The organism is Frankia sp. RB5 (assembly GCF_059816245.1).
In genome coordinates this window covers 1-55,342 of record NZ_JCBATA010000040.1, presented here as the reverse complement: position 1 = coordinate 55,342, position 55,342 = coordinate 1, and the positions used below count along the sequence as shown (strand labels likewise).

Genomic DNA, 55,342 nt, shown 5'->3' with positions numbered 1-55,342 from the left:
GATGGCCGGGAAGGTCGTCGGGATCGGCGCGGTCGCGCTGGGGCAGCTGGCGCTGATCGGCGTGGTGGGGGTGGGGCTTGGCCTGGCGACGGGGCAGCTCGGGATTCCGGCGGGTCTCGCGGTCGGGTCGGTGGCGATGGCGCTGCTGTGGTACCTGGTCGGGTTCTCGATGTACGCGCTGCTGTTCGCGGCGGCGGGGGCGCTGGTGTCGCGGCAGGAGGACGCCGCCGGGGTCACCCCGCCGATCATCGCGGCGATCATCATCCCGTATGTGGTGGGAATCTCGGTGCTGCCGGCGTCGCCGGACAGCGGGCTGGTGCTGACGCTGGCGATGATCCCGCTGTTCGCGCCGGTGCTGATGCCGATGGTGATCGGGATCGGCAGTGTGGCGGTGTGGCAGGTGGTGGTTGCGCTGGTCGCGGCGCTGGCGCTGACCGGGCTGCTGGTCTGGCTGGCGGGCCGGGTGTACGGCAACGCGGTGAAACGCTCGGGCACCCGGGTGGCGTTGCGCGACGCGCTGCGGGCCGCCTGACGTCTTGGGTGGCCCGGCGCGCCGGGTCGGCGGGGCGGCCGTGGGCCGCTGGCCGCGCCTGGGCGCCATTTCGTCGGTAGCATCCGGGTCGGTCGTCGACGGGACGGCGACCTCGGCCCGACTGCGCGGCGTCACCCAGGTGAACGCGCAACACCGGAGAACAGGGAGCGTTCGTGCGCGACATCGCCGTCTTCAGCGGCAGTGCCCACCCCAGCCTCGCCGAGGAGATCTGCACGCATCTGGACGTGCCGCTGCACCGGGTACGCACGCAGCGCTTCGCCAACGACTGCCTCGAGGTCCAGCTGCCGGCGAACTGCCGGGAACGGGACGTGTTCCTGATCCAGCCGCTGGTCGCGCCGACCCAGGAGAACCTGGTCGAGCTGCTGCTGATGCTGGACGCGGCGCGGGGTGCGTCGGCGGCGCGCACGACGGTGGTGCTGCCGCACTATGCCTATGCGCGCTCGGACAAGAAGGACGCACCGAGGATCTCGATCGGCGGGCGGCTCGTCGCGGACCTGCTGGTGGCCGCGGGGGCGAGCCGGGTGCTGGCGATGACGCTGCACTCGCCGCAGGTGCACGGGTTCTTCAGCGTCCCGGTGGATCATCTGCACGCGCTGCGGGAGCTCGCGGCGCACTTTCGCCGCCATGACCTGTCGAACACGACGGTCGTCTCGCCGGACCTGGGCAACGCCAAGGAGGCGGCGGCGTTCGCGCGGATGCTCGGGGCGCGGGTCGCCGCGGGTGCCAAGCAGCGCTTCGCCGACGACCGGGTGAGCATCTCCTCGGTGATCGGGGACGTCGCCGGGCGGGACGTGATCGTGCTCGACGACGAGATCGCCAAGGGTTCGACGGTGCTGGAGCTGCTGGAGCGGCTGCGTGAGCTCGAGGTGCGCTCGGTGCGGGTCGCCTGCACGCACGGGTTGTTCTCGGCCGGGGCGCTCAAGCGGATCGCCGACCAGCCGGAGGTCGTCGAGATCGTCTGCACGAACACGGTGCCGATTCCTGTCGACGGCCGGGTGCCGGAGCTGACGGTGCTCACCGTCGCCCCGCCGCTGGCCGAGGCGATCCGCCGCATCCACAACGGCGAGTCCGTCAGCGCCCTGTTCGACGCCTGAACCGCCCCCGGAGGCGTCTGTTCAGGATGCGCTGACGTCAGCGGCGGCTGTATCGTTGGGGCATGGTTGCTCTCGCGTCGTCCGCCGAGGTGCTCGCGCGGTTCGGGCACGCGCTGTCCGATCCGACGCGGGCGCGGCTGCTGCTCGTACTGCGCGCGGGCGCGGCGTATCCGTCGGAGCTCGCCGAGGTCCTCGGTGTGGGCCGGACGAACCTGTCGAACCATCTGGCCTGCCTGCGCGGCTGCGGGCTGGTCGTCGCGACGCCGGAGGGTCGCCGCCAGCGTTATGAGCTGGCCGACGACAAGCTGCGCCACGCCCTCGGTGACCTGCTCGACGTCGTCCTCGCCGTCGATCCCGAGCATGTCCACGAGGAGTACACCGGTCCCGCGGTACCGCTCGTCCCGGCCGGGGTGGCAGAGGCGGTCGCGGCCGTCGACGAGGCGCTGTCGTGACCGCGCACGCCGGCCACTGGGCCGGCGCCGACCACCACGTCCCCGAACAGGATCACGACCACGACCACGACCACCGCCATGGCGACGGTCCCGGCCATGCCAGCCACAGCCACAGTCATGGGCATGGTGTGTCGGGGCGGACGACGGCGGCGCAGCGGCGGCGGTTGTGGTGGGCGACGGGGCTGAACCTGGCGATCGTCGTCGGGCAGGCGATCGCCGGGGTGGCGGCGCATTCGGTGGGTCTGCTCGCCGACGCCGGGCACAACCTGACCGACACGGCCGGGGTGGCGCTCGCGCTGGTGGCGCTGACGCTGTCGCGGCGCCCGCCCTCGGCGCGGCGCACGTTCGGCGGGCTGCGCTGGCCGGTGCTCGCCGCGCAGGCCAACGCGGCGGCGGTGCTGGTGGTGACGGCGCTGCTCGCCGTGGAGGCGCTGCGCCGCCTGGGCGCGCACGGCGACGTCGACGGGCCGGTGGTCGTGGTGGTGGCGCTGGTCGCCGCCGCGGTCAACGGGGTGTCGGCACTGCTGGTGCGGGAGCGTGACGGCGATCTGAACACCCGCGCGGCGGTGCTGCACCTGGCCGGGGACGCCGCGGTGTCGGTGGCGGTCGCCGCCGCCGGCCTGGTGATCTGGCTGGCCGGCGGCGGGTACTGGCTGGACCCGGCGGTGTCGCTGGTGATCTCGCTGCTCATCGCCGCGCAGGGCGTGCGGCTGCTGGTCAGCGCGTCGCGGGTGCTGCTGGAGGCGACTCCGGAGAATCTCGACGTGGTGGCTGTACGGGCCGACATCCTCGGCCATGAGCATGTTCTCGACGTCCACGACCTGCACGTGTGGGGGCTGTCCGACCGGGTGGCCGCCGCCTCGGTGCACGTCACCCTCGGTCATCTCGACGGCGGTGACGACGGCCGTGACGGGGGGCATCCCAGCCTCGCGCAGGCCCGCGCCGTCTCGGACGAGATCAAGGCGATGCTCGCCGCCCGTCACGGCATCACCCACGTCACCGTCGAGGCCGAATGCGAGCCCTGCACCGCCGACGACGATCCCTGCGGCCTGGCCCGCCCCCGCCTCCGCGTGCCGGCCGGCGGCGACGCCACCACCGGCACAACCACCCCAACCAGCACAGCCGGCCCCGCCGCCCCGGCGGTCGGCGTCACCACGGCGACCAGCCCGCGGGCGGATCCTGGCAGCTAGCGGCCTGTGCGCGCCGCCGTCGGCCCGCGTCGAGGTGGCCATCTGCGTCCACCTCGCCGGCTGGATCTTCACGCAGCGTCACACCGACGGTAGCGTGGGGGCACACGTGGGGGATCGGCGCAGCTGAGGAGATGCGATGCTCGACGTGATCGGCGTGGGATTCGGACGCACGGGAACGCTGTCGCTCAAGGCGGCACTCGAACAGCTCGGCTTCGGCCCCTGCCAGCACATGGACGAGGTACTGGCCCACCGCCGGCACACGATCCCATACTGGACCGACGCCGCGGACGGCAAGCCGGTGAACTGGGAGGCGCTGTTCGAGGGCTGTCGGTCGACGGTGGACTGGCCGGGTGCCCGGTTCTGGCGGGAGCTCGTCGAGGCCTACCCGGCGGCGCGGGTCATCCACACCGTGCGTGACCCCGAGCGGTGGTACGCCAGCGCCCGCAACACGATCTTCCGGGCCGTCTCGTCCACGCCGCCCAACCTCAACGAGCAGGGCCGGCAGGTGGTTACCATGATGAACGCGCTGATCTGGGACGGCGTCTTCGGGGGGCGTTTCGCCGACAGGGACCGCGCTCTGGAGATCTTCGCCGAGCACACCGCCGCCGTGCGCCGCGAGGTGCCCGCGCGGCGCCTGCTGGTGTTCGATGTCACGCACGGCTGGGAGCCGCTGTGCGACTTCCTCGGTGTCCCGGTTCCCGCCGGTCCGTTCCCGCGGGCCAACGCGACGGCGGCGTTCGCCGCCAAGCAGCGGGAGCGCTTCGCCGCCGCGACGGTCCCGGACGGGTCGGCCGCGCCGGCGCAGGGAAGCGGTCCGACCGGCTGACCGGCCAACGGCGCGATCCTGCTGTGGGCCGCCGCCTGCGTCGGGTTACCAGGGAAGGGCGCCGTCGGCGTCGAGGAGCCCGCGGTGCTGGCCCGGGTGAGAGACGCCAGGCCGCTGCTGACGAGGACCACCACCGGCGCGGTGGAGCGGCGCAGCAGCGGGAGAAACGCGTGCAGGACGCGCACCGCGCCGAGAACGTTCGTGTCAAACGTCTGGCGGGTCAGTGCGGCGGTCAGGTCGGCGGCGCCGGTCACCACGCCGTTCTCCCCCCATTCCGGGGCGATGCCGGCATTGCTGACCAGCACGTCCAGGCCTCCGTCCCGGCCGATCACGTCGGCGGCGGCAGCGACGGAAGCGTCATCCGTGACATCGAGCTGGACCGCCCGTGCGCCGTCCAGGCTGGCCGCGGCGTGCCGGCCACGCGCGGCGTCGCGGCTGCCGAGGTAGACCGTGTGGCCGGCGGCGAGCAGCTGGCGGGCGGTCTCGAAGCCAAGACCCCTGTTCGCCCCGGTGATCAGTGTGGTTGGCATGATCGCAGACGCTAGGTCCTCGCGCGCGCTCGAAGTCAACCCGTCCCCCGCCCCGCCGCGGCGGGCGCGCGGTGCGGGTCACGCGACCGCGGTGCGCCCAGGCCTTGGCCGGTCAGCACAATGAACGCATGCTCCGACCGTCTCCGCGGTGTCGTCGACGTCCTGTGTCCGCCGCTCCGTTCGTGCCCGCACTGTCTGACCGTCGTCATCCGCGTGCCGGGGTGAGGGCGGCGGGTGGGATGGTGGCGCTGCTGGGCCTGGTGGTGGTGATGGTGCTCGCGGGGTGCGGCTCGTCGTCGTCGCCGCGCTGCGAGCCGGCCGCGAAGCCCGGGCCGGTGGTGGAGCGCCGCATCGTGGTGGAGCGGGCCGGGGCCGGGAAGCTGGACGCGCTGTCGCTGTACCTCGTCCGCTGCGAGGGCGGCCGCACGGTCGCGCTCGACCCGAAGAACGGCACCCTGTTCACCAGCCTCGACGACTTTCGCCACCGCAACAGGCTGCTCGGCCCGAAAGACCAGATCCTGGTCCCGAAGGATCTGACGTCCACCGTGGAGAAACCCGAGTACGTGCAGGTCTCCGGCCATGTCGACGACGGCACGCCGGGCTGGGTGTGGCCGGTGGTCGGTGCCGGATCCGCCGTGGTGGTGGCCGTGGCGGTCGCCGTCGTGCTTGTCGTGCGCCGCCGTCGCCGGGCGGCGTCGCCCTCGACCTCGGACGCGGACATGGCACCCGAGACCGCGGCTGATGAGGGCGAGGCTGACGAGGGCGAGGCTGACGAGCCGGCGCCGTCCGACCCGGCGCCCACCGATCCCCCGAGGGCTGAGTCGACGGCGGAGTCGACGTTCGATCCGCCGGCCGCGACGACGAGCGGCGACCAGCCCGCCGAGCAGACCGAGAGACCAGCCTGACCGACATGCAGGCCTGACGGAGCAACCGGGCCGACGCACCTGCCGGCCTGATCGTCGTCGCGGCCGCACCCTCGTCACACGGGGCAGGTTTCCCGTCGAGGGGAAGTCCCGCGGGGGACAGCGGCACCGTGTCGCGACGTCGGCGTGTCGCGTCCGACTCGTCCCCCTGTTCGCGACACGGGCCGCCGTGACATGGCCAGGACGCTGCCACAAACCCGCCGCCGCGCCCACGCGACGCGACGATCACAACGCGAGACGCGGCCCAGGTGGGGCGTCAGGCGGCGGTGAAGACCAGGGTGGCGTTGTGGCCGCCGAAGCCGAAGGCGTTCGCGACGGCGGCGTGGACACGCTCGCGGCGGGCGGCGCCGGTGACGACGTCGAGCTTGATCGCCGGGTCGAGGGTGTCGAGGTTGCGCACGGGCGGGATGATGCCGTCGCGCAGGGCGCAGATGGTGGCCACCGCGCCGATCGCGCCGGCGGCGCCGAGGGTGTGACCGGTCGACGCCTTGGTGGCGAACACGGCCGGGTGGGTGCCGATCGTCGAGGCGATCGCCTCGGCCTCCAGCGGGTCACCGACCGGGGTGGAGGTGGCGTGGGCGTGCACGAGGCCGATGTCGGTGGCGGTGAGCCCGGCGCGGCGCAGCGCGGTGGCGATGGCGCGGGACTGGTTGGCCGGGTCGGCGGTGGTGATGTCGAGGGCGTCGGAGTTCACCGCGGCGCCGGCGGCCACCGCGTGCACACGGGCGCCGCGTCCGGTGGCGAACGACTCGCGTTCGAGGATGGCGACGGCGGCCCCTTCGCCGAGGACGAAGCCGTCGCGGTCGGCGTCGAACGGCCGGGACGCGGCGGCCGGGTCGTCGTGGCGGGTCGACAGGGCGCGCATCTGCGCGAACGCGGCCAGCGGCAGGTTGTCCACCGGCGCCTCGACGCCACCGGCGACGACGACGTCGGCGAGGTCCGCCTGGATCATCTCCATCGCGATGGAGATCGCCTCCGCGCCGGACGCGCAGGCGCTGACCGGGGTGCGGGCGCCGGCGCGGGCACCGAGGTCGATGCTGACCCAGGCGGCCGGCCCGTTGGCCATCAGCATGATGATCGCGTGCGGGCTCATCCGCCGCGCGTTGCCCGCCTCGACGACGCGGTGCTGGCTCAGGGTGGACTGCACGCCGCCGTAGCCGGTGCCGATGACGACGGCGAGCCGGTGCGGGTCGACCTCGGGCCGCCCGGCGTCGGCCCACGCCTCGCGGGCGGTGACCATGGCCATCTGCTCGCAGCGGTCGAGCTTGCGGGCGTCCTTGCGGGGCAGGGTCGCGCCCGGGTCGACGGGCAGCCGGCCGGCGATGCGCACCGGCAGGTCGCGGGCCCACTCGTCCTCGACAAGACCGACCCCGGAGGCGCCTGCGAGCAGGCCGTCCCAGCTGGTGGCGAGATCCCCACCGAGGGGGGTCATCGCGCCGATTCCCGTGACCACGATCCTGTCCTGCACGAGTGCGATCTCCCGTTCGTCCGCGGATGTGCCGAGCCCGAGCCGCCAGGTGGCGCCCCGCCGTCGCGGCGCACCACCGGTCGCGGCACTCCACCGGTGGTGATGCTCCGCCGACGGTGGAGGTGAACGCGACGGGACACGCGGGTGTCAGGGCGGCCCCGTGGCGGTGACAGCCTCTACCTTCGCAGCCAGCCCCCAGCCGCGCCCAGCGTCGTCGCCGCCGAGATCGGTGCCCGCTCGTTGTCGGTTACCCACAACGACCGACGCCGTCTGGACGGATGCGACCAGCTCGACGCCGCCCTGACCTGTTTGCCGCCCACAACATCCGCGATGGTGCACGAGCCGTTACGCTGTCCGGGTTTACCCGGGAGCTGTCGTGTTCGTCATGTCATGTCAGCGAAGACAGCGTCGCGAGGCGGAGCGGGTACAGCGCGGTCGGGCGAGGCCCATGGTCGTCATGGTCTAGAATCTCCCTGATGCGCAAGTGTCGGTCGGGGGACCACGATGCGCGCACGGGGGATCTACATCAATGCATCGATATATTCATCTGGCGGATTTTTCGGGTTCGCGGGTTGTCGCCGAGGGTTCGCGTAGCCGCCGCACTCGGGTGCGGGCAGCGGCGGCAGCGGTATTTCTGCTTGTCGCAGCTCTGGTGATAATCCTTCGTCAAGGACATGGCAGGGCTCAGCTGGAAATCGAGGCCGATTCCTTCTGGCTGTCCGCCTCGGACTCAGGAGTGGTCCAGCGCGCCGAAGGCGCCTCCGCGACGGCGGGCCTTCCGGTGGCTGTGCCCTATGGTGTCCGCCAGACTCTCGCCCTCACTCAGGGACCCGACGACGGCGTGCTCATCGCAGTGGGCACGACGGGAACAGTCGCCCGCGTCGACGCGGCGTCAGCGAATCGGGCGACGACCGGCCCGATGGTGCCGCGGCGCTCCTTCGCCGACGCCGGAAGCCGTCTCAGTATCGCTATCAGCCGTGCTGGGGAGGCCTATCTGCTAGACGGAAATATTGGCTCCCTCGTCCGGGTCGACGCGACCACTCTGCGTATCCGGCGCAGCGTGAACACCCGCGGCCTGCCGGCCAGCGACCTGTGGTCGGACGACGCCGGTCAGGTCTGGGTGGGTCTCGCGAGACAGGGTGCGGTTGCCTCCCTGGCCGGCGATACGCTCGACGTCCCACACCAGGTGACGCGTCCGGGAGGTCAGCTCGGCGTCGTGACGGCGGCGGGACATCCGTGGGCGCTGGATGTCTCCGGAAACCGGCTCGTCCCGCTCCGTGGCACGCGGGGCGTCCTGACACTTCCCGCGAGCGTGCGCGGCGACGACCTGGCGGCCGCGATGGCACGCCTACCCCGCGGGGATGCCGGCCCGGTCGTCCCTCTCGTGGTGTCTGGCGCGCGGGTGCTGCTGGTCGATACCGCGCACCGCCGGGTTCGGGCGGTGCGGTTGCCCGCCGGTCTTCCTGGGAGCGGTCTCGGCGCGCCCGCGATGCAGGGCGCCGTGCTCTACATCCCGGACAACCAGACTGGTCGGGTCCTCGCGCTGGACAGCCGCACGGGGCGCACGCTCGCCGTTACGACGCTCGGCGCGCCGGGCGCCGATATCGCGCTCACCACACGCGGACTGCTGCTGTGGGCCAACGACCGCCACAGCGGGCAGGCCAGCGTCACCTATCAGGGCCGCACCCGCGCGATCCACCTCCGTTCACTCTCGCCCGCCACCCTCGGACCGGCGCCACTGCCGCCGTCAATCACACCTGCACCAGGGCCGACCGTCGTGCCGGCACCTGTGGCGGCCACGGCGGAATCGGCGAAACCCGCGGCCACCACGAGGGCGACGGTTCCGCCGCCTTCCCCGCCGGCGCCGCGCAGCGCCTCCAACACCGCGGCGTCTCCGTCGCCAAGTACCTCGCCAGCCCTGCCGAGACAGACACGCCCCTCACAGACGGATCCGCAACCCGCGCATCCCGCGGGGGACCAGCGGCCATCTCCGCCCGCCGCCAAGCCCCCACCCGTCCCGACCGGCGAGCGCGGCACGAGACCTTCACAGGGGCAGCCGCCACCGACTCCGCCCAGCTCTGAGGACTCCGGCGGTGCCTCCCGGCCGGGACGCACCCCGCCTCCGTCGCCGACGTCCACGGAAGTTGGAACCGGAACCGTGCCACCGGGATCGCGTCCGCCGGGATCCCTGCAGGTGCGGCCCTCCGGCGATCATCTCGTGGACGTCACCATCACCGCGCCCGGCGGAGTTCCGGCGTCAGGAGCGACCCTGTCGGTGAGCCCGGACGCGACAATCGTGTCGACCACCTCGAACGGCTTTCGTGTGCGCGTCCCGGACTGCGGGAAGCGCAATTACTCGGTGACCTTCCTCGACCCGGCAGTCGCCGCGGTCAGCCACGACGCCTACGGCTGCGAGCGGCCCGGGCAGCTCGCCAACCCGCACATCGTCACTGGCAACGGCTTCTTCGACCTCACCTTCACCCCGGAGTCAGGTGGGCCTCCGGAGCAGGTGTGTTTCAGCTACTTCTACATGCTGCAGTCGGGCGGCGGCACCTTCCCTGAGGACGGGTGCACCCAGCCATCCCACAGCGGGGACTGGGACTCGCTCGCCCCCGATGGACTTGTGCACTTCGATGTCCGCCTGGGCATGGGTACGTACGTAACGAGGTTTCAGTATTCCGTCTGCAACGCCGCTGGCTGTTCGTCGTACGGCGCCGACACGATCGTCGCGTGGACCAAACCGCCCTGCGACGACTGCACCTACGCGCATGTTGAGGACCTCCCGGTCCTCGACGCACCCGGCGGGTCTCCGACGGGCGTCTTGCTGCCCGGCACGCCGCAGAACACCTGGGGTGTGCCAGTGCACGTGCTATGCCAGACCACCGGCCCCTACCAGCCAACCGGCAGCGACGGAATCTCCCAGTGGTGGGACAAAGTAACCGTCGACGGCGTCGACGGCTTCGTGCCGGACATCTACGTCAGCACCCCGATGTCGCGGGCGAACCAGCCCTCGCCCAACATCCCGTCATGTTGACCGGCAGCACCACGGCCACCGGTCTCCAGCAGTCCCCAGCGGCGGTCAGACGGCGCCGGTCGGACTGGCCGCGACCCACCCGGCGCGGACGCATCGCCGCGGTCATGGCCGCCACGGGAGCACCCCTGGGCCTGGCATCGGGTTATCCGGAGGTCACGATGGCGGCCGCTGCGGCCGCTGCGGCACTGCTGGTCGCGGCCAGCCTGACGGTGGCACCGCACCTTCCGCTGACCGGGTCGATCGAGCTGACGCGCGCCGTCGTGACCCGAGGCGACGCCGTGTCGGCACGCCTGCGGGTCTCGCACCTCGCCCCAGGCCGGTGGACACGGCGGGGCGCCCGACCCGTCGCACTGTCGCTGCCGGGCACCGCCTGGGCTGGGCGCGCCCTCGTTCCACGGCACGACGAGGGCCCCGGCGTGGTGGAGGTGAGTGTGCGGACGACCCGACGCGGCCGGCATCGCATCGGCCCGCTGCGTCAGCACCGGCGCGACCCCTTCGGGCTGCTCGAGCGTTGCCGGGAGATCGGAGCGCCGGTGACCGTTCTGGTGGGCCCGCGCATCCTCCCCGTCCCCACGCCGATGCGTACCCGCGCGGCGCGCACGGACGCCGACGGCGGCACCTGGGGCCGGCTCGAGGGAGGACTGTCCTTCGCCGGGCTGCGTTCCTATCACCTCGGCGACGACGTCCGCCGCATCCACTGGCCGTCGACGTTGCGGGCGCGGGCCGCGACACCCGGCGCGCTGCTCGTCCGCCGTTTCACCGACGTACCCGATCCCGCGCTGACCCTCGTGCTCGACACCCGGGCAGCGTCGTGGATGGCGGCGGGCCCCCTTGCGTTCGAGGAGGCGGTCGACGTCGCGGCATCGCTGTCGGCACAGCTGCTGCGCGGCGGTGGCCGGATTCTTGTGATAGCCGGTGCCGCACAGTTGCGCTGTGACGGGCGGCGCGGCGACGTCGACCGGATGCTCGCCTGGTTGACCTTTCGAAAGATCGACCGCATCGAGGCCCGCGTCCCAGGGCGCGAAGGCCCGGGCGGGCGACTGCGGGGACTCGGTGCCATACCGGACGCGGCCACCGTGGTGGTGACCGGCCGTGGTCAGCGCGATTCCGATCCGGCGGTGCCGGGCTGGCTGCGCGGACACCGCGACGGCCGAGGACCTGTGCTGGTGCTGCGACTTGGCGCCGGCTCACCGGCGCGTACGAGCGACGCGGGGATGACGGTGCTGTCCGCACCCGGCGCATCGGCCGCGCTGCGGCTGTGGGCACAGTCGAGCGGGCAGGATCGATGACCGCCGCGTCGGTCGGCGGCGGGTGGCGCCTGGCGAGACGGCTCGCACTGGTAGTTGCCGCGGTGTGCGCCGCAGGTCTGGTCTTCCAGCGGGCCTTCCCCGACGAGGCCCTCGTCCCGGCCGTCGCCGCAGGTGCTGTGGGCGGACCGGCGGCGGCGCTTGTCGCCACGTGGCTGGCCCAAGGGGGCTTCCGCCCGCGGCCGACACGCTGGCAGGCGCGGGCGCTGCTCGCGGTTGCCGGCGCGATCGCTGCCGCCGCGATGTGGTTCGTGGCGGGATGGCTTGGGGTCCTGCACGCGCAGGCCCCACTCTGGGCGCCGTCCACCCGGCGCCTCTTGCTGACCGGACCGGTCGAGGGGCCGGGAAGGATCCTGGAGTCGACGCTCCCCGTGCGGCCCACCGCCTTGCTGGTGACCGTGCCCTATACCATCACCTGGCTGGCGGGTGCGTTCGCGATGGTGAGGGTGCGTGCGCCCGCCGCCTCCGGGCGTGCGCTCGCGCCGGCAGGTCTGGTCGCCGCGGCCGCGGTCCTACTCGCGGTGCCGGGCCGGGCCGCCCTGGCACCCGCCACTGCCCTGCTCGGCGTCGGCGCGCTGTCCGCCGCCGGTGCGCCCACCGACCCGATGCGCCTGGCCGCCACCCCCGGCTCTTTGGGCTGGCGGCCGCCCTCGCACGGCGTGCGCGGCGCTTCTCGGTCCCGGTGTACGCCGCGACTGCGCTCGGCAGCGGGGCCGCTGCTCGCCACCCTGCTCGCCACGATACCGGTGCTGCTCGCCGCGATCCTCGCCGGAACGGCCGCACGGACCGTGGACCACCACCCGCTCGATCCCCGTGCCGCCATCACCCCGCACACCCGCCAGTGGACCGATATCAGTCCGCTGAGCAAGGTCAGCGGCTGGTTGCGTGAGCCGCGGCGCTCTCTGTTCACCGTCCGGTCGCAGCGCGGCCCGCTCCCGGCCGACCCGCTGCGCCTCGCGGTGCTCGACCGCTATGACGGCCACGACTGGTCCACATCGGCGGCTCCGATGCCGGCCGGGCTCGGAGTTCCGCTGCCCCAGGACGGCCTCGACGCCGCCGATCGAGACAGGCTCGGTGCCCCGACGCGCATGCACGTTACTCTGGGTGGCCTCGATGGGCCGCTGATGCCGACCATGGGCCGCCTGGTCGGACTGGATGGCCCGGACCTGTCCGTCGACGTCGCCAGCGGCCTGCTGCTCTCGCGCGCGGGGCCTCGCCCCGGGCTGTCCTACCAGATGACGGTGCGTCCTGTGTCCGCCCCTAAGCAGTCGTTGGTGCGTGACGCCGTCGCGCCGCATCCGGTCAGCCCCGCGCCGGTGGACGCCTCGGGTCCGCTGGCGGCCAGTCTTGATGCGCTTGTCGTCGATGTGCGCCGTGGCGCCGGCTCCGGCTATCCCGCCGCGGTGAACCTGGCCGACACGCTGCGCGGCCGGTACGCCTACGACCCGATGGCCGGAGCCGGTCACAGCCCGGCCGACCTGGCCGCGTTCCTGGACGGAGCGCGGGCGGGGACGCCGGAGCAGTTCGCCGCCGTGTTCGCGCTTGCCGCCGACAGGCTCGGCATGCGGACGCGGCTCGTGGTGGGGTTTCGGGTCCAAGGCGGACCGGTGCTCACGGTACGCGGCGCTCAGGCCACGGTGTGGCCGGAGGTCGCCTTCGAGCGGTTCGGGTGGGTCGCGTTCGACCCAACCCCCCGCCGCGCCGCCGCCACCCCGATGTCCAGCGCCGCCAGCGCCGCCGGCGCGGGTGGAACAGGCGGCAGGGGAGCAGGGAGCGGGGGCGCGTCCGGCTCGGCCGGCGCGGGAACCGCAGGCGGAGGCGGGGGCGGGGCCACGACGACGAGCCAACCCCCTGCCCCCGCGCCCCCACCGCCTGGACTTCGCCACCGCCTCCTCGTGATCGGGGGCGCAGCCTCCGCCGGTGTCCTCCTCTGCTACCTGGCGCTGGTCCTGCTGGTGCCAGGGATGATCCGGAGGGGGTGGCGGCGTCATCCCGACCCGCGTCGCCGCACCGGCGGCGCCTGGCTGGATCTGCTTGCCGAGCTGGACGACGGTGGGACGACGCTTGGTCCCGCCGCCGGTCGCCGCGACGTCGAAGCGGCCGTGCGCGCCCGAATCGGCGTCGGCGCGGAGCCGGCGGACGGGCGGGCGTTGCGCCGCCTGTCCGACCAGGCCGGTCTGGCCCTGTACGCACGGGCAACGCCGAGCATGCGGGCGGCGGGCGAGGCGTGGGCCGATGCCGACCGCCTGCGCCGCTCGCTGCGCCGCACGCGGCCGTGGCACCGGCGATGCGCGGATCGCCTGAGCCCGGGGCGCCTGCGCCGTCCCGGGCCGGGCGGCGGGTGCCTGGGCCCTGCCGGGCACGCGCGTGCTCTCGCCGCCGGACGGGCGCCCCGCCGGGTTCGCCTGCCGACCTGAGTCCCGCTCGCCCCACTGGGCGGCGCCTCGCCCAGAGCCGCCCGCCACAGCTCCCTCCCACCCGAGAGCCATCACCCGACGGATGCCAGGAAGGACCAGCGGATGGTCACCTCCTCACCCCCGGATCGTCCGGGACTGACCAGCACCGACTATCGCCATCTGTTCGACGACCTGGCCGACAACGTCGAGCAACGTGTGCGCGGCAAAGCCGAGGTGGTGCGCCTCGCGCTCACCTGCCTGCTGGCCCGAGGGCATCTGCTGTTGGAGGACGTGCCCGGCGTCGGCAAGACGCTGCTGGCACGGAGCATCGCCGAATCGGTCGGCCTGACCTTCGCCCGCGTCCAGTTCACCGCCGACCTGCTGCCCGCGGACATCACCGGCGCGGAGGTCTACGACCAGGCGCGCAACGTCTTCGAGTTCCGCGCGGGTCCGCTGTTCGCGAACGTGGTGCTGGCCGACGAGGTGAACCGGGCGTCGCCGAAGACCCAGTCGGCGCTTCTGGAGGCGATGGAGGAAGGGCAGGTCACCGTCGCAGGCACTCCTGTCGCGCTGCCCGACCCGTTCGTGGTGATCGCCACCCAGAACCCGGTGGAGATGGCGGGTACCTATCCGCTGCCCGAGGCGCAACTCGACCGGTTCCTGTTGCGGACGCGGCTGGAGTATCCGGATCCGGTCGCCGAGGTCAACATCCTGCGTGACCATCACGAAGGCCGGCACGGCGCGGCCCTGCCCGTGGCACTGCGTGCCGGGCAGATCCGCGCGTTGCTGGCGTTCACCCGCCGGGTCGAGGTGTCCGATCAGGTCCTGAGGTACATCGTGGAGGTGGTGGCGGCGACACGTGCCGCGCCGGGCGTCGCCCTGGGTGCGAGTCCCCGGGCCGGTGTGGCGCTGCTCCGGGCGGCGCGGGTGCGCGCCGCCGCGGACGGGCGAGGCTATGTCGACCCCGGCGACGTGAAGGACCTGGCGGTTCCGGTGCTCGCCCACCGGCTCATCCTCGACGCCGCCGGCATGGACGGTGGCGTGCTGGGCATGGAACGCAGCATCGTCGCGGACATCGTCCGCCGTGTGCGTATCCCGCGGGGATTCGGCTGATCCTCGGCCGGCCGAGGATCAGCCGAGGGGTGCTCAGCGCAGGGCGTCGACGATCGCGCCCCGCACGGTGTCATCCTCGCGACGAGCGCGGGCGATGCGCCGCCAGGCGTTGCGGGCGGAGCGGGAACCGACCGGTACCGATCGGCGAACCAGCGTGGCCTCGTCCGCACCCAGCAGCGTGGCCGGAAACGGTTCGGTGATCGTGAGGGTGACGGTGGCCTCGGTGGTGGCCACGTCCAGACCAGTGATCAACTCGTTGTCGGCGTTGCGCCACAGAGGAAGCAGGTAGGCATCGGCGCCTGCCGGCTGCGCGTCGGAATCGGCGTTATCGGCGGATTCACCCGCTGTGACGGTGACAGCGAGAACATCGCCGTCACGGCCGCGGGCCCCCACGGCGATGAGCAGATGCACGGCGGCCGGCCCGACCGACGTCTGGATCACCCGCATGCCTTCGACGAGGGATTCCGCCACCTGACCAGGCCGTGCGGCGTCCTCGGTCTCGGCCCAGGACACCCGGCCGCGGTGGAACGTCGACAGCGACCGAGTCTGTCGACCCGCGCGGCGCAGCAGCGTGGCGAGGGCTGCGAGAGGCTCCTCGGCGGCGGGGTTCGCGATGGCCCGGGCCCTGATCTCGCCGCCGGTCGGTGGTGCGTTGTCCTTGGGCTGGGATGCCGTGTCGTCCGCCGGAGGCTCGGGAATACCCGGACCGTGCTGCAGGACGTTGCGCAGGGCGCGCGGCGGTGGGTTCAGCGTGCCGTCATCAGGGCGACCGAATCGTTTGGCCTGCGAGCGGGCCACCCCGACGAGTTCGGCGAGGATCTCCTCGCGTTCGTTGCTGCCCGACGCGGGCCAGGAGCGCACAAGGTCGGTGATGCGATTCCACTGTTCGGCTGACAGCCGCCAGCGCTGCATGTCCTCGAGAAGCCGAGCGAGCTCGGCCTCTTGTGCCGGCGCAGGCGACCGCGCACGGTCCCCCCGGTGGTCCCCCATAGCTGCCAGCGTAGCGGTATCGAGCCGTTACGTCGGTGTCATGTCACCACAGGTAGGTTCCCGCATGCCGGCCGTGCCCTCGCTCACTCACCGGTCGCTCTGGGCTCGACGTCCCCGTGATCTGTGGTCAAGCCAAGCCCGTGGCGTGCGCCCAGCAGGTACAGGCGGGCGTTGTACGGGTAGCGGGCGAGAGCGGCGGCGAGCAGACGCCGGTACGGTTCGGGAACCGGGCCTCGGTCGAATTCGTGGAACATCTCCGTCCACCACGACAGGGGCGAGCCGTCGCCGTCGCCCACCCGCGGGTGCCGTGCGCGAGGAATCCCGAGCTCCTCGACCAGGTGACGGGCCTGCCCAGGGCTGAAGGCGGCCGCGAGTTCCGCGCGTAACGTCGCCCGGTCGTCGTCGGACAGTGCGAGGTCACGGGGCCATGGCAGCGCGCTGTCGGCCGCGGAGCTGGGAAGCGGGCTCCCCACGCGTTGGTGCGGGGGAGCATCACCGGGCGATCGGCCGGCCTGCATCGCGACCTCGAGTGTGGCGCTGACCTGGCGGGTCGCCGCGTCCAGGAAGATCAGGTCGGCGTCGAGCTGGTCGTCGACATGACTGGCGAGGGCTAGATCTTCGCCGAACACATCGTGCTCGCCGGGAGTCGTGCCGTCCGCCCGCAGCGCGCTGCGGGCGTTGCGGGCGGCGAGGCGGATGCTCTGGCGCCGCGTGGCCAGGCTCGCCGTCAGGGCCGCCAGGTCGACCGCGACCGTACGCACCTCGTCGACCGCGGTCGGGTCTGGGAGGGGCAGGTGGGCACGTACATGCCGCGCCGCCCGCTCGGCGCGTTCGAGTAGCTGGTGGGTCGCCACGCCGTCGCCCCAGCTCCGCAGCTGGTAGCGGATCTTGGCGGTTGCCGCCAGATAGGTCACCAGCGTCGGCATGGCCGCATCTGGGCGCGACCAGCTCCAACAGCTCAGTGCCTCGTCGTCGTCGGCCGCGGCGAGCACGAGCAGGGCGCGGTCGCGCCGGGTGTCGTCTGTCCGCCCGGTCTCCCACACCCCGAAGCCCTGACCGGTGGTGGTGCCCCGCATCAGCCAGGAGCCTGTTCTTAGCGCGGGCGGCAAGGACGGCACGCATCGCCGGGCGGTGTCGGCGCTGGCGGGCACCGATACACGCGGGACGCGGCCGGGAACCCCCCACCGGCCCTGGTAGATCCAGGCCGTCCCAAGAAGGGCGTCGTCCCGGACGCCGCGCATGGACCGCAGTTCGATGTCCAGGTCAGCCCAGGTCAACGGGGGCTCGGCGGCCGGTGGTGGGGCCACCATCACCGACAGGCACCACAGGTCATGGTCGCGGCGCAGCACCGCCTGGCGCACCTCCTCGGTGTGCGCGTCCGGTTTCTCCTGGGCGGCGAGGACGCCCTCGGGCGTAGACCACGGTGGCGGCATGGTCGACGCCAGCGTGGTGGGTAGGTCCTGGCCGGGCACGGGGTGGCCCATGCCCAGCCGTTCGCGGCAGTCCGCCCAGATGGCGCGCAGCGCGGCGTAGCCGTCGGCGGCGCGTGGCCCCTGCGTCGCCGTGAACAGGTGCACGACCAGTTCATGCCCAAACATCGTGCCAGTGGACGCCATGCCGCACGAATCGTCGCGGTAGCCATCTTCGCGGTGCGCGGCCATGACATCTATTGTCCGGGGTGAGCTCACGCGAGCCACCGCGGGGCTAACCGGCGATCTCCAACGATCAAGGCCTGCCCCTGAAGACGTCTTCCGTGACGGTTCCGATCCTCACAGATCGGGTGCCAGGTCCCGCTTGTCATCAATGGGTGCAGGTCTTCTGGTACGGCAGATCGGGCAGGTAGTCATGCCACTCCGACTCCCTGAGGCCGCGTCCGGCCCTAGCACAGGCCTCGACAAGTTCGTTGCCGACTTCGCTGGCGAGATCGGCGAGATTCCACAGGGTGCCGCCACCCACATCGCTGGTCACCAGTGTCGTGACCGCCCTCCCGCGTTCAACGGCCATGGGGGCATTGAGGCGCCGAGGACGTGCGGCGCGCCGCACGTCCCACACATCGATCGAACCATCGCGGCCACCGACGACGAGCACAGACCCGCCGACGGTGAACGTGAGTGAGGACAGGTTCGCGACTGCCGCCGAAAACGAAAACAGAGACATCGGACGGGTCGGATCGTCGACGCTCCACAGGGTGACGGTGCCGTTTGACCCGGCGGTGGCGAGGACCTGGCCGGCCGGGGAGATCCGGGCGAGCTGGGCACCCGGCGTACTCATCCGGGCCCGAAACACCGGACGGGCGGGATTCCGCGCGTCCCACACTACCGTGCCCTGATCCGCGACGGTGGCCATCAGCGAACCGTCGGGGCCGAAGGTGACGTCGGACAGCCCGACGGTATTGGATCCGCCTAACACTCCACTCAGCTTCGGCTGTGTATTCCCGGTGAGCGACCAGGTGCGCATCACCCCCTGGGTACCGCTGACCAGCACGGTCCCGTCGGGTGAGAAGGCAAGCACGGCAGCCTCAGTCCTGCCGGACACCTCGGGGCTCCCTGAGCCGCCAGGCGTGCCATTCGCTGGCCCTGGCAGCGGCACGGGCGAGTCAGGATGGCGCACGTCCCAGAGCCGGAACCCCGAGGCGTCGCCGATCGCGAGCACGGTGCCGGCCGGATTGAAGGCGACGCTCTGGACATATCCGCCCCGGTCGGGGTTGGAGCCGCGATGGACAGCCGTGTGCCGCCGCGGGTTGGACGGGTTGGTCACATCCCACAGCGTGACGGTGTCAACTGGGTCGGCGACCGCGGCCAGCGACCCATCGGCAGTGACGCCAACTCGGGTCAAATCCCCGGAAAGACGTGCCGCCCGTAATGCCGACCAGCGTCGCCTACCGGGCAGGCGCCACTCGGTGGCAGTGCCCTCATCGTCGCACACGACGAGAAGGTCGGAATCGGGAAAGGCGAGGCGCACAGCAGCCGCCTGGGCAGGAAGGGTCATGGCCTGCCTTGGCCTGACCGGATCACGAAGATCCCAGACGACGGTCGCCGCCTTTGCCGCAGCGCCGGTGCCGGTTGGCTTCCGAGAGACGGCCAGCATGGCGCCGTCTGGGCTCCACGCGAGGTCGGAGACTCCGGCACTCGACGGCGGTAGCGTGGCGGCGGGCGACGTCAAGGTCGGCAGACGCAGGTCCCACAGGCGGATGGTGGTGTCGTCATAGCCGACGGCGAGGAGCGCCGCGTGCGGGTCGAGAGCTAGCGTGACGGCCTTCTGATCGGCGGGCTGTGGCAACACGCCGATAATGCGTGGATGCGCGGGATCCGTGATGTCCCAGGCCCGCAGGGCTCCGCCGCTAACCAGGGCCAAGGTGGTGGCGTCGCCGTCGAGTCCGATCACGGCCTTGTCCACAGACGCGGAGGTAACCGCCGCCGGCAGGGAAAGGAGCCGGCGCGGATGATCGAGATCATGGGTGTCCCACAGCGCGGCGGCGCCGCCGTTCGAGACTGTCGCCAGGCGCCCGCCGTCGGCGTTGAAGCGGAGGTCGGTCGCCGGGCCGCCTAGCACGGTATGGCGCTGTGGGCGCGAAGGATCGCGCAGGTCCCACAGCCAGACGTGTCCGTCGAGGTTTGCGGCTAGCCGCGCGCCCGCTCCCAGCGCGAACGTGTTGACGCTGGTGTGGGATGGCAGCTCGCCGACCTGCCGCGGCCGGGAGGACGCGGTGTCCCAGACATGCACGCTGGTGCCGGAGCCAGTCAGCAACAGTCGGCGGGATGGATCGGCCGCGACGCGGTTCACGGCGCTGGGATGCCCGACCGTGGCACGTCGAGTCGGCGTGGCGTCGAGGAGTTCGCGCAGTGCCGCCAGGCTCGGCGGGCTGCCGTGGTCGAGCCTGGCCGCGGCGACCCCGAGCCGCAGGGCGGTGGTCGGGTCGTGACCGGCGAGACCGGCCGCCTGCTCCTGCAAGGTGCGTACCGTTGCCTGGCGCTGCGCGTCGACCGTGCGCCGGTGTGCGGCCTGCTCGCTCGAGGAGAGCACGCCGGTCAGCGTGCCCGCCGCCGTCGCGAGGATGACAACGACGGCGACCGGCCAGGCGAACGCGGGATTGACTGTGATGCGCGTGCGCCGCACTGCCTCGGCGACGGTCGCGGCGGCGTCGACGCGGATCTGGCGCCCGCCGGCCGCCGTGGGCGCACGGACGGCCAGGCGGGCATCATCGGCGTTGGCGGTGGGCACGATGACCCGGCTGACACCCGCCTCGGCTGCAGCACGCAGTTTGCGGGCTAGACTGCTCGGGGCGATCGGCCGCAGCTCGCGGCCGTCGGCGTCGAGGGCGGCGCTGAGCGCACATCGCCTGTCGAGGCGGCGCGGGCTGACGCGGCTGGTCCGCCAGCGCAGCCGGTGTAGCTCGACGAGTCCGACGGCCACAGCGCCGCCCAGGGAGCCGTCGGCCAAGTCGTTGACCGGTCGACCATCCTCGCCGAGGACGGCCCAGGTCACGCAGCTGCCTGTCCCGGCCAGCGGGGATCCTCGCCAGGCACGGCGCAAGGCGTCGGCGAACGGGGCGTCGGCGGCGAGGAAGGCCATGACCGGGTCGGGATGGAATCCGGCCGGGCCTGCGTCGAGGACCCGCAGGCACAGGAAGGCGCGGGCACCGGTGGTGGTGCGGTCGAACAGCACCGGGAGACGGATCATGCGGGTAACTCGTGGCTCCGTGCCCGCGAGCCGCCACGCGAGCAGCGTCAGCAGCCCCCGGTGCGGCAGTCCGGGAACGCCGTCGATCATCGCGACCGCCGTGGTCCTGGCGGCGCTGGGGTGGCCTGGACCGCCGATCGAGGGAAGGCAGGCGCGGGTCCAGTGCTCGGCCGCGTCCCGCAGCTGCGCGCGCGTGCCGGTCCCACACAGCGTCCTGATGACGGAGAGGATGGCGCTGGCAGCGGCGAGATCAACACTGTCGTCGTCCCGTTCGTCCTCGAGGGGGTCACGGGCGACACCGCGGTCCTCGCCGCCGCGCCACGGCCGGTGCGCCTCGGCGAGCGCGGCGTGCAACGGCGAGCCCGGGTCCAGGAGCCGGTCGAGGCGGTCACGGGCGTCGTCGTTGACGCGGGCAGCCGCGGCGAGTGCGGCCCATTCGTCCAGGCTTGTCGTCAGGTGGTGGTAGCGCTCTCGGCGCTGTGCGGCATCGCGGGCTGCGCGGCGCTGGACGACGGAGAAGTCCGCGCCGTCGGGCTCTGTGGGCAGTGGTGGCGTCATTGACGCCGCTCCGCGATGTCGGGCCGCGCTGCAGCCGGCACCCGGCGTGGTGCCAGGCTCCGACGATCGGCCTCATGGCTGTGTGTGGCCGGCGGCGCGCCAGCGGTATGGATCCCCCGATCCTCCATGAACGGAGAGGATACCCATCACAACGGATCTGCCACTCATGGTGGCGGCCGGTGGGCCACGCGTGTGGCCGAGCCAGCCGCTCGGGTCGCCGCGGTGCTCGGCCGGGACGGAGCCGGGTTCAGGGGCCGTAGACGCTCAGGGGCCGTAGACGCGGGTGGGGGTGAGCAGGACGGCGGTGCGGCGCTGTTCGCGCATGACGCGGTCGTAGGTGGGCCAGTCGTCGTGGGTGCCGCCGGCGGCGGTGAAGATCTCGCGCAGCAGCAGGCGGAGCCGTTCGGCGTCGACGTCGGGGTGGGCGTCGTCGGGGCCGATGAGTTCGGCGCTGCCCTCGACGGTGGCCCACCGCCAGCCCGAGCGCACGGTGGCCGCCGCGGCCGGCCGGGCTCGCAGGTGGGCGAGTTTGATCCCGCCGTAGGTGACGAACGCGACGGCCGGCTTCTCGGTGAGCGGATGGTCCATGAACGCGACGTTGACGACGGACGCCTGGATGCCGGCGTCGTCGGGCCGCTGTGTCGAGATGACGGCGAGGCCGCTCTCGGCGCGGCTGAGGGCGGCGGCGTCCTCGAACGTGGTCACGTCGTTGTCACCCTTCGTGGTGGCCGATCGTCTCGCTGATCATCTCCATGGTAGGGCGGACGGCCGGGCCGTGGGGTCCGGCCGGGGCGTGGGCAGCGTCATGCGTCGTCAGGTGGTGACGGTCGGGCGCGGTCGGTTGTCGTGTCGGGTGCGGGTGGCGGGGCCCGGACGGGCAGCTCTGCCTGCGCCAACGTGGCGGTGCCCGCCGGCCGGGGACGGGGGGAGGATCCCGGCGGGGCCGGCGTCGGGCAGGGCCTCGCCGGGCGGTGCACGGGCCCGCCGGTGGTGGGTCCCGGTCCTCGCGGGCTGCTCATCCCGGGCAGTTCCGCCAGCAGGCGCACCGGACCACCAGGGGGAGATCATCCGTACTGTGGCGTTCCGCGGAACGCGTCGGGCGCCGCGGCTCGGCCCCGCGCCACTCCGGTGGGCGCGCGGCGCGGGGATCGTCTGGGCTGTGGCGTTCCGCGGAACGCCTCGGGCGCGCGGCCTGACCCGGTTCGTGCCGGTGGGACCCGGATGATCCAGTGTTCATCGGGCGTTCATGGCGGGCGGTGGTATGGCGGTTATGGCGACCGGGAAGATACGGACCGTGCCATTGACACTGATCATGGGAAGCTATCGGGTGGTCGGCGCGTCGCCGGACGGGGACTCGGTGCGGTTCTATCCGCGCGACCGGCAGGCCTTCCGCCGGGCCGGCATCGCCGTGAAGGCGAACGCGGCGGGTGGTGTGCAGCTGCGCCTGGACGCCATCGACGCCCTGGAGACCCACTACACCCCGCCGCACGCCCCGCACGAGTGGCACCAGCGGCCCGAGTTCGGTGCCGGCGCCGCCGACGCGCTGCTGCGCGAACTCGGTTTCACCGACGTCACCCGCACCACCGGCGGCACCGTCACCGCCGCCACCCCCACCCAGACCGACGGCTACATCCTCACCCGCTTCGCCGACAAGTACGGCCGCGCGGTGGCGATGGCGTTCGCCGGCGAACCGCCGACGGGCACCCGGGACGGCGGGTCGGTGTTCCTCGACGTCGAGGGCCTGCACCGCTCGGTCAACCACAGGCTGCTCGCCGCCGGCTGGGTGTACCCGACGTTCTACTCGAAGCTGTACGCCGACCTGCGCGCCGATCTCGCCGCGACCACCGAGGCCGCCCGGCGTGCCGCCACCGGCATCTGGAAGCTCGACGTCACCACCGCCGGATTCACCGTCTCCTCGCGCGCCGCGCTCACCGACGACCTTGTGGTCCTGCCGAAGCTGTTCCGCCGCCTCGCCGAGTACCTGACCCTCGACGAGTCCGGCGGCGTGGACCTGTCGGGCTTCCGCGACTTCCTCGCCACCCTCGACGACCGCCTGTTCACCGTCCCCGACGGCCAGGCCACCGCCCTGGACAGCCTCGTCACCGTCGCCACCGCGTCGGGCACCACCGGCCAGACCGTCACCCTCACCGTCCCCCCGGAACGCATCGTCTTCCTCGAGGGCTGAGTCCGCGGGCCAATTCGCCTGCCTGTCGGAAGGCTCTGTCCCGCCGAGTCGGTCAGCATTGCCCTGATCTGGGCCTTCTTGGCCTGGCTCGACGGCGCGCGCCCGGCCGGGGCGGTCCTGGCCGGCGGCGCGACGTTCGCCGGCGCGTACGGATGGCGGATGGCGGGCGGCGACGCGGGTCCCGGCTACAGGCTCCACGTCCACAAGGTGCCATCCCAGTGTCCGGACAGGACGGTGGTACGGGCGTTGAGAGAGCAGATGCCCAGTGCTTCCGGGCCTGTGCCGGGGCCGGTGAGGCCTGGCCCGTAGAGGCGGGCGGTGGCCAGGTCCCAGAGGCGAATGGCGCCATCGTCGCTACCCGCGAGGGCCAGGTCCCTGCCATGCGCCGCGCCGATGGCGACGGTCTTGACCGCATTGCTGATCCGGCCGCCGAGGGAGACGCCGATGGGGGAGCTTTCGGTCAGCCTCCAGAGTCGGACGTCGCCATCCTCGCCGCCGGATATCGCGACGGTCTGTCCCCGCGCGGTCCCGATGGCCATGGCTCCGACCGCGGCGTCGTGGGCGCCGACAAGGCGGCCCCCGGCCCGGGTGCGCAGGTCCCAGAGCCGGACGGTGCCGTCCGCGCTGCCGGTGACGGCGATCGGCCGGTCCCCGACGGTGCCTGTCGCGATGCTTTTGACCTCCGCGTCGAGTCCATCGCGTCCAGGGCGTACGTCCTTCGAGGCCGTCGGTGACCTCGATCTGGCTTGCTCCAGCCTGAGTAGTCGTGATGCCGACCAGTCCGCTGGTGGGCCTGGTGTCAGGATCGCAGTCGTGGCGGCAGGTCTCTCGGCTGTTTCCATGTGTCGCGAGGTCCGGTGTGATGTGCGCCTGTCGGACAACTGTCCGCGGCGTGATCGTGATCAGGCTGTGACGCCGCTCTTGGTGTCCGGTGGCTCGGTGGGTATCCGGCTGGACCCCTGGCCGATCGCCTGCGCCAGGCCGGGGGAGAGCAGCACGATCAGGGCGAGCAGGGCGAGGACGACGGCCATCGCGGCGTGCAGGCCGATCAGGTCGGACAGGGCGCCGATGAGGACCGGGCCGGCGAGCCAGCCGATGTAGCCGCAGGTGGCGAAGGCGGCGAGGGCGGAGCCCGCGGTGGTCCCGACCCGCACGGCGGCGGAGACGCCGACGGGGAAGACGCAGGCCGTGCCGACACCGAGAGCCGCGAAGCCCGCGATGCCGGTGACGGTTCCCGCCGCGCTGGAGCCGGTCGCCAGAGCCACGGCGAACAGGCCGGCCGCGACGGCGGCCAGGGTTTGCACCACCCGGTCCGGTCCGAAGCGTGCGGTGGCGGTGTCGCCGACGAGCCGGGTCACGAGCATGGCGACGGCGAACAGGACGTAGCCGACCCCGGACACGCCGGCGGCGGCGCCGGTGACATCCTGCAGGTACAGGGCGCTCCAGTCGGCGGCCACGCCCTCGCACAGCATGGTGGCGAAGGCCATCGCGCACAGCGCCACCAGCGCCCGGGGGATCCGAACCCGCCGAAGCCCCTGAGCGGACCGCCACGGCCTGCGCGTCGCCGTCAGCTGTCGCGTCGCCGTCCGCGCGATCGCCGTGGGCGTGTCGGTGGCGGCGCCGCCGGCGTCGTCGTGCGGGAGCATGGCGCGTGTCGCCAGCACCATCACCGCGAGGCAGACTGCGCCGACGGCGGCGAACTGGACGTCGAGGGGGACGTCGAGCCCCGCGCCGGCCGAGCCGAGGCCGGCGCCGGCGAGCGCCCCACCGGCCCAGGCGGCGTGGGCGGTGGTCATGATCGGCCGGCCGTAGTGGCGTTCGACGACGGCGAGCTGGGCGTTGAGCGCCACGTCCGCGGCGGCGCCGGCCGCACCCCACAGGGCGAGAGCCGCGAACAGCCCGGTGACGGTCCCCGCGTGCGCGATCAGCACCCCGACGGCGCAGGTGAGAGCGAACGTGATCCGCAGGACGGCGCGGCTGCCGATGCGGTCAAGCAGCCGCCCGGTCAGCCAGATCGTGACCACGGCGCCGAACGGCGCGCCCAGCAACGCCAGCCCCAGCTGACCGTCGCTGGCCCCCAGGTGCTGCTTGACCCCGGGGATCCGCGGTGCCCAGGAGCCGACGAGCAGCCCGATGAGCACCATCGCGATCATGCTGGCGATCCGTGCCCGCCGCGGCGACGGCGTCCCGGCCGAGCGTTCGGCTTCGCTGCCAGCCACCGCCGTCCGCCGCGTCCCCCGATTCCGATCCCGATCCATCCCACTGATGGTGAGCGATGGTAGCGGTCGGTGTCCGTCGAACGGTCCAGTCGGACGGTCCAACGGTCGCGGCGCCCGACCGAGAGGAGCAGCATGAGGACGATGTCCCACGCATCCCGGAGCAGGAATGCCCTCCCTGGAACGGCGAGACTCGACCTGGACCGCGCACCCTCGACCCAGGTGCAGGTGAACCTGCTTGTCCTCTACTGTGCCCGCCTGGCGTCCTGCCGCGACTTCTACCGGAACCTGGGGCTGGTGTTCGAAGGTGAGCGCCACGGTGGCGGCCCCGAGCACTACGCGGCGGTACTGGCCGGGGGCACGGTCCTCGAGCTCTACCCGGCGGGCGCCGGCACGGCGACCGGGCGGACCAGGATTGGTCTGACAGTCCCCCTGGACAGCCTGCGGATCGCGCTGGAACCGGGCGATCACGTCCTGCGCGATCCCGAGGACCGCGTCGTCGACCTGCACGTCACGGCATGACACTGCGTCGAGCGGATGTTGGCGACGACCACATTGGGCTGATGCTCGGCGACCGCGGCCAGCAGCGCGCCGCCCTCGCCCACCGCCGCGCACACCTCATGGCCGTCGTCCTCGAGGAGCCGGGCCAGGCCGGCGCGGAACAGGGCCGAGTCCTCGGCGATCACCACCCGCGGGCTCATGCGTGGAAGGGACGCACCGGCGGCCGGTGCCACGGCCCTGTCGTCTCGACGGCCCTGTCGTGTCAGCCGATGCGGTGCACGTCCGGTAGCTGGTAGACGGCGAACGGGGCGCCGATGACGGGTGCGGCGACGTTGCGGACCGGCGTGCCGGCGGGCGTGACGCCGACTTCGGTGCCGTAATGCGCGTGGCCGTGCAGGGCGAGGGTGACCGGGTGCCGTGTGCCAGTGCCCTGCGTGTGGGACGCGGGTTCGTCGTCGATGGCCGCGCCGAGCAGGTAGCTGCCCAGGAACGGGTAGATCTCGAACGGCTCTCCGGCCAGCGTGTCCCTGCTCGGCGCGTAGTGCGTGAGCGCCACCCGCAGGTCGACGTCGAGCTGCCCCAACGCGTCGCGCAAGGTCTGGGCCGCCGTCTCGGCGTGGCACGCGAACGCCTTCATCTCCGGTTCACCGTGCGCGGCGACCGTGCGGCCGGCGAACCCGCCACCGAACCCCTTGGCGCCGGCGATCCCGACCTGTCTGCCGGCGATGTCGACGACGGTCGCGGTTCCCTCCAGCACGGTCACACCGGCGTCGGTCAGCATGGCGGCGATCGCCGTTTCCTCGCCCCGGTCGTAGTCGTGATTGCCGAGGACGGCGATCACCGGCAGGTCAAGTCCGCCGAACACCTCACACACCTGCGCGGCGGAGGGGATATCGCCTGCCTCGGTGAGGTCGCCGGCGAGAAGGAGGAGGTCGGCCACGTCGGCCGCGCGCTGGTACCGCGGCCGTAGCCGGGCGGCGGTACCAGGACGGACATGTAGATCTCCCACCGCCGCGATGCGCACCATGGCCCGATCATCCCGAAAGCACGCCCCCGGAACATTAGGTTTGGGGTGGACACGGTGGATCCGGTGACGTGTCAGCGAACCTGGCCCGTCACGGTCACGCCCAGCCGCCGCTCCTGCTGCCCGGTGAGGAGAACCCTGCGATGACCACCCCGCGTGCCTTCCCCCTCGAGCCCCGTCCGATCCAGGTCTCCGACGAGGTCCTCGCCGATCTGCGGGCCCGACTGGCGCGGACCCGTCCGCCGGTGGATGAGGGGAACGACGACTGGTCCTATGGTGTTCCGGCCGGCTATCTGCGCGGGCTGGTCGACTACTGGCATGACGGCTACGACTGGCGCACGGCCGAGGCCGCGATCAACGGCTACGAGCACTACGTCGTGCCGGTGGACGGTATCCCGGTGCATTTCCTGCGCCGCCCCGGCCGCGGCCCCCGGCCGATTCCGCTGATCCTCACCCACGGCTGGCCGTGGACGTTCTGGCACTGGTCGAAGGTGATCGACCCGCTCGCCGACCCGGCCGCGTTCGGCGGCGACCCCGCGGACGCGTTCGAGGTGATCGTGCCGTCCCTGCCCGGGTTCGGTTTCCCCGGCCCGCTCACCGGCTTTCCGGATGTGAACTTCTGGAAGGTCGCCGACCTGTGGCACACCCTGATGACCGACACCCTCGGCTATGAGAAGTACGCCGCCGGCGGCTGCGACATCGGCGCCCTGGTCACCAGCCAGCTCGGCCACAAGTACGCGGACGCGCTGTACGGGATCCACATCGGTTCCGGGCTGCCGCTGGATTTCTTCACCGGCCCCCGCGCCTGGGACTTCGCCCGAGGCCGGCCGCTGTCCGACGACCAGCCCGCCGCCATCCGCGCCCGGATCATCGAGCAGGACCGCCGCTGGGCGTCGCACCTCACCGTGCACATGCTCGACGGCGCCACCCTCGCCCACGGCCTGGCCGACTCACCCGCCGGACTGCTCGCCTGGCTGCTCGAACGGTGGAATGCCTGGAGCGACAACGGCGGCGACCTCGCCTCCGTCTTCACGAAGGACGATCTGCTCACCCACGCCACCATCTACTGGGTGACGGGCGCCATCGCCACGTCGATGCGCTACTACGCCAACGCCAACCGCTATCCCTGGACCCCCTCCCACGACCGCACCCCGGTCGTGCAGGCCCCCACCGGTCTCACCTTCGTCACCTACGAGAACCCACCCGGCATCCACACCACGGACGAACGCGTCGCGGCGTTCACCTCCGGCCCGCAGGCCACGTGGTTCCACCACGTCAACGTGAGCGCCCACGACCACGGCGGCCACTTCATCCCCTGGGAGAACCCCGCCGCCTGGATCACCGACCTGCGCCGCACCTTCCACACCCGCAGGCCCTGATCGGCGTCGACATCGTTCCCGCGGGCCGCGGCGCGGCGCGGCGCCCTGACACGGTAGCGCCAACGGGCGCGGCGGGCGGCGGTGTCGGGATCCGTCGGGCAGCATGGCCGGATGGACCCGGATCCGCTGCTGACCGTGACCCAGGTGGCGGACCGCATCCGCCTCACCGCGTCCTCCTGGCGTGCCCGTGTCGAGGAGGGCACCGCGCCGCCCCCCGATGATCCCGACGACGAACGCCCCGCCGACCGCCGTCGCCCCCGGTGGCGACGCTCGACCGTCGACGCCTGGAACGCGCAGCGGCGTGCCCGCGCACGGGCGCAGGCAGACGATCGGGCGCCGTGACCCTGCAGGCCGCACGCCACGTCCACAGCAAGGTCGTGATCAGGTTGTGGGGCGGTGGTCGCTGGCGGTGCCGCGGCCGGCATGGGGGGCAGCGTTGTAGGGCACCCGGCCGAGGTCGCGCCGGTGCAGTCGTGCCCGGGCCAGCCGTCCCAGGCACAGATCAAGGGGCTGCGCCGCGCCGCCCGCGAGCGGTGTGCTCGCACGGACAGTGATCGCGGCCCATGGGCGGCCTAGCGAGGCCGCCGGTGGATGGCGTCGGCGAGCACCGTGGTCACCAGTCTGGTGATGGTTGCCGCGGGTGGTGGGTCGGAGGCGCTGGAAGCGCGGTCGGCGAGCAGGAGGTGTACGCCGCCGACCAGGGAGAGGGTGAGGGAGTCGAGGTCGGCGTCGGCGGCGATGCGGCCCGCGGCGCGCTCGTCGGCCAGGTAGGCGCGGACGGTGGCCGTGACCTGGGCGAGGATCGCGATGCCGCCGTCCGGCCTGGCCTGGCGTAGCCGCGCGCGCAGCTCGTCGCGGAAGGTGATGAGCGGGATGATCGCGAGGGGAACCGGGCCGAACAGGGTGGTGAGCGCGCCGACGAGGTTGTCGGCCACGGTGGCGGTGCCGACGGTCTCGCGCAGCGCGTGCGCGCGGGTCTCGAGCTGCGCGGCCCGGTCGAGCACGAGCTCGGTGAGGAAGGCATCGAAGTCGGCGAAGTGACGATGGAGAACGCCTTTGGCGCAGGCCGCCTCGTCGGTGACGGCCCGGCTGGTCAGCCCGCTCGGGCCGTCTCGCAGCAGCACGCGTTCGGCGGCGTCGAACAGCTGCTGCCGCACGTCGCGCAGGTGAACCCCGGTCGGCACGGACTGATCCTCTCGTGCGCCAGGCCCCGGGGCATCCGTAGGCAAGTGGGCAATCGCCCACTAAGGTGGGCGCATGCCCACTCTACCGCGAGAGCACGAGCAGCCGGAGCCGGCGCGACCACGCCAGGCCCGACCGCACCAGGCTCGGCAGATGGCCGAGTCCTTCGGCACGGACGCGCACCGCTACGACCGGGCCCGGCCGGGATACCCCGAGGATCTGGTGGCGCGAGTCGTCGCCGGGAGTCCGGGGCCGGGCGTGCTCGATGTCGGCGCCGGCACGGGCATCGCGGCCCGCCAGTTCCAGGCCGCCGGCTGCACCGTGCTCGGTGTCGAGCCGGACACGCGGATGGCAGAGGCCGCCCGCGCCCGCGGCCTGCGGGTCGAGGTGTCGACGTTCGAAGCCTGGGAACCGGCCGGACGGACGTTCGACGCGGTGATCGCCGCCCAGTCGTGGCACTGGGTGGACCCGGTCGCCGGGGCCGTGAAGGCGGCCCAGGTGCTGCGCCCCCGCGGCCTCCTGGCGATCTTCGGGCACGTGTTCGAGCCGCCCGCCGAGGTGGCCGAGCCGTTCGCGGCCGCCTACCGGCGGGTGGTGCCCGACTCCCCGTTCGGCGATCAGCCGCCGCGACGTCCGCTGGAGATGTACCAGGCGGTGTACGCGACGATCGCCGAGCGGATCCGCGAGACCGGGCGGTTCGACGGTCCGGAGCAGTGGCGATTCGACTGGGAGCGGCCGTACACCCGCGACGAGTGGCTGGACCTGCTTCCCACCACCGGTGGCCTCACCCGCCTTCGCGCCGATCAGCTGGCCGAGATCCTGGGCGCGGTCGGCCGTGCCCTCGACGCCCTCGGCGGCCGCTTCACGATGCACTACACCACCCTGGCGACCACCGCCGTCCGCGCCGACGCCGGCCGCGCGGTTGGGTGAACCCCGGCCGCGAGGCTGCCGCGGCAAGACAACCGCGGCTCACCGAAGAGGGTGACGTCGCGTCGGAGCGCGTGGCGCAGCGACTCGGCGGGGCTGACCTGCCTGGAGGAACACACTGAGATCCCACAGGCCGCACAGTTCGTCGCGCAGGAGGAAGACACCGTCGACGAGGAGCGCCGCGTCGTGCGCCGCCTCGAGGGCGGGACAGGTGAGCGGGACGTCGCGGAGATGGTCGAAAGCCGCTATGCGGTAGCGCCGGTCTCCCATGGGGCCCAGCGGGTCGAGCAGCAGGCCAGGCGGTGAGAATGCGGCTGAAGGATCAGACGTTCTTCTGGGCCGCAGCGCGGCGCTGCCGTTTGCCCAGCGGTGCCTGGGAGAGGTCCTCGGCCTGGGACCGCAGGTTCTTGTAGCCGTAGCCGCGCCCGGTCAGCCACGCCTTCGCCGCCTCCTCAGCGCGTTCGGATGCCTCCAGGATGTCCTCCTCTTCCTCCCCGGAATCCAGGAATCGGAAGGTGAAGGCGGATCGCGCTGTCAGGTCGTAACTGAGGTGCCCCTCGCGTGTGAAGGCAGCGCGCAGGACGTCGTGCTCTGCGGCACGGGCCAGGAGCTGGGCCCGCTGATCGGTGCTGAGTCCGTCGAAGACGCCGCGGACCGTGATACGGAAAGTGCGAGTACTCATCCCACGACCCTAACCAGCAAGATCGACGGACTCCACCGTGATTCCGGCGGGAAACGACGCGGTACTGCTCTCGACCATGTGGGCGCAGGCGCGTCCGGGGCCGTGGACGACGCCACCAGGCGGGGAGCGGCGGCCCAGGCGCGCGGGCCCTGGCAGCCGTGTGTCGGCGTCACGCCGGTATGACTCCGGATCCGCCTGTCGGCCAGCGCAGAATGCGGGGTGTATCTGGTCGCTCGTGGTCGATCAGCACGTCGGCGTGGTCGGCGGGCGTGGCGATGGCCCGGTAGAGCTGCTGGCCGGGCAGGTAGCGTGCCTCGTAGCGTTCGCGGACGGCGGCGGGGGAACCGAACAGGGCGGTGTCGCGTCGCAATGCGCGGCGCAGCGACTCGGCGGGGCTGATCTGGAGATACACGGTCAGGTCCCAGCAGCTTCGCAGGTCGTCGCGTTGGAGGAAGACGCCGTCGACGAGGAGGATCGCGTCGTGGGCCGCCAGGTGGGCGGGCTGTTCGAGTGGGCGGTCGTGGACGTGGTCGAAGGCGGCCGTGCGGTGGTACCGGTCGCCGGCGGGACCCAGCGGGTCCAGGAGGAGGCGTCGCAGCGCGGCATAGTCGAACGCGTCGTGGAAGTATCCCTGTGGGGACAGCGACCCGCGGCGTCGGCGCACGGCCCGGGGCTGGTGAAAGCCGTCGACGCTGGCGCGGATGACCGGCCGGTCCCGACCCGCCAGCGCGTGGGCGAGTTCGTCCGCCAGGGTTGTCTTGCCGGCAGCGTCGGGGCCGTCGATCGCGACACGCAGCACCCGGTCCGGGCACGCGCGAAGCAGCAGACCGGCAAGCGCGGGGATCGGCTTCAGGGGAATATGTCGGACCTTCCGTGGCTGCGGGCTGGCGGCTTGACCACTTCCGCCGCCGTAGCCCGGGGTGGGCCCCGCCCCGGTCAGGTCGATCGTCACGGGTGTGGGGGTCAGGACGGCCCGTCGGGTGGCGGCTCGGATGTCCGCCGACGGAGTTGTTCGTTGAGCTGTTGGGCTTCGGCGAGTTGGTCTTCGAGGATGACGATGCGGCAGGCGGCGTCGATCGCGGTGCCCTGGTCGACGAGTTCGCGGACCCGGCCGGCGATGCGTAGCTGGTAGCGGGAGTAGCGGCGGTGGCCGCCTTCGGAGCGCAGGGGGGTGATCAGGCGGGCTTCGCCGAGGGCACGCAGGAAGGCGGGGGTGGTGCCGAGGATGTCGGCCGCGCGGCCCATGGTGTAGGCGGGATAGTCGTCGTCGTCGAGGCTGTCGGCTGGTCTGCGGGTTGTTTCAGGGGTCATCGCGCCTCTCGGGGCGTGCGAAGGGGCCCTGGTGCATACTCGCACCAGGGCCCCGAGGGTTAACACCATCTGCCGGCCAGATGCGCCGGCTTCCTGATTCCGCGTATGCGCCCGTAACGGCAGGCGCGCGCAGATCGCATATGCGTGACCGGGGACCACCTTCCAATCCGGGGCCTGCGGTGACCGAGCGACCTGGGCTGTCGCTCAGGCGATCCTGATGGCGTCCACTCCTCTCCGTGTGCGCTACCTGGCGGGGGGTACTGCTGGTGGTGCTCGGCTGCCTGTCCGGGCGGCCGTCCTGCTCGCGCCAGTTCATGTCTGCCGCGATCTCGGACTCTCTTGGCTACGAGAGGAACTCTACCCGGAGCGGCGCCCGATGTCTACTGCGGCGGCTACAGATTTTTCTGCGCGGAGCAGAGAGGTCTGCTGCTGCGCCCGGTCGCGTCCTGGACCACCCGGGCACGCTGGCGGAGCACGGCTAGCTAGCCCCTGACCGGGTCCTGTCCGGACTGCTTCAGGACCGTGTCGCCGACCGCGACGCTGTTCCACACGGGGCGGCTGACCCGGACCGTGATGATGGTGCCGTCGCGCAGACGAATCTTGAGGCGCCGGTACATGTTCGAGCCGTCCAGCAGGCCGCGCGACTTCCTGACCACGGTGCCTTCCCAGGCGTCGTTCATGTGCACGCTCCTTTCGCGTGTTGGGTTCTTCCGGGGGCGGGCGAGAAAGAGGTGAGCGCCACGGTCACGAGATGTCCTTGCGGCGCAGCCGGATCAGCCCGGCGGCGATCAGGGCCACCACCCAGACCAGGACGACGACGGCGACCTGGGCCCAACGGTGGGCGTTCATGTGTCCGCCGAGCAGGTTCTCGGTGGCCTTGGCCGGGTCGAGCCACGGCTGCACGCCGTGCAGAGCGGCGATGCCACCGCCCAGGGCGGCCCAGGCGATCGGGATGACGAAGTTGGCCACGATCGCGGCCGGGCTGTGGAGCAGAAGCAGGCCGAAACCCATGCCGGAGAGCTGGGACAGCAGTTGCACGGACACGCTCGCGACCAGGACGACACCGGCCTGGCGCCATTCGCCGACCGTCGGGTGCGTTCCGGCGAGCTGCGTGGCCAGGGCGGACAGGACGATCCCGAGCACGGCGACGGCGACGGCCAGCGCGGCGCCGGCGGCCAGTTTGGCCGCGATCACCCGGCCGCGTCGCGGCGTGAGGACGAAGGTCTGCAAAGCGGTGCGCTGGGACCACTCGCTGGTGACCAGCAGGATGCTGACGATCGGCAGCAGGACGGCCATGGCACCCTGGATGGACGAGGCACTCCGAGGAAACGTGTGGTCGTCCGGGTCACCGGTGAACATGGCGACGAAGGTCATGGCGACGCCGATGATCGCGACCCCGGCGAGCAGCCAGCGTCCGGCACGGGTGTCGACGCTCTTACGCAGCTCGATGCGCACGAGCCGACCGAACCCGGCGGACCCGCGCCGCCGGGCCAGCGCCGGGGCGGGGACGGTGGACCGGCCCGCTTCTGAGGTGAACAGGATCTTCTCGCTCACGCGACACGCTCCGCAGGGCTGGTGAGGGACAGGAACAGCTCTTCCAGACCTGCGGCGTCGGGCTCACGCAGTTCCAGAAGCACGACCCGGTGCGCCAGGGCCGCGCGGGCGACGGACTCGGCCGGCGCGTCCACCACAAACCGCCCGTCCCCCCGGCGCCGGTGCCGCAGGCCGGCGGCGGTCAGGGCTCGGGTGAGCGCCTCGGCGTCGGTGGCCCGGGCCTGGACCCCTGTCGTCGACAACAGGTCCGCGGTGCCGCCCCGCACGGCGATCCGACCCCCGGCGATGATGACCAGCTGGTCGGCGACGGCCTGCACCTCGCCGAGCAGGTGGGAGGACAACAACACGGTCCCGCCGCGGTCGGCGAAGCGTCGCAGCAGCTCACGCATCCAGTGGATGCCGGCCGGGTCGAGGCCGTTGGCCGGCTCGTCGAGGATCAGCACCTGCGGGTCGCCGAGCAACGCCATCCCGATGCCAAGGCGTTGGCGCATGCCGAGGGAGTACCTGCCGACCCGCCGGCGAGCCGCGGCGGCGTCGAGCCCCACCAGGGTGAGGATCCCTTCCACCTCGCGGCGCTCGACGCCGATGGTGTCCGCGGCCAGTGTCAGCGTCTCCCTGCCGGTCCGGCCGGGGTGCTGGGCCGAGGCGTCCAGCAGGACCCCGACGCGGCGCCCGGGCTGGTCGAGGTCGCGGAAGGGGACGCCGAGCACGCTCGCGGTCCCAGAGGTCGGCGCGGCCAGGCCGCACAGCATCCGCAGGGTGGTCGACTTGCCGGCGCCGTTCGGGCCCAGGAAACCGGTCACCGTGCCGGGACGGCAGGTGAACGACACGTCGCTCACCGCGGCGGCGGCGCCGTAGCGCTTGGTCAGGCGGTCGATGGCGATCATGTGGCCAGCATGACGGCGACCCGCGGGTCGCCGCAGCCGTCCGAAGGTGATGAGTGAGGTCCAAAGGTCGGCGACCGGATCGACTTTGGTCTATGGGCGATGCCGACCGTCCGCGACGCGGCGGCGCCGGACCTAGGCTGACACGTATGCCCGACCTCGTGAGCCCGCCGATCCGCCACGGCCGCGGCGGGCGCCGCCGTCGCAGCATTGCGGTGGGCACCACGATGCTGCTGGCGACGGTCGGGTTCAGCCTCCTCAACGAGCAGACCGTGCTGCTCGGTCGGTACCACCATCCGCTCTGGCTACGCAGCGTCGATGTGGTGCTGGGAGTGGCCTGCCTGGCCGGCGTCTACGTGTGCCGCCGCTGGCCAGTGCACTTCGCGGTCTTCGCCATCGTCGCCGGCACGATCTCCACGCTCGGCGCCGGCACCCCGCTGGTCGGGGTGTTCGCGGTGGCGATCCACCGGCGCTGGCAGACCGCGCTCGCGATCACCCTGCTCGCGATCGTCAGCGTGTTCGCGTCCCTGGCCCTGTACCCGTTGCCGCACTTCTGGTGGAACGCTGCCGTCGGCGTACTGCTCACGGCCGCGATCACCGGCTGGGGCATGTTCGTGCGCGCCCGGCGGCAGCTGCTCGCCTCGCTGCGCGCCGACGTCACCCGCGAACGCGATCTCGCCCTCGAACGCGCCGAGGCCGCGCGGCGCCACGAACGCGAGCGCATCGCCCGGGAGATGCACGACGTACTCGCCCACCGGCTGACCCTGCTCGCCGTCCACGCCGGCGCGCTGGCGTTCCGGCCCGACGCACCGCCGGCGGAGATCGCTCGCGCCGGCGACGTCATCCGCGACAGCGCCCACGCCGCGCTCGACGACCTGCGCTCGGTGATCGCACTGCTGCGCGCCCCGTCGGCCGACGACGCGGGCCGGCCCCAACCGACCGCCGCCGACCTGCCGGGTCTGATCGAGCAGTCACGCGCGGCCGGGCTGGCCGTCTCGTTCACGGCGACGGGTCAGTGGCACGGTCTCGAGCTCGGCACCGGCCGCACCGTCTATCGGATCGTCCAGGAGGCACTCACCAACGTGCGCAAGCACGCGCCGTACGCGCGCGTCGCGGTCACCGTGGCCGGCACGCCCGGCGACACGGTCCGCGTGGCGGTGCGCAACGACCTCACCGACCTCACCGACCTCACCGACCTCACCGGCCCGACCGTCCCCGGCTCCGGGACCGGGCTGATCGGGCTGCGTGAACGCGCCGAACTGGCCGGCGGGTACCTCGAATACGGCCCCACCGGCGACGGGAGCGGCTTCCTGCTCCGCGCGCACCTGCCATGGCCGGCTCACGACCCACACCTCGCCGGATCGGGGCTGGCTCGATGAGCCCGATCCGCGTGCTTGTCGTCGATGACGACGCGCTGGTGCGAGCCGGCCTGACGGTGATGCTCGGCGGCACCCCGACCCTGCGGATCGTCGGCGAGGCCGCCGACGGCTGCGAGGTGCCCGACGCGGTGCGGCGGCTGCGCCCCGACGTCGTCCTGATGGACATCCGCATGCCCCAGGTGGACGGCGTCACCGCCACCGAACGACTCCGCCGGGCTGACGCGCCCAAGGTCATCATCCTGACGACCTTCGACGCCGACCGTCAGGTCCTCGCCGCGCTGCGCGCCGGCGCGGCCGGCTTCCTGCTCAAGGACACCCGGCCCGCCGACATCGTCCGCGCCATCGAAACCGTTGCCGCCGGCGACGCGACGCTGTCGCCCACCATCACCAGACAGGTCATCGCCATGCTCGGTACCGGCGAGCAGGGCGCCGAACGAGCCGCCGCACGCGCGCGCGTCGCCGGGCTCACCGACCGGGAACGCGACGTCGCCCGCGGTGTCGCCCGCGGCCTGCCCAACGCGGAGATCGCCGCCACCACCTACCTGAGCGTGGCCACCGTCAAGGCCTACGTCTCTCGGCTGCTCGACAAACTCGACCTCGACAACCGCGTCCAACTCGCGCTCCTCGTCGCGCAGGCCGACACCGACGACTGAGCAACCCCTCGTGGGGCGCTTACCCTGCGGCGGTGGTCTGGCCGACAGCTCCTGTCGTTATGGGCCGGAGCCGTTACCGCTGGCCAGGAGGGTTTTCGGGTGCGTCGAGCCAGGACGTCGATGAGTTTCGCGGGGACCAGGTGTCCAAGTGATCGTAAGTGTCCGCACGACGCGCTGGGTAGCAGGAGGGTCAGGCCATGAACTCGACGGCACGCCGGATGTTCGAGCTGATCGAACCGATCGGTGCCATCCCCTACGCGGCCGACGAACCCAATGAGGCGATGTTCGCCCTGGGGTTCACCAACTACTGGGATACCTACTTCGCCGGACGGGCGGCGCCCCTCGGCATCGTCCCGGCGGAGGTGGTGGACGCACTCTTCTACAACTTCGCTCCCGGCGAGGTCGCCCGCCACATCCCGAAGGTGTGGGACACGACCACGCCCGAAGCGGCGATCGCCGCTCGTCAGAGGGGTTGTGTGAAGGCGTTGCGGCGGATCCTCGGCGATCACGTCGACTCGCCCGCCTTCGCACGGGCCACCGAACTGTTGCTGCGGGCCGCGACCAGCGCACCGTTCGAGGGCCGGCCCATGTACGCCGCGCTGCGCGCGATCCCGATCCCCGAGGACGTGGTGGCTCGCCTCTTCCACGCGGCTTCCCTGCTGCGCGAGCACCGTGGCGACGGGCACATCGCCGCCCTGATGATCGAAGGTGTCGACGGCCTGGAGGCTCACGTCCTCTACGCCCTCGACCTGGGCATGCCCGCGGAGAAGTTCGGACGGATCCACCACCTCCCCCCAGCGCAGCTCGCCGCCGTGATCGACGGGATGCGCGCTCGCGACCTGATCGGAGCTGACGGTGGGCTGAGCGAAACGGGCCGCGCCGTCAGGGCGCGGGTCGAGGCGCTCACCGACGACCTCGCCGCGAAGCCGTACGAGAGCCTCGGGCTCGACGAGCTCGACGAGCTCATGACCATCCTCGAACCGCTCGCCACACTGCTACTCGCCGCCCAGGACTGGTAGAGGTGGCGCGCAGGGCTGGCGGTGGGCGCAGTAGAACCTAGACTTGGTGCGCCTCTGTCGCCGCGTGCGGTCTCCCCCGCGCGGGGCCGGGACGGACAAGCGGGCCGTGGCCCTCGCTGCCTTGGCTGTGACGGTCAGGACGGGGCCTGGTAGCGCTGGCGCAGCGTGTCCAGGGTCTGGTTCTTGCGAGTGACGGTCCAGAAGGTCCAGCCGTTCTCGCGCGGGACGTTCCTGACCGCCCTGGCAGCGCCGGTGGGGTTGTCGAATACGCCGGACGGGGTCCGGATCCGCCCGTTGGCGAGGACGGTCGCCTTGAATTCCGTACCCCTTCGCCGCCCGACCAGGCCCTCCTCGGGAAGGAGAACGCCAGCGTTCAGCAGGTCGGCGGGGCGATGGCGAACAGGCTGGAGGAGGTGTCGCTGACGGAGGCCGGGCTGGGGGAGCGCAGTCATCTGCAGGAGTGGGTGCTCGCGAACCCCGCGGTGCTCGGCGAGGATGTTCTCGTCGTCACCAGCGAGTACGACCAGTGGACCGGCAACGACGGTGTCCGGGCTCGTGACCGGCTCGACATCCTCGGTCTGGACTCGTCGGGACGGTTGGTCGTCGTCGAGCTCAAGCGGGGTGCGGCGCCGGGCGACACCCATCTGCAGGCGATCACCTACGCGGCGATGGTCTCCGGGTTCACCGTGGACACCCTCGCCGACGCGCTCGCGACCTGGCGTACCCGGCGCGGGGAACCGACCGGCCTGGCCGCGGCCCAGGCGCTCATCGATGACCACGTCGGCGGTGAGCTCGACCCGGAGCTGCTGCGAAAGCCGCGGATCATGCTGCTCGCGGGCGGGTTTCCCAAGCAGGTCACGAACACCGCGGTCTGGCTGTCCCAGTTCGACCTGCGCGCCGAACTCGTCCAGGTGACCGCCTGGCGCTCGGACGGTGAGATCTACGTGGGCTTCAACCAGGTGTGGCCCACGCCGGGTACCGAGGACTTCATGCTCAGCCCGACCGCCCGCGATGACGCACAGCGGATCAACCAGAAGGTCGAGCAGAAGGCCCGCGCCGCCTCCGCGGTGCGGCGTCTCCTCGATGCCGGCACGCTCGCGGAGGGCCAGCCGCTGCGGCTCGCGTTCTCGGCTGCCAGCGCCGCGCAGCGGTCGCAGCTGCGGGACTGGGTTGAGGCGCAGCCCAGCCGTGGCAGGGCCGCCTGGCGCACTGACCCGGCCGGCCCGCTGCGCTGGGAGGCTGACGGCGGCGCCTGGTTGCCCAGCACCCTGGTCCGCCACATCCTCACCCAGGCCACCGGAGCCGCGTCGACGGCGGTGCGGGGCACGGCCTGGTGGGAGGACGAGACCGGGCACAGCCTCGCCGACCTCGCCGAGACCGTGCCTGGCAAGACCACACGCGACTGGTCGGACCTGCACGCCTACCTCGATGTCCTCCCGTCGGGCCGGTGGACCACCTACGGTGATCTGGCCCAGGTGATCGGCACCAAGGCTCTCCCGATCGGCCAGCACATCGCCGGCTGCTCGTCCTGCGCACATGCCTGGCGGGTCCTCAACGCCGACGGCAAAGTCGCGAAGGGCTTCGCCTGGACAGACCCGACCAGGACCGACACCCCCCAGCAGGTCCTCGAAACCGAGGGCATCACCTTCACCGGTGCCGGGGTCGCGGACCCGGCAGCTCGTCTCGGCCCAGCCGAGCTCAAGGGTCTCCTCGACGAGATGTGACCGGGGGTCGAGAACATCGAAACGACGAACAGCGGAAAGCACGGATCGGCGCTGGCAGGCCGGTCGGGCGCATCCGGACTGCGCCCAGGGGACTATGCGGATATCCAGCGGGTGAAGGGAACCAGCGACTCATCGTGCGAGGAGAGCGGTGGCGAGTTCGGCGGTGCGGCCGAGCAGTCGGGCGGCGGCGATCGGGTCCATGTAGTCCTGGTAGGACACGATCTCGCCGTCGCGGACGCGGATGACACCGAGTGCCCGGAAGCGGTACGGCCCACCGGTGACGATCGAGCGGCCGTGGTGCTCGATCTCGGTGACGACGACCTCCGGGTCGTCGGTCTCGCGAACGAACGCCTCGACGCCGTCCATCTCAAACACCCCCCTGGGTGCCGGCGCGGCGGCGAAGTACTGGCGGATCACCTCCCGGCCGCGCAGCTCGCGGGGCTGACCGGGCATGGCGAAGGGGTACTCGAGCACCCCGTCCTCGGCGAACAGGTCGGCGAAGACCACCCCCTCGCCCGCCACCATCCGCCGTACCTGCTCGACGACCTCACGTGGGCTGTTCGTCATGGTTCCCCTCGTAGAATCGGAACGGTGAACCCGCTTAGAAGATACGGAACGCACGCCCCGGTTGGCAATGGGTGCCGCTGACTCCGGCCCGCCGCTGCGGGCGGATGCCCGCCGTAACCGCCAGCGGGTGTTGCAGGCCGCGCGGGAGGTCTTCGCCGAGTCCGGCTTCGCGGCACCCCTCGACGAGATCGCCGCCCGCGCGGGAGTCGGAGCCGGCACGGTCTACCGTCATTTCCCCACGAAGGAAGCGCTGTTCGAGGCCGTGGCCGCCGCCCGCGTCGCGGATCTCGTCGCCGACGCCCGCCGCCGCGCCGACGAGCACGATCCCGCAACCGCCTTCTTCGGTTTCCTCGCCCTGCTGGGGGCCGAGGTCGAGGCCAAGCGAGACACCTCCGACGCGATCGCCGTGCCCGGTCCGCTGGGTGAGGCCATGCAGGATGCGCTCGCGCTGCTGCTGACCCGCGCCCAGCAGGCCGGCGCGGTCCGCCAGGAGGTCACCGCGGCGGACCTGGTCGCGATCCTCAAAGGTCTGCTCACCGCCGCGCACGAGGACACCGATCCCGGCCGGCCCGCACGCCTGCTCGCCATCCTGACGGCCGGGCTTCGACCAGACACCCTCTGATCTCACAGCGATGCATCCTGACCGTCCAGTCCCTGTCGGTCGTCGCGGCGAGGCCGAAGAGCATGATGGGCCGCGATCGTCGTGGGACGACGACCGGAGGAACCTGGACCCGCCACGCCCCGGGAGGCCGTTCCCATGCCCGCTGACCAGCCCGTTCATGTCGTCGCCTACGACTCCGCATGGCCCTCGCGGTTCGCCGAGCAGCGAGACCGGCTCTCGACCGTTCTGGCCCCGTGGCTGGGTGCCTCGGTGGAACACATCGGGTCCACTGCCGTTGCCGGCCTGCCCGCCAAGCCCGTCATCGATCTTCTCGCCCCGGTGCGCTCGCTCGACGAAGCACAGTGCGCGATCCCGACGCTGGAGGCAGACGGATGGCTGTTCTGGCCAGAGGACCCATGCCGGCACTACCGGCTCTGGTTCCTACGCCCGCGACCCGACGCCCGTACCCACCATCTGCACGTGGTCGAGCACCTCCACCCCCACGCCAGGGCGCTGCTCGCGTTCCGGGACACGCTGCGCGCCGACCCCCGCCTCCGCGAGGACTACGCCGAGCTCAAAAGGCGCCTTGCCGTCGAGCATCGACACAACCGCAACGCCTACACCAACGCCAAGAACGATTTCGTCGAACAGGTCCTGCGCAGCGCTGGCCTCCAGCCGCTGCCACGTGACCTTCTACCCGAGTAGAACCTGACACGCCACGTGGCGGCATCTGCAGAGCAGATATCCCGCAAGTGAGATACCCGGGGCGTGAGGAACACTGGAGCGGAAACCGGGAGCCTGTGACGCTGTCGCCCACGGGTTCGGGATGAGGGATTGACCACCCCCTGTCTGCGAGAGATCGACCCCAGGAAGTCTCCCTCAGAACTGGCGAGAACACAGGCCAGGGAAAGGAGTCGCTGTGTTCAAAGTCCTGGTGGTCGGGATGTGCATCACCATCTCCCTCGTCGTCAGCCTGCTCGGCGGAATCCTCGCTGTCGCGAACGGAGTCCTCTCGGCGGGAGCGATCCTCACCGGCGGCGGCGCCTTCTTCGTCGCGGTGCCGGCGACGCTTTCGGTCGCCAATGCTCTCGGCGGACTGTAGCCGACGGCGTAGCCCGGTCGTGTCGGACATTCAGCAAGACCGCCGTAGTCGTCATCACCGTGAAGTCCGCCGGGCGCAGGGTCTTCAGCCCCGCCACCGCAGACGTCCGTCTCGCTTGACCTCTTGCGCGTCAGTCCGGCAGCCAGTGCAGCTCGTGCGCCAGGGTTTTGGCGACGGCACGGATGCGGTGGTGTAGCGGCGACTGCTCGCGTGGGAGGACCAGGTGGACCGTCAGGCTGGGCGCGCCTCGCAGCGGTCGCCAGGTGAGACCGGCCGGTTGTGCCGTGAGCGCGGCTTCTCCGGCCGGGGCGAGGGTGACCCCGTCGCGCAGGTCGCGCTGAGACATGTCGAAAGAGACTGCGGGCGTGTGGAATCGGGGGTGTGGTCGGGTGTCTCGGAACAGTGCGGACAGCTGATCGTGGATCACGGGGTTCGCCGCACGGTCCGGGAGTCGCAGCGGATACGAAGCCGCGTCGGCGATCTCGATCTCCGGGCGTTCGGCCAGCGGATGGTGCTGCGCCAGCTGGACCCCGATGCGCATACGCCGCAGCAGGAACCGGCGCACGCCACGGCCCGGTTGTTCACCGCGGGTGATCCCGGCATCGATGCGGCCGTCGGCGACCGCGGGGGAGATCTCCGGTGTCGCCATCGGGACCGCGCTGACCTCGAGTCCGCTGTTGCCGCGAATCAGCCTGTCCACCAGGGCCGGTGCCGTCTCGGCCCCGGCGCTGAGGCTGTATCCGATGCGCAGCGTGCCCAGTTCACCGGCCGCCGCGCTCCGGGCGGTGTCCCACGCCCGGTCCAGCGCCGCCAGCGCGGGCGGCGCGGACTCCGCCAAAGCCACACCGGCCGTGGTCAAAACGACGCTACGCGTGTTGCGAACCAGCAGCGCGGTACCGAGTTCCGCCTCCAACCGGCGCATCCGGGCGCTGAGTGCGGGCTGCGCGATACCGATCCGTGCGGCCGCGCGGGTGAAGTTCAACTCCTGCGCCAGCACCAGGAAGTACCGCAGGCTCACCGTATCCGGCGCCACGTGCCCTCCCTGTCGATTGATAACGATCCGTTCTGAGTCTATCCCGTACCGGTCTTTCCCTCGACCGCACATCAAGCCCTAACGTGCGCATGCCGGGATCGATCGATCTGAGTGTCGATTCGAAGTCAGACGTGCCCGGCCGAACACAGGAGGTTTCCATGGCTACTAAGGGCTACTGGGTCAGTGTCTACCCCGCCATTTCCGACCCTGAGATGCTGACTGCCTACGACAGGCTGGCCCGTCCGGCTGTCCAGGCTGGGGGCGGGCGCCTCCTGTCCCGTGGCAGTCGAGTCGTGGCCCACGAGGCCGGAATCACGCAACGCGTCGTTCTGATCGAGTTCGACAGCTTTGAGCAGGCCGTCGCGGCATACGAGAGCGAGGCATACCAGAAGGCGCTGGTGGCCCTCCCCGGCAGCGTCGAGCGCGACTTCCGCATCATCGAAGGAATCGACTGACCGGCGGGCCCAGCCATCGCTGAGCATCCGTCACCTGAAACGCACACGCTGCGTGGTGGACGGCATCGGGCACTCCGCCAGGATCACCGCGCGCGCCGCGCTCCTGGCGGAGGTCGCCGCCCGCGTCGCGGCGACCAGAGGACCGCTCCACGGGCTCCTGACCGCGGCGGAGCTGATCTGCGACCCTGGCTCGGAGGACTGCCCTACCTCACGTCAGGTGCCGGGCGAGGAACCGGTTGGCGTTGTCCCCCTCGTACGGCGGGACGCCGGTGTGCCCGCCCATGTTGACGTGCAGGCCCTTCTCCTTCGAGCCGAAGGCGTCGAACAGGTCCAGGGCCAGCTGCCGGTCGTTTCCCTCGTCGTCCCACTGCAGCAGGACGTGCAGCGGGATGGTGATCTGCCGGGCCTCGTCAACGATGGAGCGGGGCACGTAGCTTCCGGCGAACAGCACCGCGGCCGCGATGCGCGGCTCGACGACCGCCAGCCGGACGCCGATGGCGATCAGCCCTCCCGCGAGGCCGACCGGGCCGCCGATCCCGGGCAGCGTGAGGAGGGCGTCCAGCACGGCCCGCCATTCCGGGACGGCCCGGTCGACCAGCGGGAGGACGAGCCGGTCGACGACCTCGTCGGCCGGCTTCTCGCCGGCCGCCAGCGCCCGGCGCAGGTCGGCGCGGGCCTGCTCGGCGTCGGCGTCGCGGGGCCGCTGCCCGCTCCCGGGCAGCTCGAGGGTGGTGGCGGCGAAGCCCTGCGCCACGCAGCCCCGGGCCCGCCCCGCCAGTCGGGGGTACATCCTTTCCAGTCCACCGGGGTGACCGAGCAGGATCAGCGGCGCCGGTGCGGCCGCGGCCTCGGGCGTCCACAGGATGCCGGGGATCTCGCCGAGGGTGAAGGCGCGTTCGAGGACGCCGCCGTCGTCGAGGCGCTGTTCGGAGGTGAAACGCATGGTCGTGCCTTTCGGGAGCGCGCGGTGAACGGCGCTCCCGGACGACCTACCGCCCGACCGTGACCCCGACGGGGAGCACCCCTGTCGATCCTGCGTTCACGGGTACCACCTCCTCGTCCTCTCGCACGGCCACCGGCACGCTAACAGGGGCCGCCATGATCCGCCAACAGGTTTTCGCGTGGACCGGATCGCGCCGGGTCAGGGAGCGGCCCGCAGGGTGCGCAGTTCGGCGGTGAGATCGTCGGCCTGGCGTTCGGCGCGTTCGGCGCGGCTGCGGGCCTCGGCGCGGGCGTCGGCGAGGACGGCGAGGCGTTCGGCGGCGGCCTGGCGTTCGGCGTCCAGGCGGGTCTCGTACTCGGCGCGGATCCGGTCGATCTCGGCCGCGGCCGCCGCGCGGGCCCGGTCGACGTCGGCGGTGGCCTGCTCGCGCACGCGCGTGGTCTCGGCGGCGGCGTCGGCGCGCAGGCGGGTGGTCTCGGCGTCGGCGGCCTGGCGTAGACGCAGGGCCTCGGCGCGTTCGGTGCGGATGTCCTCGCGCAGCGTGTCGCGTTCGGCGCGGGTCTCGGTGAGGGTGCGGGCGTCGCGCTCGGCGTCGCGACGGAGTTGGGCGAGGTCGGCCTGGGCCTGGTCGCGGGCGGCGAGGGCCTCGGCGACGCGGGCCTCGGCGTCGGCCACGACGTCGCGGACACGGGTGTTGGCCTCGGCCAGGGTGGCGCGGATGCGGGTTTCGGCGTCGGCCTGGGCGGTGTCGATCGCGGCGGTGGCGCGGACCTGCGCGGTCTGGATCGCCTCGGCGGCGTCGCGACGGGCGGCGGTGACCGCCTCGGTCGCCTCGCGCCGCGCGGTCTCGGCGGCCTCGGATGCCGCCTCAAGCTGGGCGGTGAGGTCCTCGACGTGGCGTTCGGCCTGGTCGAGGGCGTCGGCGGCCTCGGCGGTGATCGCCTCGGCCTCGGCGCGGGTGGCGGTGGCGGCGCGGGCGTGCTGCTCGGCGCGCACCGCGCGGGCGACCGCCTCGGCGACGCGTTCGGCGGCTTCGGCCTCGGCGGCCTCGACCTGCGCCTCGGCGGCGGTGACGTCGCCGAGCAGCGCCATCTGCCGGCCGAAGGCGTCCAGCACTCGGGTGAGGTCGGCGGTGATCGTCTGGACCTGGGCGGCGAGCTCCTCGGCGCGGGCCCGTCCGGCGGCGAGCGTCGTGCGGGCCGCCCGGGTGGCGTCCATACCCCGCCCGGGCGTGCCGGTGCCGCCCGGGCGGGACGCGGCGTCGGCCTGGGCGGCGAGGTCGCGGCGGCGGCGGTAGGCGGAGAGCCGGTTGTGCGCCGGGTCGTCGCAGTAGGCGGGCGGACGGCCCGGCCCGTCGGCGGGTGCGCTCGGGCGGGTGCAGCCGGGAAACGCGCAGCGCACCCCTGCGCCGTCGGGCGGCGTCTTCTCGTCCGGCGCGCGCGGTGCCGGTGGTGTCCGCGTGGGCGCCGGGTCGGCCGGGGGACTGTCCGCGGCGAGACCGGCGGCCAGGTCACCGGGCCCGGTGACGCCGGCGCCGTCCGAGGACGGGGGGATGGGCGGCGCCGCGTCCACTCCGTCGGCCGAGGGGTGCCTGCGTGCCGCGAACATGTCGCCCACTGTCGCATCCGGCGGCGTATCCGCCCCGCCGGGTGTGCCCGCCTGCCCGAGCGGGGGAGGGGAGTCGCCCGTCGGGGGTTCGACGGCGGGTCGCGGGACCGGCGGGCGGAACGGCTCCTCGGGTTCGGACGGTTCCTGCCGCTGCCGCGGCGGGCGAGGTACCCGGCTCATCGCGCTCCCACTCCCTCTCCATCCCCACGCCGCATCCGTCATTACGTATTGTCGCGCAGGTGAAACGTTAGTACGTATCGTTATACCTCACGACGTAACGGAACACGAAACACCCCCGTCGACGTGTCGGATCCTGACGCGCGGGAAGGGAAGGTTATCGAGCGTTAGAGAAGTCTCCCGACTGATGATCTTCGCGTCGTGGCCGCGCGGCCCGGGGCACCGTTCTGGCAGTGTCACGGCGGCCTGTGTCGCGAACTCGGGGGCAAACCGGACACGACACGCGGAGTTCGCGACACGGTGCCGCCCTCCCACGCGCGCGCTTCCCACCCACGGGACGTTCGCCCCCATGCTCGGCCTGCTGGTCACTCGGTCTGCTGGTCGAGCCGCCGCCGTCGGCGATCATGGATGTCGGGTGTGGGGTCGCTGTACGTGAGTCCGCTGGTGGCGGTTGCAGGACTGTCGCAGGACTGAGGCAATCGCCGTCGCGAGGCCGTGGGTACCCGTTCTCGCGACGGCGATCGGGAGCGCAGACTGTGCCGGCACGCCCACGCCGACCGGCCCGGCCCGGCGTGGCCCCGCGAGCCACTACAGGTCACGGGGCACCGCATCATCAGTGAACGTCAGCTCCTTGGCGGGGAAGCAGGGGGATGCTCGCCGCGCAAACCGCCGTGATGATCAGGGTGAGGATCAGGCAGGGCAGAACGCCGCTCGAGACGGCGCCCGGCGTGCTGGCGGCCAGGTAGATGGTCGACACAGTGGCGGAACCCGCAGCATTAACGAGCTGCTGCACGGCGTTGAGCACGCCGCTGGCGCTGCCGGCCTGGGCCGGGCTGACGTCGCCGAGGGCGACAGCGAACACGGCCCCGAAGCAGCAGCCCATGCCCAGGCCGGTCACGAGCAGGGGAACGGTGATCCAGGGCACCGGGTGCGGCTGAGCGGTGATCAGGACGGTCAGACTCAGGACGCCCAGAGCAAAGGTCGCCACGCCGATCGAGACCACGGTGCGGCCGTGGTCGATGATGTGCCGGCGCACCGTGAACGAGGCGGCGATGATGCCGATGGACATCGGTGCGGTGGTCAGAGCGGCATGGAATGGGCTCAGGGCGAGGCTCTGCTGCAGATAGAGAGCCGTGACATACATGGTTCCCGTGACGGTGCTGAAGAGCAGTGCCCCGAAGACCAGGCCGGTGACGAAGCCGCGGTTGGTGAACAGTGACCGTTCCAGCAGGGGCCGTGTGGAGCCCCTCTGCTGCCATCCCAGGGATGCCAGTGCGAGGGCGCCGGCCGCGATTGCCGACAGGGCGCGGGGGCTCCAGCCACTGGCGCCCCCGTCGATCAGCCCGGCCAGCAGCAGACCGAGGCCCGCCATCAGCGCCACGGCCGCTCCGGGCCGGATGCGGACAGCGATGTCGCCGGTGAACGCTGGGATGAACGTCAGCCCTGCCGCGAACAGGAGGACGCCGAACAGGACGTTGACGAGGAACACCGAGCGCCAGGCCAGTCCGAACGGGTCGGCACCGATCAGCAGTCCGGCGATCATCGGGCCGCTGATCGACGACGCTGCGAGCAGCGGCCCGAACAGACCGAACACCACCCGCATCGACTCGTGGGGAACCACCCGCATCAGCAGGACGAACCCTTGCGGGACGAGCAGACCACCGAAGGCTCCCTGCCCGATACGAGCGGCGACGAGGACCAGCGGGGTGGTGGCGACGGCGGCCGCGAGGGAGCCCAGGGTGAACCCCGCCAGACCGGTGAGGAAGATCCGACGGCAGCCGAACCGGTCTCCCAGACGCCCACCAATGATCATCAGGGAGCCCATGGGGAGGGTGTAGCTCGCACCGAGCCAGGGTTCCAGCGACGACGATGCGCCGAGGTCACGGACGATAGTGGGTGCGGCCACGTTGGTCACGGTGGTGCTGAGGAGGTCGAGCACGTCGGCGGCGACCACCAGCAGGAAGACGATCCACGCTCGCAACGGAAGGTTTTGGGACACGGCGAAGCACGCTCTCTGCGGAGAGAACCAGACAGCCTGTACTGAGGCTGTCGTGCTGGCCGGAAGTCCCGACACGCTCAGAGCCTGTTTCGGCTCTCAGGAACGAGCGCTGCACCTTACGGTCGCAAAAGTAGCATGAGCCGGGCCCGGTGATCGTCGTATGCGGCTGCGACCAGCCGGTCGCGAGCCCTTGGACCGGCCCACACTTGCCCACGCGCAGTGCCGTCGCCGAGATGCGACGTCACCTCTACCGGCGCGGCTCAGGCCTTGCATGATGGCCGGGATACCTGATCAGGCGAGGAGTCGGCGCGATGCCCAGCCCGTCCTACGGCGACGTGGACTACGAGACCCAGGGGGGTGGGTACGTCCGCGGTCGGCGTACCGATCCGCGTATCGCCGCGCTGGTCCACGCCGCGCTCGGCGACGCGCGGACGGTTCTCAACGTGGGCGCGGGCGCGGGTTCCTACGAGCCCGGCGACCGTCATGTGCTCGCGGTGGAGCCGTCCGCCGCCATGCGCGCCGCGCGGCCACCGCACCTGCCACTGGCGATCAACGCGGTCGCCGAGAGCCTGCCGTTCGACGACGGCAGTGTGGACGCGGCCATGGCGATGGTCACCGTGCACCAGTGGTCCGATCCCGACCGTGGCCTGCGGGAGCTGCGGCGGGTCAGCCGCGGACCGGTCGTGGTGCTCACCTTCGACCGTGACGCGCTCGACCGCATCTGGCTCACCGACTACGTCCCGCAGCTCGTCACCGCGGACCGTCCCCGCTTCCCGGCGATCGAGCGCATCGAGGCGGCACTCGGGGGTGAGGCGACGGTGACCCCGGTGCCCGTGCCCGCTGACTGCGCCGACAGGTTCATCGAGGCCTACTACAGCCGGCCCGAACGCTTCCTCGACCCGGCGGTGCGCGCCCGCCAGTCCGTCTGGGGATTCGTCGACCCGCGCGCGGCCGAGCAGGGGCTGGCGCGGCTGCGCTCCGACCTCGACTCCGGCGCCTGGGACCAGCGCTACGGCGCGCTGCGCCGGCAACCGGCGTTCCTCGGCGCACTGCGCCTCATCACCGGCCCGCCACCCCAAGTGGACAGCGCCCCGGGAGGCGTCCGCCCGTGAATCCCCTGACGACACGGATCGAGGAAAGCGGACATCGACGCACACAGTGACAGTTAGAGTCCTGACGGTGTCCAGTCGACAGATGCTGCGGTACAGCGACGATGTTCTCGGCGGCCCGCAGGCGGCTGAGCAGGCCCGGCTCGCCGCCATGGCCACGGTCTGCGACCCGACGACCATCCGCATCCTCGAGGAGCGCGGTGTCGGGGCCGGCTGGCGCTGCCTGGAGGTCGGTGCCGGCAGCGGGTCGATCGCGCGCTGGCTCGCCGACCTGGTCGGCGCCGACGGCCACGTCGTCGCGACGGATGTCGACACCGGCCACCTGAGCGACCTCCCGGCTGCGCACCTCACGGTCCTGCGGCACGACATCACCCGCGATCCAGCGCCGGACGCGGCGCCGTTCGACCTCATCCACGCCCGTTTCGTCCTGGAGCATCTCCCCGAGCGGGAGGAGGTCCTCGACCGTCTGGTGACCTGGCTGCGACCGGGCGGTGTGATCGTGATCGAGTCGATCGCCGGCTTCCCGCTCGACTCCTCACCCCACCCCCCGTTCGGCCAGGCCATGCGTGCCGTCGACGAGGTGCTCGCGAGATCCATCGGCACCGACTCCACATGGGCCCGCCAGTTCCCGGCCCCGCTGGCCGGCCGTCACCTCGTCGAGGTCGGGACGGCCGTCCACCTCCCGCCCACCGGCGCCGCCAACGCCTCGGCGCTGTGCTGGACGCTGACCCTGACCCGCCTGCGCGCGCGTATCCGCGAGCTCGACCTCGCCTCGGACGACGTGCTCGACGACGCGTTGGCACTACTGGCGGATCCGGCCTTCTTCGACCTCGCCTTCGCGACGGCGATCGCCTGGGGCCGACGACGCCCCTGACCTCAGGACGGCCCATCGTCCTGGACGTGGCACGCCCTGGGCTGATCGGACGCTCAGGCCTGCGGGAGGACCTCGCTGAGCCGGAGGGCCTCCCTGATTTGACCGACCTTGGACTCCGAGAGCGCTCCGGCACGCTCGATCAGGTCCTGCTCCGTCACGGTCGTGAGCCATGTGCAGGGGACCATGCCAGGACGAGGAAAGGCCACCCGTACAACCCCTTCGAGGGGAAGCCCGTCGGCCGAACCCAGCGCCACCTCGAGCCCGACGCCGGTGATGTCGACGGTGGCCGGCTCGACGATGTGCATTGCCTGGAACGTGGCGTTCGACGGCTCGGACAGCAGCACGACGGGCCGCCGCTCGCCGAAGTCCGCCCACCACACCTCGCCACACCGCACGAAGCTCTCCCGTCTGGTCGCCTTTCACTATCCCCGCGGCCAGGATAGTGAAAGGCGAAACATCCTCGCCTGCCCGCCGGTGCGGCACGCCAGACGTCCCAGTCCTGATCGGCGGGGACCACCGGCCGAAAACCGATAGACAGCGCCTGTACCACGGGCAGTCGTTGTCGTTGGCGCGGTGCGACAGGAAGACGTCTGGGACGTCGATACGATGCCGTCCCGGTAATCATCCCCACGGCATAGCCCAGGCCCTTTGGCCATCCGGTGCGACAACATCGCCAGTAGCAGAGCGTGACGGGTGGTAAGCTCCATGCTCTGCACAGTCTGCTCAAGTCCGGCGCACCGCAGTACGACGACCCGGCCACGTCGTCCCGCGTGTACGCGGTCAGCCGGCCCGGGCTCCGGGAGCTGCTCGACGAGACGGCGCTCGGCGACACCATCCGCATCGCGGAGGCCGCACGATCGAGAGCGGCGACGATCACGGTCGGTGACTGTGACCGGCCCGGTAGCGGGCAGGTTTCGGCCGCGTTGGTGGGCAGGGGCAGCGCAGTGGTCGGGTTCGTCAGCGGCCTGGCCGGGCGCCTGTGAGTCCGATCAGTTCCGGGACCGGCTGGTCGCCGTCGTCTTCCGCGGTCTCCCGCAGGACGAGCCCCGCGCCGGTCAGCGCGTTCAGCAGCACGGGTAGTGGGACGTTGACGACCCCGACCCGGGAGCGGATCCCGTCGCCGAGCAGAGGATGTTGCTCGACGCGCTGGTGGCGGCGGTAGCCGGGGTGGACGGTGCAGGCGCCCTGGCTGTCGCGTTCGACGAAGACGCCACCGAAGCAGGGATGCGCGCCGACGACCACCAGGCGGCCGCCGGGGCGCAGCACGCGGTGGGCCTCGGCGAACACCGGGAGCAGGTCGTCGAAGTCGGTGCTTGTCATGATCATGGTGGCGGCGTCGACGGACTGGTCACGGAGGGGGAGCCGCTCGGCGCTGGCAACCACCGCGGTGAGGCCCTTGCGGCGGGCAAGGTCGATCTGGGGCGCGGAGATGTCGACGCCGATCAGCTGCCAGTCCAGGCCGGTCAACGCGGGGGCGTGCGCACCGCCGCCGCAGCCCAGGTCAAGGCACAGACGGCCGTGGCCAGGGCCAAGGAGGCGCGCGAGGAGGCGGTCCGCGGCCCGGGCGAACGGCAGTCCCAACCCCCCGGTCGCATAGGCGTCGTACCAGCCAGCGAAATCGTCGTAGCGCTGTCGCATCTGACAAGATGAGCAGAGACCTCCCCGCCCCGCCACACATTTTGCTGGCGATCGTGAATACCGCGCTGCCCTCGCCGAACGACCGTCGCGGCGCTGACGGGCGAGGGTATGCGCGTGGTCGCGGCCGCGCGGACGGTGACGCCAGAGCTCAGGGATCTGGGGGCGGCCGACGGACCGGCGCGGCTGGTGGAGGCTGCGCTGGCGGAGCTGGGCGAGTTGGACGTGCTCGTCAACAATGTGGGCGGGGGTGACGGCGGGGCGGTCGCGGGCGCCCGTACCCGCGACTCGACCACCGCGGCATGCCGCGCCAGGATGTCGCTGTAGTCCCAGTGGCGGGGTGCGAAGACCGCGAGCAGGCCGGCGACGAGGCGGCTGACTTCGCTCTCGGGCAGGGCGAGAACCCGGTCCACGATGCCCGCGGCCCGCGAGTGCGCCTCATTGCCTTCCTCGCCAGGAAGGAACAGCTTCGCGATGACCCGGCCGGGGTCTGCGGACAGCGTGACCGGGTGGCGGGTGACCAGGTCGGCCTCAAGGGCCGAGATCATCCGCTCGCCGCGTGGGTTTCGTGGTCCACGGTTGTCTCACCGCTGGGGAGACCGTTTCGGGCCGGGCCTCGCGCGCTCACGGCGCCGCCAGCAGGCGACGGGCATGCTGCGCCGTTGAGAGCAGCGCGAGAGTCGACTCCGCTCCCTGGTTGATGTTGCGGCCGTGTGGCTCGAGACCGTCGCAGCAACCGCCGGTGAGGGTGTCAAGGAGTGGCACGACGCTGTCGTTGTCCCCGAGGAACCACGCCTGGGCCCGTTCGAGCCCTGTCAGCCAGCGGGTCTGGCCGGTGAGGTCGTAGGCACGGGCACAGGCGTCGGCGAGGGTCGCGGCCTCGATGGGCTGCTGGTCGAAGCCGGGCTCGCCGTCTTCGCCGGGTCGCCTGCCGCCGACCGGCGTGGGCGACAGCCGGCCGCCGCGGGTCTCCAGGTCGAGCAGCCAGGCCAGCAGCCGCAGGCCGGACGCGAGCACCGCCTCGTCCGGCAAGCAGATACCGGCGAGGATCAGCGCCTCCGGCACGGCGGCGTTGGCGTACCGAAGCGCCGGTTCCGGCCAGGGCCAGGCCGGGTCGACACCGGGCGGGCCGATCGCGGTGACGGCGGCGGCGAGCAGATCACGGGCGGGCTGATGGTCCGGGTAGACGAGCAGCACCTCGCCGGCGCCGAGCGCGGCGAACGTCATCGCCCGCGGCCAGCGGGAGCGTCGTCTGGCGCTGGCCCGGAACCGGCCCAGCGCGGTGTCCCGCGCCCGCAGGGTGGGTGCCCGCGCAGCCACGGTGCCGAGGCCCCACAGTGCGCGGCCCCACCAGTCGCCGAGGCCGGGCTGGTCGCGCCAGCGCCCGGCGGTGTCCCGGCGGTTGCGCATCGCACCGTCCGGCGACTGCGCCGCGACGACAAAGGCCAGGTAGCGTTTCAGGAGCCGGACCAGTTCGAAGGGCGGATCCGGCTCCCGGGCGAGGACGACCATCCCGCGGGCGACGTCGTCCACGCAGTAGCCGTGCTCCCGACGGGGAACCGCGCCCAGGGCGTGCTCGAACAGGCCGATGTCGTCGCTGAGGCGGAAAAGGTGCGCGAACGACACGTCGGCGATCATCGGGTCACCGCCGCCGGCCTACTCAGTTCGCTTCTCGCCCGGGTCGGCCTGCGTCCGGTCCGGGTGACCAGCCCGGCGGCGAGCCGCTGGTAGCGGTGGGCGACCGCGGGCCACAGCAGGTCGGGGGCGTGTGCGGCGGCGGCCCGGGCCAACTCCTGGATCTTGCTGTCGTCGGTGACGATGCTGCGTATCGCGGCCGCGATCGCCGGGGCGTCGCCGTGTGGCACGAGCAGGCCGGTGCCGTCGCCGAGAAGTTCGACGGCATGTGGGAAGCGGGTGGCGACGATCGGGCGCAGCGCCGCGACCGCCTCGATGAGCACGCCGGAGGTCACCTGGTCGCGGGAGTCGTAGGGCAGCAGCACGACGTCAGCGGCGCGGACCAGGGCGCCGAGCGATGCCGCGTCGCGGTAACGGCCGTCGAAGCTGACCGACCCTGCCACGCCGAGCCGACGGGCCTGGGCGACCAGGCTGTCGCGGTACGCCTCCCCTTCCCGGGCGAGGACCTTGGGATGGGTCTGGCCCGCGACGAGGTAGCGCGGTGTCGGGTCGAGGTCGGTCAGCGCCGCCATCGCCGCGATACCCCATTCGATGCCCTTGCCGGGCCCGATCAGCCCCCAGGTCAGGACCGTCGGCCGGCTCGACCGGGCCGGCGTGGCGCGGCGGTTGTCGGCGGCCCCGTGCGGGATGATCACCACCAGGCGCGGATCGACCTCGTAACCGGCGGCGAGTCGCGCCCGCGCCGTCTCGGTCATGACGACGACCGCGTCCGAGGCGGCGGCCACCGCCTCCAGGACGTGGCGCTGGTGCGGGGTCGGGTGCACGAGCACCGTGTGCAGGACGACGATCAGCGGAACGTCGAGGTGGCGCAGCACCTCCAACACCTCGTCGCCGTCCCGGCCGCCGTAGATGCCGTATTCATGCTGCACCACCGCGACGTCGAACCTGTTAAGCAGCCGGGCGGCGCGTTGCGGACCGCCGGGGGTCCCGGCCACCAGGTCTCCAACCACCCCGGTCGGGGCGGCTCGCGGTGGACTCGGCCCGGCGGGCGCGTCCAGCAGGCGCACCACCCCGCTGGACGCGCCGGGCGCGCAGTCAGTCAGCTGTTCACGCAGGGCCGCCGTGAACGTGGCGAGCCCGCACTGCGTCGGCGGATACGTACTGAGGAAGCCGTAGCGCAGGGGCACCCTGCTCACCTTCCGGTCGACGCCGGCGGAAGCCACCGGCAGGCGCGCGAGCGTAGAGCTCGCTTGGCGTACGTCCAGGAAGGCAAAGCGGGGTTAGAAGCCCATGCCGCCCATGCCGCCCATGCCGCCCATGCCGCCCATGCCGCCCCCATCGGCAGCCGCCGCGGAGTCCGACTTGTCGGCGATGACAACCTCGATGGTGAGGAAGAGGCCGGCGATCGACGCGGCGTTCTGCAGCGCCGAGCGGGTGACCTTCACCGGGTCGATGATGCCGGTGGCCACCAGGTCGACATATTCACCGGTGGCCGCGTTCAGGCCGTGGCCGATCGGCAGGTTGCGGACCTTCTCGACGACGACGCCGCCCTCGAATCCGGAGTTCGCCGCGATCTGCCGAACCGGCGCTTCCATCGCCCTCTTGACGATGTTCGCCCCGGTGGCCTCGTCGCCGGACAGGTCGAGCTTCTCGAACGCGCTGACCGAGGCCTGAAGCAGGGCCACGCCACCGCCGGCGACGATGCCCTCTTCGACGGCCGCCTTCGCATTGGAGACGGCGTCCTCGATGCGGTGCTTCTTCTCCTTGAGTTCGACTTCGGTGGCGGCGCCGACCTTGATGACGGCGACGCCGCCGGCGAGCTTCGCGAGCCGTTCCTGGAGCTTTTCGCGGTCGTAGTCGGAGTCGGACT

55 protein-coding genes and 2 pseudogenes (1 of these 57 cut by a window edge) are annotated in these 55,342 nt (G+C 72.1%); 28 read left to right on the top strand and 29 right to left on the bottom strand.

Annotation, left to right across the window (positions count from 1 at the left end):
• The 5 genes from AC6EXY_RS20830 to AC6EXY_RS20810 form a co-directional block, all read left to right on the top strand.
• Positions 1–532 carry the 3' portion of an ABC transporter permease gene (locus AC6EXY_RS20830; RefSeq protein WP_499817937.1) on the top strand. It extends 761 nt beyond the left edge of the window, so only the last 532 of its 1,293 coding nucleotides appear in the window; the start codon falls outside the window, past its left edge; the stop codon is at positions 530–532.
• A 173-nt stretch (positions 533–705) separates the two neighbouring features.
• On the top strand, positions 706–1,647 hold the full coding sequence (locus tag AC6EXY_RS20825; protein WP_101831324.1) for a ribose-phosphate diphosphokinase: 942 nt from the start codon (positions 706–708) through the stop codon (positions 1,645–1,647).
• Between the two features lie 62 nt (positions 1,648–1,709).
• Positions 1,710–2,099, top strand: coding sequence for an ArsR/SmtB family transcription factor (locus AC6EXY_RS20820; protein ID WP_101831323.1), 390 nt, complete (start codon positions 1,710–1,712; stop codon positions 2,097–2,099).
• Positions 2,096–3,289: a cation diffusion facilitator family transporter gene (locus AC6EXY_RS20815; RefSeq protein ID WP_101831322.1), complete on the top strand. Its 1,194-nt coding sequence runs from the start codon at positions 2,096–2,098 to the stop codon at positions 3,287–3,289. The genes AC6EXY_RS20820 and AC6EXY_RS20815 overlap by 4 nt, the downstream gene beginning before the upstream one ends.
• A gap of 136 nt (positions 3,290–3,425) precedes the next feature.
• Positions 3,426–4,115, top strand: a complete 690-nt coding sequence (locus AC6EXY_RS20810; RefSeq protein WP_207770248.1) for a sulfotransferase family protein — start codon at positions 3,426–3,428, stop codon at positions 4,113–4,115.
• Positions 4,116–4,270: 155 nt separating this feature from the next.
• Here the strand turns inward: AC6EXY_RS20810 and AC6EXY_RS20805 are convergent.
• Positions 4,271–4,645, bottom strand: a pseudogene (locus tag AC6EXY_RS20805) (SDR family NAD(P)-dependent oxidoreductase); the annotation flags it as partial.
• Between the two features lie 239 nt (positions 4,646–4,884).
• Here AC6EXY_RS20805 and AC6EXY_RS20800 point away from each other — a divergent pair.
• Positions 4,885–5,550 carry a hypothetical protein gene (locus tag AC6EXY_RS20800; RefSeq protein WP_101831320.1) on the top strand — a complete coding sequence of 222 codons (666 nt, stop codon included), beginning with the start codon at positions 4,885–4,887 and terminating at the stop codon, positions 5,548–5,550.
• 274 nt (positions 5,551–5,824) lie between these two features.
• Here the strand turns inward: AC6EXY_RS20800 and AC6EXY_RS20795 are convergent, their stop codons facing one another.
• Positions 5,825–7,036, bottom strand: coding sequence for a beta-ketoacyl-[acyl-carrier-protein] synthase family protein (locus tag AC6EXY_RS20795; protein ID WP_101831319.1), 1,212 nt, complete (start codon positions 7,034–7,036; stop codon positions 5,825–5,827).
• Between the two features lie 781 nt (positions 7,037–7,817).
• Here AC6EXY_RS20795 and AC6EXY_RS20790 point away from each other — a divergent pair.
• The 4 genes from AC6EXY_RS20790 to AC6EXY_RS20775 all read left to right on the top strand — a co-directional run bounded on the left by AC6EXY_RS20790 (position 7,818) and on the right by AC6EXY_RS20775 (position 14,886).
• A complete protein-coding gene (locus AC6EXY_RS20790) occupies positions 7,818–10,070 on the top strand; it encodes an NHL repeat-containing protein (protein WP_499817938.1) in 2,253 nt (750 codons plus the stop codon).
• A 158-nt stretch (positions 10,071–10,228) separates the two neighbouring features.
• On the top strand, positions 10,229–11,359 hold the full coding sequence (locus tag AC6EXY_RS20785; RefSeq protein WP_165818322.1) for a DUF58 domain-containing protein: 1,131 nt from the start codon (positions 10,229–10,231) through the stop codon (positions 11,357–11,359).
• Complete coding sequence (locus tag AC6EXY_RS20780; protein ID WP_499817939.1) at positions 11,356–13,794, top strand: transglutaminase domain-containing protein; 2,439 nt, start codon at positions 11,356–11,358, stop codon at positions 13,792–13,794. The genes AC6EXY_RS20785 and AC6EXY_RS20780 overlap by 4 nt, the downstream gene beginning before the upstream one ends.
• Positions 13,795–13,896: 102 nt before the next feature.
• The gene (locus AC6EXY_RS20775; RefSeq protein WP_101831316.1) at positions 13,897–14,886 is read left to right on the top strand and encodes an AAA family ATPase; all 990 of its coding nucleotides are present in this window, start codon (positions 13,897–13,899) and stop codon (positions 14,884–14,886) included.
• A 33-nt stretch (positions 14,887–14,919) separates the two neighbouring features.
• On the opposite strand, the gene AC6EXY_RS20770 is transcribed toward AC6EXY_RS20775, so the two are convergent.
• The 4 genes from AC6EXY_RS20770 to AC6EXY_RS20755 all read right to left on the bottom strand — a co-directional run bounded on the left by AC6EXY_RS20770 (position 14,920) and on the right by AC6EXY_RS20755 (position 21,819).
• Positions 14,920–15,876 (bottom strand): CATRA system-associated protein, encoded by a 957-nt coding sequence (locus tag AC6EXY_RS20770; protein WP_133150633.1) that lies wholly within the window; start codon positions 15,874–15,876, stop codon positions 14,920–14,922.
• Between the two features lie 83 nt (positions 15,877–15,959).
• On the bottom strand, positions 15,960–17,492 hold the full coding sequence (locus AC6EXY_RS20765; protein WP_499817940.1) for a CATRA conflict system CASPASE/TPR repeat-associated protein: 1,533 nt from the start codon (positions 17,490–17,492) through the stop codon (positions 15,960–15,962).
• A gap of 184 nt (positions 17,493–17,676) precedes the next feature.
• Complete coding sequence (locus AC6EXY_RS20760; RefSeq protein WP_499817941.1) at positions 17,677–21,114, bottom strand: hypothetical protein; 3,438 nt, start codon at positions 21,112–21,114, stop codon at positions 17,677–17,679.
• A 264-nt stretch (positions 21,115–21,378) separates the two neighbouring features.
• Positions 21,379–21,819: a TIGR03618 family F420-dependent PPOX class oxidoreductase gene (locus AC6EXY_RS20755; RefSeq protein WP_101831312.1), complete on the bottom strand. Its 441-nt coding sequence runs from the start codon at positions 21,817–21,819 to the stop codon at positions 21,379–21,381.
• Positions 21,820–22,408: 589 nt separating this feature from the next.
• Here AC6EXY_RS20755 and AC6EXY_RS20750 point away from each other — a divergent pair.
• Positions 22,409–23,299 (top strand): nuclease, encoded by an 891-nt coding sequence (locus AC6EXY_RS20750; protein ID WP_101831331.1) that lies wholly within the window; start codon positions 22,409–22,411, stop codon positions 23,297–23,299.
• 185 nt (positions 23,300–23,484) lie between these two features.
• Here AC6EXY_RS20750 and AC6EXY_RS20745 read toward each other — a convergent pair whose 3' ends face one another.
• The 3 genes and pseudogenes from AC6EXY_RS20745 to AC6EXY_RS20735 all read right to left on the bottom strand — a co-directional run bounded on the left by AC6EXY_RS20745 (position 23,485) and on the right by AC6EXY_RS20735 (position 25,452).
• The gene (locus tag AC6EXY_RS20745; protein ID WP_243407395.1) at positions 23,485–23,838 is read right to left on the bottom strand and encodes a WD40 repeat domain-containing protein; all 354 of its coding nucleotides are present in this window, start codon (positions 23,836–23,838) and stop codon (positions 23,485–23,487) included.
• Between the two features lie 57 nt (positions 23,839–23,895).
• Positions 23,896–24,141: pseudogene (locus AC6EXY_RS20740) on the bottom strand (WD40 repeat domain-containing protein); the annotation flags it as partial.
• Between the two features lie 60 nt (positions 24,142–24,201).
• Positions 24,202–25,452, bottom strand: coding sequence for an MFS transporter (locus AC6EXY_RS20735; protein ID WP_165818321.1), 1,251 nt, complete (start codon positions 25,450–25,452; stop codon positions 24,202–24,204).
• Between the two features lie 198 nt (positions 25,453–25,650).
• Here AC6EXY_RS20735 and AC6EXY_RS20730 point away from each other — a divergent pair, with 198 nt between their 5' ends.
• Positions 25,651–26,037 (top strand): VOC family protein, encoded by a 387-nt coding sequence (locus AC6EXY_RS20730; RefSeq protein ID WP_499842391.1) that lies wholly within the window; start codon positions 25,651–25,653, stop codon positions 26,035–26,037.
• On the opposite strand, the gene AC6EXY_RS20725 is transcribed toward AC6EXY_RS20730, so the two are convergent.
• Positions 25,983–26,204, bottom strand: a complete 222-nt coding sequence (locus tag AC6EXY_RS20725) for a helix-turn-helix domain-containing protein (protein ID WP_499842390.1) — start codon at positions 26,202–26,204, stop codon at positions 25,983–25,985. The genes AC6EXY_RS20730 and AC6EXY_RS20725 overlap by 55 nt on opposite strands.
• 74 nt (positions 26,205–26,278) lie before the next feature.
• A complete protein-coding gene (locus AC6EXY_RS20720; protein ID WP_499817943.1) occupies positions 26,279–27,043 on the bottom strand; it encodes a metallophosphoesterase family protein in 765 nt (254 codons plus the stop codon).
• 140 nt (positions 27,044–27,183) lie between these two features.
• Here AC6EXY_RS20720 and AC6EXY_RS20715 point away from each other — a divergent pair, with 140 nt between their 5' ends.
• Positions 27,184–28,419: an epoxide hydrolase family protein gene (locus tag AC6EXY_RS20715; RefSeq protein ID WP_499817944.1), complete on the top strand. Its 1,236-nt coding sequence runs from the start codon at positions 27,184–27,186 to the stop codon at positions 28,417–28,419.
• Between the two features lie 111 nt (positions 28,420–28,530).
• On the top strand, positions 28,531–28,761 hold the full coding sequence (locus AC6EXY_RS20710; protein ID WP_101831309.1) for a hypothetical protein: 231 nt from the start codon (positions 28,531–28,533) through the stop codon (positions 28,759–28,761).
• Positions 28,762–28,991: 230 nt separating this feature from the next.
• Here the strand turns inward: AC6EXY_RS20710 and AC6EXY_RS20705 are convergent, their stop codons facing one another.
• A complete protein-coding gene (locus tag AC6EXY_RS20705; RefSeq protein WP_101831308.1) occupies positions 28,992–29,603 on the bottom strand; it encodes a TetR/AcrR family transcriptional regulator in 612 nt (203 codons plus the stop codon).
• A 73-nt stretch (positions 29,604–29,676) separates the two neighbouring features.
• On the opposite strand from AC6EXY_RS20705, the gene AC6EXY_RS20700 reads away from it, so the two are divergent.
• The gene (locus AC6EXY_RS20700) at positions 29,677–30,531 is read left to right on the top strand and encodes a class I SAM-dependent methyltransferase (RefSeq protein ID WP_499817945.1); all 855 of its coding nucleotides are present in this window, start codon (positions 29,677–29,679) and stop codon (positions 30,529–30,531) included.
• A gap of 51 nt (positions 30,532–30,582) precedes the next feature.
• Positions 30,583–30,834 (top strand): hypothetical protein, encoded by a 252-nt coding sequence (locus AC6EXY_RS20695; protein WP_165818320.1) that lies wholly within the window; start codon positions 30,583–30,585, stop codon positions 30,832–30,834.
• A 16-nt stretch (positions 30,835–30,850) separates the two neighbouring features.
• Here the strand turns inward: AC6EXY_RS20695 and AC6EXY_RS20690 are convergent, their stop codons facing one another.
• The 6 genes from AC6EXY_RS20690 to AC6EXY_RS20665 form a co-directional block, all read right to left on the bottom strand.
• Positions 30,851–31,210: a DUF6204 family protein gene (locus AC6EXY_RS20690; protein WP_101831306.1), complete on the bottom strand. Its 360-nt coding sequence runs from the start codon at positions 31,208–31,210 to the stop codon at positions 30,851–30,853.
• A 169-nt stretch (positions 31,211–31,379) separates the two neighbouring features.
• Positions 31,380–32,162 carry a uridine kinase gene (locus AC6EXY_RS20685; protein WP_499817946.1) on the bottom strand — a complete coding sequence of 261 codons (783 nt, stop codon included), beginning with the start codon at positions 32,160–32,162 and terminating at the stop codon, positions 31,380–31,382.
• 11 nt (positions 32,163–32,173) lie between these two features.
• A complete protein-coding gene (locus tag AC6EXY_RS20680) occupies positions 32,174–32,521 on the bottom strand; it encodes a MerR family transcriptional regulator (protein WP_101831305.1) in 348 nt (115 codons plus the stop codon).
• A 482-nt stretch (positions 32,522–33,003) separates the two neighbouring features.
• A complete protein-coding gene (locus AC6EXY_RS20675) occupies positions 33,004–33,201 on the bottom strand; it encodes a DUF7489 domain-containing protein (RefSeq protein ID WP_101831304.1) in 198 nt (65 codons plus the stop codon).
• A 64-nt stretch (positions 33,202–33,265) separates the two neighbouring features.
• Positions 33,266–34,075 (bottom strand): hypothetical protein, encoded by an 810-nt coding sequence (locus AC6EXY_RS20670; RefSeq protein WP_499817947.1) that lies wholly within the window; start codon positions 34,073–34,075, stop codon positions 33,266–33,268.
• Positions 34,072–34,962, bottom strand: a complete 891-nt coding sequence (locus tag AC6EXY_RS20665; protein WP_499817948.1) for an ABC transporter ATP-binding protein — start codon at positions 34,960–34,962, stop codon at positions 34,072–34,074. Before AC6EXY_RS20665 ends, AC6EXY_RS20670 begins: the two co-directional genes overlap by 4 nt.
• 146 nt (positions 34,963–35,108) lie before the next feature.
• Here AC6EXY_RS20665 and AC6EXY_RS20660 point away from each other — a divergent pair, with 146 nt between their 5' ends.
• The 3 genes from AC6EXY_RS20660 (at position 35,109) to AC6EXY_RS20650 (ending at position 38,010) form a co-directional block, all read left to right on the top strand.
• A complete protein-coding gene (locus AC6EXY_RS20660; protein ID WP_499817949.1) occupies positions 35,109–36,338 on the top strand; it encodes a sensor histidine kinase in 1,230 nt (409 codons plus the stop codon).
• Entirely contained in the window at positions 36,335–36,991 is a 657-nt protein-coding gene (locus AC6EXY_RS20655) for a response regulator (protein WP_499817950.1), read from the top strand. Before AC6EXY_RS20660 ends, AC6EXY_RS20655 begins: the two co-directional genes overlap by 4 nt.
• Before the next feature lie 197 nt (positions 36,992–37,188).
• A complete protein-coding gene (locus AC6EXY_RS20650; protein WP_499817951.1) occupies positions 37,189–38,010 on the top strand; it encodes an SCO6745 family protein in 822 nt (273 codons plus the stop codon).
• Between the two features lie 134 nt (positions 38,011–38,144).
• On the opposite strand, the gene AC6EXY_RS20645 is transcribed toward AC6EXY_RS20650, so the two are convergent.
• Positions 38,145–38,462, bottom strand: a complete 318-nt coding sequence (locus tag AC6EXY_RS20645; protein ID WP_499817952.1) for a restriction system modified-DNA reader domain-containing protein — start codon at positions 38,460–38,462, stop codon at positions 38,145–38,147.
• Between AC6EXY_RS20645 and AC6EXY_RS20640 the strand changes: the two genes are divergently transcribed.
• The gene (locus AC6EXY_RS20640; RefSeq protein WP_499817966.1) at positions 38,403–39,734 is read left to right on the top strand and encodes an MGMT family protein; all 1,332 of its coding nucleotides are present in this window, start codon (positions 38,403–38,405) and stop codon (positions 39,732–39,734) included. The genes AC6EXY_RS20645 and AC6EXY_RS20640 overlap by 60 nt on opposite strands.
• Before the next feature lie 129 nt (positions 39,735–39,863).
• On the opposite strand, the gene AC6EXY_RS20635 is transcribed toward AC6EXY_RS20640, so the two are convergent.
• Positions 39,864–40,301, bottom strand: a complete 438-nt coding sequence (locus AC6EXY_RS20635) for a nuclear transport factor 2 family protein (protein WP_499817953.1) — start codon at positions 40,299–40,301, stop codon at positions 39,864–39,866.
• Between the two features lie 67 nt (positions 40,302–40,368).
• On the opposite strand from AC6EXY_RS20635, the gene AC6EXY_RS20630 reads away from it, so the two are divergent.
• From AC6EXY_RS20630 to AC6EXY_RS20620, 3 genes are all read left to right on the top strand, one after another.
• Positions 40,369–40,923: a TetR/AcrR family transcriptional regulator gene (locus AC6EXY_RS20630; protein ID WP_499817954.1), complete on the top strand. Its 555-nt coding sequence runs from the start codon at positions 40,369–40,371 to the stop codon at positions 40,921–40,923.
• Between the two features lie 135 nt (positions 40,924–41,058).
• Positions 41,059–41,607 (top strand): GrpB family protein, encoded by a 549-nt coding sequence (locus AC6EXY_RS20625; RefSeq protein WP_499817955.1) that lies wholly within the window; start codon positions 41,059–41,061, stop codon positions 41,605–41,607.
• A gap of 214 nt (positions 41,608–41,821) precedes the next feature.
• Positions 41,822–42,004 carry a hypothetical protein gene (locus tag AC6EXY_RS20620; protein WP_499817956.1) on the top strand — a complete coding sequence of 61 codons (183 nt, stop codon included), beginning with the start codon at positions 41,822–41,824 and terminating at the stop codon, positions 42,002–42,004.
• A 130-nt stretch (positions 42,005–42,134) separates the two neighbouring features.
• Here AC6EXY_RS20620 and AC6EXY_RS20615 read toward each other — a convergent pair whose 3' ends face one another.
• A complete protein-coding gene (locus AC6EXY_RS20615; protein ID WP_101831294.1) occupies positions 42,135–43,037 on the bottom strand; it encodes a LysR family transcriptional regulator in 903 nt (300 codons plus the stop codon).
• A gap of 158 nt (positions 43,038–43,195) precedes the next feature.
• On the opposite strand from AC6EXY_RS20615, the gene AC6EXY_RS20610 reads away from it, so the two are divergent.
• Positions 43,196–43,492 (top strand): DUF1330 domain-containing protein, encoded by a 297-nt coding sequence (locus AC6EXY_RS20610; protein WP_101831293.1) that lies wholly within the window; start codon positions 43,196–43,198, stop codon positions 43,490–43,492.
• Between the two features lie 208 nt (positions 43,493–43,700).
• Here the strand turns inward: AC6EXY_RS20610 and AC6EXY_RS20605 are convergent, their stop codons facing one another.
• The 3 genes from AC6EXY_RS20605 to AC6EXY_RS20595 all read right to left on the bottom strand — a co-directional run bounded on the left by AC6EXY_RS20605 (position 43,701) and on the right by AC6EXY_RS20595 (position 48,219).
• Positions 43,701–44,435 carry a dienelactone hydrolase family protein gene (locus tag AC6EXY_RS20605; RefSeq protein WP_499817958.1) on the bottom strand — a complete coding sequence of 245 codons (735 nt, stop codon included), beginning with the start codon at positions 44,433–44,435 and terminating at the stop codon, positions 43,701–43,703.
• Positions 44,436–44,633: 198 nt separating this feature from the next.
• Positions 44,634–46,223: a hypothetical protein gene (locus tag AC6EXY_RS20600; protein ID WP_499817959.1), complete on the bottom strand. Its 1,590-nt coding sequence runs from the start codon at positions 46,221–46,223 to the stop codon at positions 44,634–44,636.
• A 610-nt stretch (positions 46,224–46,833) separates the two neighbouring features.
• Positions 46,834–48,219: an MFS transporter gene (locus AC6EXY_RS20595; protein ID WP_165818317.1), complete on the bottom strand. Its 1,386-nt coding sequence runs from the start codon at positions 48,217–48,219 to the stop codon at positions 46,834–46,836.
• Between the two features lie 311 nt (positions 48,220–48,530).
• Here AC6EXY_RS20595 and AC6EXY_RS20590 point away from each other — a divergent pair, with 311 nt between their 5' ends.
• Together AC6EXY_RS20590 and AC6EXY_RS20585 are read left to right on the top strand one after the other, a co-directional pair.
• Complete coding sequence (locus AC6EXY_RS20590) at positions 48,531–49,331, top strand: class I SAM-dependent methyltransferase (protein WP_101831289.1); 801 nt, start codon at positions 48,531–48,533, stop codon at positions 49,329–49,331.
• Between the two features lie 67 nt (positions 49,332–49,398).
• Complete coding sequence (locus AC6EXY_RS20585) at positions 49,399–50,202, top strand: class I SAM-dependent methyltransferase (protein WP_499817960.1); 804 nt, start codon at positions 49,399–49,401, stop codon at positions 50,200–50,202.
• Between the two features lie 53 nt (positions 50,203–50,255).
• Here AC6EXY_RS20585 and AC6EXY_RS20580 read toward each other — a convergent pair whose 3' ends face one another.
• Positions 50,256–50,582: a type II toxin-antitoxin system PemK/MazF family toxin gene (locus AC6EXY_RS20580; RefSeq protein ID WP_499817961.1), complete on the bottom strand. Its 327-nt coding sequence runs from the start codon at positions 50,580–50,582 to the stop codon at positions 50,256–50,258.
• Between the two features lie 306 nt (positions 50,583–50,888).
• Here AC6EXY_RS20580 and AC6EXY_RS20575 point away from each other — a divergent pair, with 306 nt between their 5' ends.
• Positions 50,889–51,185 carry a hypothetical protein gene (locus AC6EXY_RS20575; protein WP_499817962.1) on the top strand — a complete coding sequence of 99 codons (297 nt, stop codon included), beginning with the start codon at positions 50,889–50,891 and terminating at the stop codon, positions 51,183–51,185.
• Here AC6EXY_RS20575 and AC6EXY_RS20570 read toward each other — a convergent pair.
• Complete coding sequence (locus AC6EXY_RS20570) at positions 51,160–51,840, bottom strand: class I SAM-dependent methyltransferase (RefSeq protein WP_101831286.1); 681 nt, start codon at positions 51,838–51,840, stop codon at positions 51,160–51,162. The two genes, AC6EXY_RS20575 and AC6EXY_RS20570, sit on opposite strands and share 26 nt — an antisense overlap.
• Before the next feature lie 108 nt (positions 51,841–51,948).
• On the opposite strand from AC6EXY_RS20570, the gene AC6EXY_RS20565 reads away from it, so the two are divergent.
• Complete coding sequence (locus AC6EXY_RS20565; RefSeq protein WP_499817963.1) at positions 51,949–52,164, top strand: hypothetical protein; 216 nt, start codon at positions 51,949–51,951, stop codon at positions 52,162–52,164.
• Positions 52,165–52,461: 297 nt separating this feature from the next.
• Here the strand turns inward: AC6EXY_RS20565 and AC6EXY_RS20560 are convergent, their stop codons facing one another.
• The 3 genes from AC6EXY_RS20560 to AC6EXY_RS20550 all read right to left on the bottom strand — a co-directional run.
• Positions 52,462–53,475: a glycosyltransferase gene (locus AC6EXY_RS20560; RefSeq protein ID WP_101831285.1), complete on the bottom strand. Its 1,014-nt coding sequence runs from the start codon at positions 53,473–53,475 to the stop codon at positions 52,462–52,464.
• Entirely contained in the window at positions 53,472–54,668 is a 1,197-nt protein-coding gene (locus AC6EXY_RS20555) for a glycosyltransferase (RefSeq protein WP_499817964.1), read from the bottom strand. Before AC6EXY_RS20555 ends, AC6EXY_RS20560 begins: the two co-directional genes overlap by 4 nt.
• Positions 54,669–54,752: 84 nt before the next feature.
• On the bottom strand, positions 54,753–55,342 hold a 590-nt coding region (locus AC6EXY_RS20550), incomplete at its 5' end, for a TCP-1/cpn60 chaperonin family protein (protein ID WP_499817965.1).

Bases quoted from the DNA above. Each gene is read 5' to 3' on its own strand.
- AC6EXY_RS20720 (WP_499817943.1), bottom strand. From the start codon at position 27,043: ATGGTGCGCATCGCGGCGGTGGGAGATCTACATGTCCGTCCTGGTACC.
- AC6EXY_RS20570 (WP_101831286.1), bottom strand. From the start codon at position 51,840: ATGCGACAGCGCTACGACGATTTCGCTGGCTGGTACGACGCCTATGCG.
- AC6EXY_RS20665 (WP_499817948.1), bottom strand. From the start codon at position 34,962: ATGATCGCCATCGACCGCCTGACCAAGCGCTACGGCGCCGCCGCCGCG.
- AC6EXY_RS20610 (WP_101831293.1), top strand. From the start codon at position 43,196: ATGGCTACTAAGGGCTACTGGGTCAGTGTCTACCCCGCCATTTCCGAC.
- AC6EXY_RS20760 (WP_499817941.1), bottom strand. From the start codon at position 21,114: ATGACGCCACCACTGCCCACAGAGCCCGACGGCGCGGACTTCTCCGTC.
- AC6EXY_RS20640 (WP_499817966.1), top strand. From the start codon at position 38,403: ATGGCGAACAGGCTGGAGGAGGTGTCGCTGACGGAGGCCGGGCTGGGG.
- AC6EXY_RS20600 (WP_499817959.1), bottom strand. From the start codon at position 46,223: ATGAGCCGGGTACCTCGCCCGCCGCGGCAGCGGCAGGAACCGTCCGAA.
- AC6EXY_RS20735 (WP_165818321.1), bottom strand. From the start codon at position 25,452: ATGATCGCGATGGTGCTCATCGGGCTGCTCGTCGGCTCCTGGGCACCG.
- AC6EXY_RS20635 (WP_499817953.1), bottom strand. From the start codon at position 40,301: ATGACGAACAGCCCACGTGAGGTCGTCGAGCAGGTACGGCGGATGGTG.
- AC6EXY_RS20700 (WP_499817945.1), top strand. From the start codon at position 29,677: ATGCCCACTCTACCGCGAGAGCACGAGCAGCCGGAGCCGGCGCGACCA.
- AC6EXY_RS20715 (WP_499817944.1), top strand. From the start codon at position 27,184: ATGACCACCCCGCGTGCCTTCCCCCTCGAGCCCCGTCCGATCCAGGTC.
- AC6EXY_RS20770 (WP_133150633.1), bottom strand. From the start codon at position 15,876: ATGGGGGACCACCGGGGGGACCGTGCGCGGTCGCCTGCGCCGGCACAA.
- AC6EXY_RS20605 (WP_499817958.1), bottom strand. From the start codon at position 44,435: ATGCGTTTCACCTCCGAACAGCGCCTCGACGACGGCGGCGTCCTCGAA.
- AC6EXY_RS20680 (WP_101831305.1), bottom strand. From the start codon at position 32,521: ATGACCCCTGAAACAACCCGCAGACCAGCCGACAGCCTCGACGACGAC.
- AC6EXY_RS20590 (WP_101831289.1), top strand. From the start codon at position 48,531: ATGCCCAGCCCGTCCTACGGCGACGTGGACTACGAGACCCAGGGGGGT.
- AC6EXY_RS20780 (WP_499817939.1), top strand. From the start codon at position 11,356: ATGACCGCCGCGTCGGTCGGCGGCGGGTGGCGCCTGGCGAGACGGCTC.
- AC6EXY_RS20690 (WP_101831306.1), bottom strand. From the start codon at position 31,210: ATGAGTACTCGCACTTTCCGTATCACGGTCCGCGGCGTCTTCGACGGA.
- AC6EXY_RS20765 (WP_499817940.1), bottom strand. From the start codon at position 17,492: ATGGCGTCCACTGGCACGATGTTTGGGCATGAACTGGTCGTGCACCTG.
- AC6EXY_RS20675 (WP_101831304.1), bottom strand. From the start codon at position 33,201: ATGAACGACGCCTGGGAAGGCACCGTGGTCAGGAAGTCGCGCGGCCTG.
- AC6EXY_RS20745 (WP_243407395.1), bottom strand. From the start codon at position 23,838: ATGGCCATCGGGACCGCGCGGGGACAGACCGTCGCGATATCCGGCGGC.
- AC6EXY_RS20730 (WP_499842391.1), top strand. From the start codon at position 25,651: ATGAGGACGATGTCCCACGCATCCCGGAGCAGGAATGCCCTCCCTGGA.
- AC6EXY_RS20710 (WP_101831309.1), top strand. From the start codon at position 28,531: ATGGACCCGGATCCGCTGCTGACCGTGACCCAGGTGGCGGACCGCATC.
- AC6EXY_RS20820 (WP_101831323.1), top strand. From the start codon at position 1,710: ATGGTTGCTCTCGCGTCGTCCGCCGAGGTGCTCGCGCGGTTCGGGCAC.
- AC6EXY_RS20785 (WP_165818322.1), top strand. From the start codon at position 10,229: ATGGCGGCCGCTGCGGCCGCTGCGGCACTGCTGGTCGCGGCCAGCCTG.
- AC6EXY_RS20565 (WP_499817963.1), top strand. From the start codon at position 51,949: ATGCGCGTGGTCGCGGCCGCGCGGACGGTGACGCCAGAGCTCAGGGAT.
- AC6EXY_RS20800 (WP_101831320.1), top strand. From the start codon at position 4,885: ATGGTGGCGCTGCTGGGCCTGGTGGTGGTGATGGTGCTCGCGGGGTGC.
- AC6EXY_RS20810 (WP_207770248.1), top strand. From the start codon at position 3,426: ATGCTCGACGTGATCGGCGTGGGATTCGGACGCACGGGAACGCTGTCG.
- AC6EXY_RS20630 (WP_499817954.1), top strand. From the start codon at position 40,369: ATGGGTGCCGCTGACTCCGGCCCGCCGCTGCGGGCGGATGCCCGCCGT.
- AC6EXY_RS20645 (WP_499817952.1), bottom strand. From the start codon at position 38,462: ATGACTGCGCTCCCCCAGCCCGGCCTCCGTCAGCGACACCTCCTCCAG.
- AC6EXY_RS20655 (WP_499817950.1), top strand. From the start codon at position 36,335: ATGAGCCCGATCCGCGTGCTTGTCGTCGATGACGACGCGCTGGTGCGA.
- AC6EXY_RS20660 (WP_499817949.1), top strand. From the start codon at position 35,109: ATGCCCGACCTCGTGAGCCCGCCGATCCGCCACGGCCGCGGCGGGCGC.
- AC6EXY_RS20625 (WP_499817955.1), top strand. From the start codon at position 41,059: ATGCCCGCTGACCAGCCCGTTCATGTCGTCGCCTACGACTCCGCATGG.
- AC6EXY_RS20560 (WP_101831285.1), bottom strand. From the start codon at position 53,475: ATGATCGCCGACGTGTCGTTCGCGCACCTTTTCCGCCTCAGCGACGAC.
- AC6EXY_RS20775 (WP_101831316.1), top strand. From the start codon at position 13,897: ATGGTCACCTCCTCACCCCCGGATCGTCCGGGACTGACCAGCACCGAC.
- AC6EXY_RS20650 (WP_499817951.1), top strand. From the start codon at position 37,189: ATGAACTCGACGGCACGCCGGATGTTCGAGCTGATCGAACCGATCGGT.